The organism is Roseomonas sp. USHLN139 (assembly GCF_037145735.1).
Taxonomy (GTDB): Bacteria; Pseudomonadota; Alphaproteobacteria; order Acetobacterales; family Acetobacteraceae; genus Pseudoroseomonas.
This window is the reverse complement of sequence record NZ_JBBCWY010000015.1, coordinates 1-56778: the sequence shown is the minus strand read 5'-3', so window position 1 is coordinate 56778 and position 56778 is coordinate 1. Positions and strand designations below refer to the sequence as shown.

Genomic DNA, 56778 nt, shown 5'->3' with positions numbered 1-56778 from the left:
AAGACCGACAGCTTCACGGCGGTGGTGTCGTAGCCCAGGAAGCGCACGCGGCTCTCGGCGTCGCGCACCGCGACCAGCACCCGGCCGAGCTTGGATTTCGTGATGTGCCGGCAGAGCAGCAGCGACGCCCCGAGCGAGACCAGCGCCGCATAGAACAGCGCCGCGCGGGCGCCGGCCGTGTTCAAGGGCATCCCCAGCAGCTCCTTGAAGTCCGTAAAACCGTTGTTGCCGCCGAAGCCCATGTCGTTGCGGAAGAAGGCCAGCATCAGCGCATAGGTCATCGCCTGGGTGATGATGCTGAGATAGACGCCGGTGATCCGGCTGCGGAAGGCGAGCCAGCCCAGCACCCCCGCCAGCACCCCTGGCACGATCAGCGCCATGGCGAAGGCGAAGGGAAAGAACTGGAAGCCCTGCCAGTACCAGGGCAGCTCGGTATAGCCGAGGAAGACCATGAAATCCGGCAGCACCGGATGGCCATAGACGCCCCTGGGTCCGATGAGACGCATCAGGTGCATGCCGATGGCATAGCCGCCGAGCGCGAAGAAGGCGCCATGGCCGAGGCTGAGGATGCCCGCATAGCCCCAGGCCAGGTCGATCGCCAGCGCCAGGATGGCGTAGCAGATCCATTTCCCCGAGACCGAGACGACGAAGTCGGAGACGTAGAAGCTGGCCTCCGGCGGCAGCCGGTTCAGCACCGGCAGCAGCGCCAGCAGGGCGAGCCCGGCCAGCAGCAGCCCGCGCAGGATGGTGCCAGGGGCGGGGCGCAGCCGCTCGCCCAGGGTGATGGAGGCGCTCATTGTTCGGCCGCCCTTCCCTTCAGCGCGAACAGCCCCTTCGGCCGGCGCTGGATGAACAGCATGATGCCGACCAGCACGGCGATCTTCGCCAGCACCACCCCGGCCCAGGGCTCCAGCATCTTGTTGACGATGCCGAGCGTCAGCGCGCCGATCATGGTGCCGGCCAGCGAGCCGACGCCGCCGAACACCACCACCATGAAGCTGTCGATGATGTAGCCGGTGCCGAGGTTCGGCGAGACATTGTCGATCTGGCTCACCGCCACCCCCGCCATGCCGGCGATGCCGGAACCGAAGGCGAAGGTCATGGCGTCCACCCGGCCGGTGCGGATGCCCATGGTGGCGGCGATGCGGCGGTTCTGCACCACGGCGCGCATCTCCAGCCCGAAGCGGGTGAAGCGGATGGCGGCCACGGTCAGACCAAGCACCACCAGGCTGAAGAAAATGATCCACAACCGGTTCTGCGTGACCTCGATGCCGCCCGGCAGGGTCAGCGTCCCCTGCATCCAGGACGGCGAGACCACCTCGCGGTTCTGCGCGCCGAAGATCAGCCGCACCCCCTGCTGCAGGATCATGCCCACGCCGAAGGTCATCAGCAGCGTCTCCAGCGGCCGGCCGTAGAGATGCCGGATCAGCCCGCGCTCCAGCGCGACGCCGACCGCCGCGGTGACCAGGAAGGCCGCCGGCACCGAGAGCGGCAGCGACAGCGGCGCCAGCCAGGGCAGGCCGCGGCACAGCTCCTGCACCAGCACCGTCGTATAGGCGCCGAGCATCACCATCTCGCCATGCGCCATGTTGATCACGCCCATCACCCCGAAGGTGACGGCCAGGCCGAGTGCGGCCAGCAGCAGGATCGATCCCAGAGAAAGCCCCTGGAAGGCGGTCTCGGCGACGCGCTTCAACTGCAGCCTCGTGTCGATGGCGGCGACCGCGGCGTCGATCTCGGCAGCCAGGCCGGGATTGGCGGCGCGCGCCTCCAGCAGCAGCCCGCGCGCCTCGGCGGAGGCCGTGCCGCCCAGCACCACGATGCCCTGGCGCTTCGCCCCATCCTCGGGGGCCGCCAGCCGGGAGGCGGCCAGCGCCAGCATCATCCGCTCGCGGATCGCCGGATCGTTCTCGCGCCCGACGGCATCCTCGAGCAACGGGACATTGTCGGGGGAGCGGCTGCGGAACAGCCCCTCGGCAGCGGTGATGCGCTCGGCCGGATCGGGCGAGAGCAGCTGCAGCCGGCCGAAGGCCCCACGCAGCGCGCCGCGCACCCGGTTGTTGATGCGCAGCACCTCGCCCGGCTCGGCCGCGGCGCCGGTCAGGGCGTCGCGCGCCACCCCGCCCTCGACGAGGGTCAGGCCGCCATCGGCGCGCTTCTGCAACCGGCCATCGGCCAGCGCCCGCAGGATCGGCACGGCGCGCGGATCGCCGGTCGCGCCCAGCCGCTCCACCGCCTCGGCCTGCTGCGCGAAGCCGCTGGCCAGGCCGGGCAGCGCCGCCTCGAAACCGCCCTGGGCACGCACGGGCACAGCAAACACCAGGAGCAGCAGCACCACGCGCCACATCGGACCAACCCCCTCAAGCAAAGGAAGGAAGGTCGGGGGGAAGTATCCCCCCGAATCCCCCCTCTATTTCTGCAAAATCAGGTCGGCTTGCGGCGGGAGGCGTTCTCCGGGATGAAAGGCGACCAGTTCTCGGCAGGAATGGCCGAGGACGTCTTCCAGACCACGTTGAACTGGCCGTTCTCCATGATCTCGCCGATCATCACCGGCTTCGACAGATGGTGGTTCTCGAACATCTGCTCCTCGTAGCCGCAGGGGGCAGCAACCTTCTGGCCATACATCGCGGTGCGCACGGCATCGACGCTGGTCGAGCCCGCCTTGGCCACCGCCTGGCTCCACATCTTGAAGCCCGTGTAGGTGGCCTCCATCGGGTCGTTGGTGACCCGCTTGGGATTCTTGATGTAGGCGGCCCACATCGCCTTGAACTCGGTGTTCACCGGGCTGTCGACGGACATAAAATAGTTCCAGGCGGCCAGGTGGCCGACCAGCGGCTTGGCGTCGATGCCGGCCAGCTCCTCCTCGCCGACCGAGAAGGCGACGGACGGAATGTCCTCCGCCTTGATCCCCTGGTTGCCCAGCTCGCGATAGAAGGGGACATTGGCGTCGCCATTGATCGTCGAGACGATGGCGGTCTTCTTGCCCTCGCCGGCGAAGCGCTTCACCCGGCTGACGATGCCCTGCCAGTCGGAATGGCCGAAGGGGGTGTATTCCTCCATGATGTCGGCATCGGAGATGCCCTTGCTGTTCAGGAAGGCGCGCAGGATGCGGTTGGTGGTGCGCGGATAGACATAGTCGGTGCCCAGCAGCGCGATCCGCTTGGCGCCGCCGCCGTCGTCGCTCATCAGGTATTCCACCGCCGGGATCGCCTGCTGGTTCGGCGCGGCGCCCGTATAGAAAACATTCTTCGACTGCTCCTCGCCCTCATACTGGACGGGGTAGAAAAGCAGACCGTTCAGCTCCTCGAAGACCGGCAGCACCGACTTGCGGGACACCGAGGTCCAGCAGCCGAAGGTCACGTCGACCTTGTGCACCTGCAGCAGCTCGCGCGCCTTCTCGGCAAACAGCGGCCAGTTGGAGGCCGGATCGACCACCACCGCCTCGACCTTGCGGCCCAGGATGCCGCCCTTCTTGTTGGCGTCCTCGACCATCATCAGCACGGTGTCGCGCAGCGCGGTCTCGCTGATCGCCATGGTGCCGGACAGCGAATGCAGCACGCCGACCTTGATCGGGCCGGATTGCGCCCAGGCCGGGCGCAGCGCCGGCATGGCCAAGGCGCCGGCACCCGCCGCCAGCAGGGCGCGGCGGGAGAAAGGGGTCCTGATCGTCATGGGATCGCTCTCCGGGTCGCGGCCTGCGGGCCGCCTGATGCATGGTGCAGGGCAGCATCCCGCCGGCCGTTGCCGAAGCGAATACGTCAAATGACGTAGGCCGGGGCCCGTCGCCGCGCTTGACGCGCCGTCCGGCGGCATCCCACTCTCGGCCCCGGCTTGCCTCGAGGACCCCGCCCAGCATGGCGACACGCCAGCGCATCCTGCGCATCCGGCGCGACTACAACCGCTGGGTCGCCGACGAGACGATGGAAGACTATGCGCTGCGCTTCACCGCCGAGAGCGCGCGCAAATGGTCGGCCTTCCGGGTGGCCAGCACCGCGCTGGGCTCGATCTCCTTCCTGGCGCTGGAGGCGATCGGCGGCGCGCTCACCGTGGCGCATGGCTTCACCAACAGCGTCGCCGCCATCCTCTTCGTCTCGGTGCTGATCTTCGCCGCCTCCCTGCCAATCTGCGTCGCCGCCGCGCGCGCCGGGGTGGATGTCGACCTGCTGACCCGCGGCGCCGGCTTCGGCTATATCGGCTCCACCATCACCTCGCTGATCTATGCCAGCTTCACCTTCATTTTCTTCGGCATCGAGGCGGTGATCCTGGCGGCGATGCTGGACAGCTTTTTTTCAGTTCCGCTCTGGCTGGGCTACATCCTCTGCGCCGTCGTGGTGGTGCCGCTGGTGACGCATGGCATCACCTTCATCAGCCGGGTGCAGACCTGGACCCAGCCGGTCTGGCTGGTGCTCAACATCCTGCCGCTGATCGGCCTGCTGGTCGCCCATCCCGACTGGATCGCCGGCTGGACCGGCTACGAGGGCGAGCGCGGCACCGGCGGCTTCGATCTTCTGGCGTTTGGCGCCGCCGCCTCGGTGCTCTTCGCGCTGATCACCCAGACCGGCGAGCAGGTCGACTACATCCGCTTCCTGCCGCCGCGCGCCACGCAGAAGCGCTGGGTCTGGTGGGCGGCGCTGCTGGCTGGCGGCCCGGGCTGGATCGCCTTCGACGTGCTGAAGCTGCTGGCCGGCTCCTTCCTGGCCTATGCCGCGCTGCAGGCCGGGCTGACCCTGGCCCAGGCCGTCCAGCCGGCCGAGATGTACCGCCTGGCCTTCGGCACGCTGATCGCCTCGCCGACCCTGGTGCTGGTGGTGACGGCCGTCTTCGTCGCGCTGTCGCAGATCAAGATCAACGTCACCAACGCCTATGCCGGCTCGCTGGCCTGGTCGAATTTCTTTTCGAGACTGACCCACAGCCATCCGGGACGCGTCGTCTGGCTGGTCTTCAACATCGCCGTCGCGCTGCTGCTGATGGAGCTCGGCGTCTACAACACCATCGAGCAGGTGCTCTTCGTCTATTCCAACGTCGCCGCCGCCTGGATGGGCGCGCTGGTGGCGGATCTGGCGGTGAACAAGCCGCTCGGCCTCAGCCCGAAGGGCATCGAGTTCAAGCGGGCGCATCTCTACGACGTCAACCCGGTCGGCGTCGGCGCCATGTTCTTGTCCGTGATCGGCTCCTTCCTCGCCTATTACGGGTTCCTGGGCGCGCTGGCCCAGGCCCTGTCCACCTTCATCGCCTTCGGCATCGCCTTCGCCGCGGCGCCGGCCATCGCCTGGGCCACCGGCGGCCGCTACTACCTGGCCCGCAAGCCGCGCGCCGCCTGGGCCGCCCGGCCCTCGCTGCACTGCGTGATCTGCGAGCATGGCTTCGAGCCACGCGACATGGCCTATTGCCCGGTCTATACCGGGCCGATCTGCTCGCTCTGCTGCTCGCTCGATGCCCGCTGCGGCGATGGCTGCAAGCCGCATGCGCGCCTCTCGGCGCAGATCGTCACGCCGCTGCGCGCCATCCTGCCGGCGCCGGTGATGCAGGCGCTGGGCACCCCCGTCGGCTCCTTCATGGTCGTTTTCCTGACCTTTGCCGCGACCATCTCGGTGGTGTTCCTGGGCATCCGGGCGCAGACCCCGGCGAACGCCTATCTCGACACCGCCTTCTGGAAGGCCTTCTTCGTGCTGCTGGTGATCGGCGGTATCACCGCCTGGACCCTCGTCCTGGCCCGCCAGTCCCGCCTGGTCGCCCAGGAGGAAACCCGCCGCCAGACCAGCCTGCTGATGAGCGAGATCCGCGCCCACCAGCGCACCGACGCCGCGCTGCAGAAGGCCAAGGAGACCGCCGAGGCCGCCAACATGGCGAAGAGCCGCTATGTCATCGGCATCAGCCATGAGCTGCGCTCGCCGCTGAACGCCATCCTCGGCTATGCGCAGCTGCTGGAGCGCGATCCCGCCATCCCCGAGCGCCGGCGCGATGGCCTGCGCACCATCCGCCGCAGCGGGGAACATCTGGCGGCGCTGATCGAGGGGCTGCTCGACATCTCCAAGATCGAGGCCGGCCGCATCGAGCTCTATCGCGACGAGGTGCGGCTGCCCGACTTCCTCGAGCAGATCGTGCAGATGCTGCGGCTGCAGGCCGAGGCCAAGTCGATCGGCTTCGTCTTCGAGCCGCCCGAGCGCCTGCCCGAGCTGGTGCATACCGACGAGCGCCGGCTGCGGCAGATCCTGATCAACCTGCTGTCCAACGCCATCAAGTTCACCCGGCAGGGCCAGGTCACCTTCCGCCTGCGCTTCCGCTCCGAGGTCGCCGAATTCGAGGTGATCGACACCGGCATCGGCATCGCCGAGGACGACCTGCCGCGCATCTTCGAGCCCTTCCAGCGCGGCGGCAATTCGCACGCCGCCTCCACCCCCGGCGTCGGCCTCGGCCTGACCATCACCAAGACGCTGACCGAGATCATGGGCGGCGAGATTTCTGTGCAAAGCCGCCTGGGCGAGGGCAGCCGCTTCAAGGTGCGCCTGCTGCTGTCGGGCAAGGCGGCGAAGGCAATTGAGGTCGAGCGCCGCATCACCGGCCATGCCCCGCGCGGCCGGGCGCCCGCGGTGCTGGTGGCCGACGACGACGCGGCGCATCGCGCGCTGGTCGCCGACCTGCTGGTGCCGCTGGGTTTTTCCGTCCGTCTCGCCGCCAGCGGCGGCGAGGCCCTGGCGATGGCGGAGGACGACCATCCGGACATCTTCCTGCTCGACATCGCCATGCCGGGCATGACGGGCTGGGAGCTGGCGCGACGGCTGCGGCTCGCCGGGCAGACGGCGCCGATCATCATGGTCTCGGCCAATGCGCTGGAGCTCGGCGCGCCGTCCGAAGGCCAGCATCATGACGACGTGCTGCCCAAGCCGCTGGCGCTGGCCGCGCTGCTCGACAAGATCGGCCTGCTGCTCGGCCTCGACTGGACCTTCGCCGACCCGGCGCCGATGCCGCCGGAGAATGCCGCGCGGCTGACCGCGGCGCAGGCGGCCAATCTGCGCCAGCTGGCCGCCATCGGCTATGTCGGCGGCATCCGCGAGCGGCTGGACGCGCTGGAGGCGGAATCGCCCGAGGCGGCGCCAGCCATCGCCCTGCTGCGCGGGCTGATCGCCGAGTACCGGATGGACGCCTTCATGGCCGCCCTGCCGGAGGAGGAAGGCTGATGGAACGCCGCGACATCGTGCTGGTGGTCGATGACGCGCCGGGCACGCTCGGCCTGCTGAACGACACGCTGGAGGGCGCCGGCTACATGGTGCTGGTGGCGCAGTCCGCCGCCGCCGCCATGACGGTGATCGAGCGCATCACCCCCGACATCGTGCTGATGGATGCGGTGATGCCCGGCATGGACGGCTTCGAGGCCTGCCGCCGGATGAAGCGCAACGCCCAGCTGATCTCGGTCCCCGTCATCTTCATGACCGGCCTGACCGAGAGCGAGGATGTGGTGCGCGGCTTCGATGCCGGCGGCGTCGATTATGTCGTCAAGCCGGTGGTGCCGGACGAGGTGGTGGCCCGCATCGCCGCCCACCTGGCCAATGCCCGGCTGACCCGCAGCGCCCATGCCGCGCTCGACGTCGCCGGGCGCTTTCTTCTCGCCGTCGATCGGGAGGGGGCGGTGCTCTGGGCGACCCCCCAGGCGGCGACCCTGCTGCGCGACGCGGCGCCGCCCGCCGGCGACGGCCCCGCCGGCCTGGCCCTGCCCGGCTGGCCGGCCCTGGCCGAGGGCGAGGCGCCGCGCCTGCCGCCGATCCCGCTGGCCGATGGCCGCCGCGTCGAGTTCCACCATGTCGGCCAGATCGCCGCCGACGAGCTGCTGCTGCGCGTCACCGCCTTCGACCCGGGGCGGGAGGAAGGCATGCTGCGCGACCGCCTGGGGCTGACGGCGCGGGAGGCGGAGGTGCTGCTCTGGCTGGGCCGCGGCAAGTCGAACCGCGACATCGCCGATATCCTGGTTCTCTCCCCGCGCACGGTGAACAAGCATCTGGAGGGGATCTTCGCCAAGCTCGGCGTCGAGAACCGCGCCTCGGCCGCCGCCCTGGCGGTGCGGGTGCTGGGTGGCTAACGCGGCGCGCCGGGGGTCTTCGGGCCGCCGGCCTCCCGCTCCTTCTTGCCCTCGTCGTAATGCCACTTGATGGCGAAGAACATGCCGGTGCCCAGCACGATGATCTTGAACGGGAAGAAGACCCAGGGGAACCAGTCATACATTCGGGATGATCCAGGCCATGCGACGATCGGAGGCCGCGACCCTATCCCGGCGGCGCGGTGCCAACAGCTGGACCGATTGTCGCACCACCCATGATGCCGCCGGCGCCAGGCACGGCGTTTGCTGGGAAGCCGCCGATGCCTCTTGATACCCCCCGCCACCAGCGTGCCCATGGCCGCGCCGAGCTCGGCTTCCGCCAGACCCCGCGCGGCACCGCGCTGGGCCATCTGTTCCATGCCGCGCCCTATCGCATCCTCTTCCCGGTGCCCGAGCCGGACGACCTGCCCTCGGCGGCGCTGGTCAATGTCGGCGGCGGCCTGGCCGGCGGTGACTCCTTGTCCCTGGAGGTCACGCTGGAGGCCGGCGCGCGCGCCCAGGTCACCACGCCGGCCGCGGAGAAGATCTATCGCAGCCTGGGCGAGCCCAGCCGCATCGACAGCCGGTTGTCGCTCGCCCCCGGCGCCACGCTGGAATGGCTGCCACAGGAGACAATCCTGTTCGATGGCGCCCGGCTGGAGCGGCGGATGCGGGTCGGGATGGCCGCCGATGCCCGGCTGCTGGCCACCGAGCTGCTGGTGCTCGGCCGCGCCGCGCGGGGCGAAGCCTTCGACCATGGCGCGCTCCTCGATTCCTGGCGGCTGCGGCGCGGCGGCCGGCTGGACTGGGCCGATGCGCTGGAGCTTTCCGGGGATCTCGCGGCCCGGCGCGCCGCCCCCTTCGGCCTTGGCGGCGCCAATGCCATGGGGCTGCTGCTCTTCGCCGCGCCGGTCGCGGAGGCGCTGGCGGCGCGGGATCTCTGCCGCGAGCTCGGCCTGGACGCCACCCTGGCCCGCCCCGGCCTGCTGCTGGCGCGCTGGCTGGGCGAGGCCTCGGCGGTGCGCGACGATCTGGCGCGGGTCCTGCCGCCATTCCGGGCAGCCCTGCTCGGCCTGCCGGCACGCCTGCCCCGCCTGTGGACGAGTTGAGCAAAGCCGCGCCACAATGCCCATCCCCTTTGCCACCCCCGCTCCTGCCAGGATGAGCCGATGCACCTGACCCCCCGCGAGAAGGACAAGCTGCTGATCGCCCTGGCGGCCGAGGTCGCCCGCAAGCGCCTGGCGCGCGGCGTGAAGCTGAACCACCCCGAGGCCATCGCGCTGATCACCGATTTCGTCGTCGAGGGCGCCCGCGACGGCCGCAGCGTCGCCGAGCTGATGCGCGACGGCGGCACCGTCCTGACCCGCGAGCAGGTGATGGAGGGCATCCCCGAGATGATCCACGACATCCAGGTCGAGGCCACCTTCCCCGACGGCACCAAGCTGGTCACCGTCCACCACCCGATCCGCTGAGGAGCCGCCCATGATTCCCGGAGAGATCATCGCAGCCCCCGGCGAGATCGCGCTGAATGCCGGACGCGAGGCGATCGAGCTGGAGGTGGCCAATACCGGCGACCGCCCGGTGCAGGTCGGCAGCCACTACCATTTCTTCGAGACCAACGAGGGGCTTTCCTTCGATCGGAACGCTGCGCGTGGAAAACGGCTCGACATCGCCGCCGGCACCGCGGTGCGCTTCGAGCCCGGCCAGACCCGTCGCGTCCGGCTGATCGATTTCTCGGGCGGCCGCGTGGCGCATGGCTTCCGCGGCCTGGTCGAAGGGAAGCTCTGAGCATGGCCACCCGCATCTCCCGCGCCGCCTATGCCGGCATGTATGGCCCGACCCTCGGCGACCGCATCCGCCTGGCCGATACCGAGCTCTTCGCCGAGGTCGAGCACGACCACACCATCTACGGCGAGGAAGTGAAGTTCGGCGGCGGCAAGGTGATCCGCGACGGCATGGGCCAGTCCCAGCTCAGCCGGGCGCAGGGCGCCATGGACACGGTGATCACCAATGCCGTGGTGATCGACCATGGCGGGATCATCAAGGCCGATATCGGGCTGAAGGACGGCCGCATCGCCGCCATCGGCAAGGCCGGCAACCCGGACACCCAGCCGGGCGTCACCATCGTCATCGGGCCCGGCACCGAGATCATTGCCGCGGAAGGAAAGATCCTGACGGCGGGCGGCATCGATCCGCATATCCATTTCATCTGCCCGCAGCAGATCGAGGAGGCGCTGGCCTCCGGCATCACCACCATGTTCGGCGGCGGCACCGGCCCGGCGCATGGCACGCTCGCCACCACCGCGACGCCGGGGCCCTGGCACATGGCGCGGATGTTGCAGGCGGCCGAGAGCTTTCCGATGAACCTGGGCTTCCTCGGCAAGGGCAACGCCGCCCTGCCCGAGGGGCTGGAAGAACAGATCCGCGCCGGCGCCTGCGGGCTGAAGCTGCATGAGGACTGGGGCACCACGCCCAAGGCGATCGACACCTGCCTGACGGTGGCGGACAGGTTCGACATCCAGATCGCCATCCACACCGACACGCTGAACGAGAGCGGCTTCGTCGAGGAGACCATCCGCGCCATCGGCGGCCGCGCCATCCAGGCCTTCCACACCGAGGGCGCCGGCGGCGGCCATGCCCCCGACATTCTCCGCGTCATCGGCGAGCCGAATTTCCTGCCCAGCTCGACCAACCCGACCATGCCCTACACGGTGAACACCGTGGACGAGCATCTCGACATGCTGATGGTCTGCCACCACCTCGACCCGCGCATCGCCGAGGACGTGGCCTTCGCCGAATCCCGCATCCGCCGTGAGACCATCGCCGCCGAGGACATCCTGCACGATCTCGGCGCCATCTCGATGATGAGCTCCGACAGCCAAGCCATGGGCCGGGTCGGCGAGGTGATCATCCGCACCTGGCAGACCGCGCACAAGATGAAGGTGCAGCGCGGGCGGCTCCCCGGCGAGCAGGGCGAGAACGACAATCTGCGCATCCGCCGCTTCATCGCCAAATACACGATCAACCCGGCGATCGCCCAAGGCATCAGCGCCCATGTCGGCAGCGTCGAGGTCGGCAAGCTGGCCGATCTGGTGCTGTGGTCGCCGGCCTTCTTCGGCGTGAAGCCGGACATGGTGCTGAAATGCGGCAGCATCGCCATGGCGCCGATGGGCGACCCCAATGCCTCGATCCCGACGCCGCAGCCGGTGCACTACCGGCCGATGTTCGCGGGGTTCGGCCGCGCGATGCAGGCGAGCTCGATCACCTTCGTGTCCGCAGCCTCGCTGGAGTCCGGCGATCTGGCGGGCCGCCTCGGCCTGAACCGCACCCTGCTGCCGGTGGAAAACACCAGAAAAATCGGCAAGCGGGACATGGTGCTGAACGACACCCTGCCGAAGATCGAGATCGACCCGGAGACCTACGAGGTCCGCGCCGATGGCGAGCTGCTGATTTGCGAGCCGGCCACGGTGCTACCGATGGCCCAGCGCTACTTCCTGTTCTGATCAAGAGCCTTGCGATGACAACCGAAGAGAATCTTCCCCGCGCCACCCAGGTGCTGCCGGCCGGCGAATGGCAGGCGGGCACGGCGCGCGACCGCATCACCGTCGACTTCGACGACCGCCACCGCCGCCGCAAGCGCTATACCGGCGAGGGCGGCAGGAGCTTCCTGCTCGACCTGCCCGAGGCCATTGTGCTGCGGCATGGCGACGGGCTGCTGCTGGAAGGCGGCGGCGTCATCCTGGTGCAGGCGGCGCCCGAGCCGCTGGTCGAGATCCGCGCGCGCGACATCCACCACCTGCTGCGCCTGGCCTGGCACCTGGGCAACCGCCATCTGCCGGCCGAGATCGATGCCGACCGCATCCTGATCCGCGCCGACCATGTGATCGAGAAGATGCTGGTGGGCCTGGGCGCGACGCTGGCCAAGGTCGACGCCCCCTTCAACCCCGAGGGCGGGGCCTATGGCGAGCACAACCGCCATGCCGGGCATCATCACGGCGACCATGACCATGATCACGGGCATGACCACGGGCATGACCACGGGCACGACCATGGGCATGGCCACCACCACTGAAGGCGACCTGCAGCGGCTGCTGACCTGGCTGTCGCCGGCCTATCCGGTCGGCGCCTATACCTACAGCCACGGGCTGGAGATGGCGGTGGAGGCCGGCGCGGTGCGCAACCGCGCCGATCTTCTGGCTTACATCGAGACCGTGCTGGAGGCCGGCGCCGGCCGGATCGACGCGGCGCTGCTGGCGGCCGCCTTCCGCACGGCGGCGGCCGATGACGCGGCGGCGCTGGACGAGGTCGCGAGCCTCGCCACCGCCTGGCGCGGCACCGCCGAGACCGCGCTGGAGACCATGGCCCAGGGCAGCGCCTTCCTGAAGGTCACCAACGCCGCCTGGCCGGAGCCGCGCCTGGCGGCCCTCGCCGCGCGGCATGCGGGGGTGCTGGCGCATCCGGTGGCCTTCGGCGCCGCCGCTGCCTGGCAGGGGCTGGCGCTGCCGATGGCGCTGTTCGGCTTCCTGTCGGCCTTCGCCGCCAACCTGGTCTCGGCGGGCGTGCGGCTGGTGCCGCTGGGCCAGACCGACGGGCAGATCACCACCGCAGCCCTGCTGCCGGCGCTGCAGGCGGCGACGGCCGCCGGGATGGCCGCCGACCTCGACCGCATCGGCACCGCGGCGCCGATGCTCGACCTGTTTTCCATGCGCCACGAGACGCAATATACGAGGCTCTTCCGATCATGAGCAGCAATGGTCCCTTCCGCGTCGGCATCGGCGGTCCCGTGGGCTCGGGCAAGACGGCGCTGACCGAGCGGCTGTGCAAGCATCTGCGCGACAGCCACAACATCGCCGTCATCACCAATGACATCTACACGCGGGAAGATGCCGAGTTCCTGACCCGCAACGACGCCCTCGCCCCGGAACGGATCATCGGCGTCGAGACCGGCGGCTGCCCGCATACCGCGATCCGCGAGGACGCCTCGATCAACCTGGCCGCGGTCGCCGAGATGAGCGGGCGCTTCCCCGGCCTGGAAGTCCTGTTCATCGAGAGCGGCGGCGACAACCTGGCGGCGACCTTCAGCCCGGAGCTGGCCGACCTGACCATCTATGTCATCGACGTCTCGGCCGGCGACAAGATCCCGCGCAAGGGGGGCCCGGGCATCACCCGTTCCGACCTGCTGGTGATCAACAAGATCGACCTGGCGCCGCTGGTGGGCGCCGATCTCGGCGTGATGGACCGCGATTCGAAGAAGATGCGCGGCGCGCGGCCCTTCATCTTCACCAATCTCAAGGCGCAGCAGGGCGTCGCCGAGATCGCCGACTTCGTGCTCAAGGCCGGCGGCATCCGCGCATGATCCTGCCGACCGACCTGCTGCTGGTGGTCGATGTGCAGCCGGATTTCATGCCCGGCGGCGCGCTGCCGGTGCCGGGGGGCGATGCGGTGCTGCCGCTGATCAACCGGCTGCAGCCGCTGTTCCCGATGATCGCGGCGACGCAGGACTGGCATCCCGCCGATCATTCTTCCTTCGCCAGTCAGCATCCGGGACGATCGCCTTTCGAGACCGCGACGCTGGACTATGGCGAGCAGGTGCTGTGGCCCGACCACTGCGTCCAGGGCACGCCGGGGGCCGCGCTGCATCCGGCGCTGGCGCCCGATCGCATCGAGCTGGTGCTGCGCAAGGGGTTTCGCCGGGCGATCGACAGCTATTCGGCCTTCCGCGAGAACGATCGCCGCACCCAGACCGGGCTGCACGGCTATCTGCAGGAGCGCGGGGTGAGGCGTGTCTTCATCGCCGGGCTGGCGCGCGGCTATTGCACCGACTTCTCGGCCGAGGATGCGGCGGAGCTGGGCTACGAGGTCGTGCTGATCGAGGATGCCTGCCGCGGCATCACGCCGGAGGCAACGGCCGCGGGGACGGCCCGCCTGCGGGCGCGCGGCGTGCAGTTCCTGCCCAGCGCCGCTTTCTGACAGAAATAGAAGGGGGACCGGGGGAATACCTTCCCCCGGACTTTCTTACTTACCCGGCGACCGTCTTCTGCGTCTGCTCGCCCAGCCCCTCGATGCCGAGGCGCATGCTCTGCCCCGCCTTCAGGAAGACCTGCGGCTTCTGCCCCAGGCCGACGCCCGGCGGCGTGCCGGTGGAGATGACGTCGCCCGGGTGCAGGGTGAAGAAGTGGGAGACGTAGGAGACCAGCTTCTGCACGCCGAAGATCATCGTGCGGGTGGAGCCGTCCTGGTAGCGGTGGCCGTCGACCTCGCAGAACATGGCGAGGTTCTGCGGGTCGGCCACCTCGTCCTTGGTGACCAGCCAGGGGCCGAGCGGCCCGAAGGTCTCGTAGCCCTTGCCCTTGTCCCAGGTGCCGCCGCGCTCGGTCTGCCATTCGCGCTCAGAGACGTCGTTGCAGACGGCGTAGCCGGCGACGTAGCTGAGCGAGTCTTCCTCGGAGACGTTCTTGGCGCGGGTGCCGATGATGATGGCGAGCTCGACTTCCCAGTCGGTCTTGACGCTGCCGGGGGGCACCTCGACGTCGTCATTCGGGCCCGACAGGGCGCCGAGCGACTTCAGGAAGATGATCGGCTCCTTGGGGATCGGCGCGCCGGTCTCGGCGGCGTGGTCGGCGTAGTTCAGGCCGATGCAGACGAAGTTCTTCATCCCCGTCACCGGCGGGCCGAGGCGCGGATTGCCGTCCACCTTCGGCAGGCTGGCGGGATCGAGCGCGGCCAGCTTCGCCAGGCCGGCCTCCGAGAGGGCCTCGCCCGACAGATCGGCGATGACGCCGGACAGGTCGCGGATGGTGCCGTCGGCGGCCAGCAGGCCCGGCTTTTCCTGGCCCGGCGGGCCGTAGCGCAGCAGTTTCATGATTCTGCGTTTCCCTCAGAAGTCGAAGTCAGTTGGTCCAGCCGCCGTCGATGACGATGGCCTGTGCCGTGACGAAAGCGGATTCCGGCGCCGAGAGATAGAGCACCAGGGCAGCGATCTCCTCGGCCGTCGAGAGGCGCCCCATGGCCTGGCGGGCGACGAAGGCGGCGCGCGCCGCCTCGACGCTGCCGGCGGCCGCCGCATTGGCCTCGATCCGCTCGCCGAGCGAGGGCGTGTCCACCGTGCCCGGGCAGACGCAGTTGCAGCGGATGCCGCGCGCCACGTAGTCGGCGGCGACGCTCTTGGTCATGCCGACCACGGCGGCCTTGGTGGCGCCATAGACGAAGCGGTTGGCGACCCCCTTCACCGAGCCGGCGGCGGAGGCCATGTTGACGATGGCCCCGCCCCCCTGCTGCAGCATGCCGGGGATCGCCGCCTGCATCACCTTCCACTGCGCCCGCACATTGAGGGCGAAGGCGAAGTCCCACTCCGCATCGGTGCAGGTCTCCGCCGTGTTCTGGTGGACGAAGCCGGCGCAGTTGAACAGCACGTCGAAGGGGCCGTGCGCGGTGACGGCACGGGCCACCGCCGCATCGTCCAGCACGTCGAGCGCCAGCGTGGTGATGCCCTGCTGGCCCAGGCTTTCCAGCTTGGCGGCGTCACGGTCGGTGGCGACCACCACCGCCCCCTCTGCCGCATAGGCCAGGGCGGTGGCCCGCCCGATCCCCTGCCCCGCCGCCGTGACGAAGCATTTCTTTCCGACGAGCCGACCGGCCATGCGCGACGTCCTGTCCTGACTTAGTGGTTATGGCGGCTCTCGCCGCGGGTCTCGAGGATGTTCAGGTAGAGCGTCGCCGGCTCCAGGCAGCCGCCGGTGCCGAGCTGGCCGACCATGGAGCGGTAGATCTCCTCCCAGGGCGTCTTGTGCTGCAGCTTGGGCGGCGTCCAGGCGGCGCGGCGGGCCTCCATCTCCTCGGCCGGGATCAGCAGGTCCACTTTCCGGGTCTTCAGGTTGATGCGGATCGGGTCGCCGGTCTTCAGCAGGGCCAGGCCGCCGCCGACCGCCGCCTCGGGCGAGACGTTCAGGATGGAGGGGCTGGCCGAGGTGCCGCTCTGCCGCCCGTCGCCCATGGTCGGCAGGGCGTCGAGCCCGGCTTTGATCAGCGCGCCGGGCGGCTGCATGTTCACCACCTCGGCGCTGCCCGGATAGCCGACCGGGCCGCAGTTGCGGATCACCAGCACGCTGCGCTCGTCGACGCCGAGATCGGGGTCCTCGATGCGCTCGTGGTAGTCCTCGGGGCCCTCGAAGACGATGACCTTGCCCTCGAAGACGTCTTCCGGGTCGGAGAGGAAGCGCTTGCGGAACTCGGCGTCGATGACGCTGACCTTCATCACCGCGCTGTCGAAGATATTGCCCGACAGTACGACGAAGCCGGCATGGGTCTTCAGCGGCTCGGCATAGGGGCGGATCACCTGGCGGTCGGGCTCGGGCGCCTGGGCCAGGTCCTCGGCCAGGGTCCGGCCGGTGGCGGTGCGCACGCCGGTGTGCAGCTTGCCGGCATCCGCCAGCTCCTTCATCACCGCCTGCACGCCACCGCCGCGATAGAACATCTCGCCCAGGAAGCGCCCGGCCGGCTGGCAGTCCACCAGGAGAGGAATTTCGGCGCCGATGGTCTGCCAGTCCTCGGTGGTCAGCTCGACGCCCATGTGGCGGGCGATGGCCACCAGGTGCGGCGGGCAGTTCGAGCTGGCGCCGATGGCGCTGGCCAGCACGATGGTGTTCTCGAAGGCCTCGCGCGTCATGATGTCGGAGGGGCGCAGATTCTCCTTCACCATGTCGACGATGCGCATGCCGGTCGCATGCGCCATCTGGCCGCGCTCGCGATAGGCGGCGGGGATCGAGGCGCAGCCGGGCAGCGACATGCCCAGCGCCTCGGCCAGGCTGTTCATCGACAGCGCCGTGCCCATGGTGTTGCAGTGGCCGATCGAGGTGGCGGAGCTCGCCACCATCTGCATGAAGCCGTCATAGTTGAGCTCGCCGGCAGCCAGCCGCTTGCGCGCCTCCCAGACGATGGTGCCCGAGCCCGAGAGCTTGCCCTTCCAGTGCCCGTCCAGCATCGGCCCGCCGGAGAGGACGAGGGCCGGGATGTTCACGGTGGCGGCGCCCATCAGGCAGGCGGGCGTGGTCTTGTCGCAGCCGGTGGTCAGCACGACGCCATCCAGCGGATAGCCGTGCAGCACCTCGACCAGCGACAGATAGGCCAGGTTGCGGTCGAGCGCCGCGGTCGGGCGCTTGCCGGTCTCCTGGATCGGATGGATGGGGAATTCCAGCGGGATGCCGCCGGCATCGCGGATGCCGGCCTTGACCCGCTCGGCCAGCGCCAGGTGGTGGCGGTTGCAGGGGGCGATGTCGCTGCCGGTCTGGGCGATGCCGATGATCGGCTTGCCCGATTGCAGCTCGCCGCGGGTCATGCCGAAATTCAGGAAGCGCTCGATATAGAGCGCCGTCATCCCAGGGTCTTCCGGGTCGTCGAACCAGCGCTGGCTGCGCAGCCGGAACTTCTTCTTTGTCTGGTCCATGGTCCGCATTCTCCCCAACGTCTGGGAGGAAGCGTCGGCCGGGCCAGACAGGCTGTCAACGGGCGGAAAAGACCCGGCAAAGACGCGGTCGGCGGCGGGGCTGACCGCCACCGCCGCCGGCATCGAACCAGGGGCAGCCCTGGCCGCTACTTCTTCTTCGCGAAGGGCACCTTGACCGGCTTGGCCACCGGGCTGCGGGACAGCTCGGCGATCACCGGCCGCGGCTTGCCCGAGGCCTTGGCGATCTCCTCGTCCTGCGCCTCGATCAGCTTGCGGGCCGGCTCGTCGCCATCCAGCCCGCCGAGGATCTCGCTCGGCACCTTGCGGTTGGAGCGGCGGCTGCCGTCCTCGTAGACGACGTCGAAGAAGGTGAAGGCACCCATGTTGCGCGACGCCATGCGGTCACTCCCGCGCCCCGCCGAGGGCGGGGCGGCTGCTCAGCCGCGCTCGCCCGGGGCCGGCTCCTCGTCCTCGTCGTCGGGCGGCAGCGTCACAGGCTCGCCCATGTCAGGATCGAGACCGGCAGCGATGGCGGCCTTGCGGCGGGCGCGCTCCTCCTCGCGGGCGGCGGCCTTGGCGTCCGCCTTGGCCTGCTTGGCGCGATTGCGGTCGGCGCGCTGCTGTCCGTAATTGGGTGTGCGTCCCATACGGGCATGCCTCCGAGGTCAGCGGCCGGGTGAGCGGCCTGTGGTGAAAAAGGACGTTGCCTGGGCGCGGGGTCCAGGCTGTTCAAGCATGCCAGCCCTGGCCGTCGCGCTCCGAGACGAAACGGGCGCGCCGGCCCCGGCGCGCCCGTCTCTTGGTCCGGCCTCGTGGTCCAGCCAGGGCCGAGGGCCGCCCGCCCGGATGCCGGGCCGGCGGCCGATCCAGGTCAGGCCTGCTTCAGGTTCGACGCGGAGAGCTTGCCCTCGCGGCCGCGCTGCAGCTCATACTCCATGCGCTCGCCTTCCTGCAGACCCTGCAGGCCGGCGCGCTGCACGTCGGAGATGTGCACGAACACGTCCTTCGAGCCGTCTTCCGGCTGGATGAAACCATAACCCTTGGTTGCGTTGAACCACTTCACGGTACCGATCGGCATCGGGGTGCTCCGTTAGAATGCGTTGCCGCCGCGCAACATGCACGACGGATCAACCTCGAAAAGGAACGGGCACCAGGCACGCTACGCACCCGCCCCGGTCAGGGGCGGGCTGGGGCGAGCTGGAACAGCAAGCCGAACCAAAACAGTCGACGCGCTACATGTAGGACGGGAGGGGGGCGATCGACAAGCAGGACCGTTGATCAAAGCCGTTTCAACCGGCGATCGCCTCCTCCAGGAAGACCTGCACCGCCTGGAACAGGGCGCCGCGGTTGCGCTCCAGCAGGATGCCGTGGGTGCCTTCCGCCAGCACCACCAGCCGCTTGCCCGGGCTGCGGGTCAACAATGGAAACAAGGCCATGGCCAGCGCCGGAGGGGTGTCGCGGTCCCATTCGGCCAGCACCAGCAGGGTCGGCGCGGTGATCGCCGCCGGGTCGTAAAAGGGTTTTCCCGATTGCCAGTAGGCGCGGGAATCGGCCAGCACGCCATTCGGTGCGCGCAGGGCCGAGGGCACCTGGCGCATGCCTTCCGGGTCGGTGGCGAAGGTCGCGTCGGCCCAGTGCTCGTACCAGCCGGCCGGGAAGAGGCTGGCGCGCTTCGCCTCGGGGACGCCGTTGAACCAGCGGGCGCGGGCATCGGCGCGCGTCACGCTGCGATAGGCGCCGAGCGTCTCGCCCGCCCCGGCGGCGGCCGGGCTCGGCCCGTCGCGCAGCCATTGCGGCGCGTAGAGCACCAGCCGCTCGACCAGCGCCGGATTGTCGGCGGCGAAGCGGGCCTGCAGGCTGGTGCCCCAGGACCAGCCGAGATGGACAATCTTCGGGACGTCGCGGCGCTGGCGGATGAAGGCGGCGGCCGCGGCGATGTCCTTCTGGGCGACCTCGCCGGAGGTCAGCGGCGCATTGGCCTCGGCCGGCTGGCCCATCGCGGCCTCGCGCGTCGAGCGGCCGTAGTTGCGCAGGTCCAGGCACCAGACGTCGAAGCCGCGCCCGGCCATGTAGTCCATCCAGGAGACGCCGCCGACCGGCAGGTCGAAGCTGGTGCTGGCCGGGTAGGTGGCGCCGTGCAGGCAGAGCACGACGCGGTCGCCGCGCCCGGCCGGCGTCGATTCGCCGCGCTTGTTGCGCAAATAGAGCTGGATGCCCGGATCGCCGCCGGGGATGAGGAATTCCTCGAAGGCGACGCCGGCGGGCTGGGCCCCGGCGGTCGCGGCGAGAAGCGGCGTGGCGAGCAGCGGCGCTGCGAGCATGGTGCGTCGGCGCATGGCGTGTCCCCGTGTGGCGTTGGGGACGGAGTCTAATGAAGGCGGGGGTCCGGGGGAACTCAGTTCCCCCGGCGCTTGCTTTCGGTGGTCAGGAGTTGCCCGGCGTCACATCCATCGCCCGCGTCCGCTCATCCATGCGCGGGTTGTGGTTGAGGGTCCGCTTGACCGCCCAGGTATTGACCAGCTGGTGCAGCGGGATGATGGCGACGTCGTCGATCGCCATCTTGATCGCCTGGCGCAGCAGCGCCTCGCGCTTGCCGTCGTCCAGGGTGCCGGCGGCTTCCGCCGTCAGCGCATCGAGCGCCGGGTTGGAATAGCGCCCCTGGTTGTTGGCGCCGGTGCGCTTGGCCGGGTCCTGGGTCGCCAGGATATTGACCAGCGCGTAGGAGGCCTCGCCGGTGACGCTGCCCCAGCCGAGCAGCCGCATGCCGAATTCCTGGCGCGAGGAGCGGGCGGAGAAGGCGGCCCAGGGCAGCGCCTCGACCTGGGTCTGCACGCCGGCCCGCGTCCACATCTGCGCCACCGCCTGGGCGGTGCGCGAATCATTGGGGTAGCGGTCGTTCGGCGTGTGCAGGGTCATGCGGAAGCCGTTCGGGAAGCCGGCCTCGGCCAGCAGCTTGCGGGCGCCCTCCAGGTCCTGCTTCGGCGGGGTGATGTCCGGGTTGTAGGAATAGGTGCCCGGCGGCAGCCACTGCCCGGCCGGCTGGGCGGTGCCCAGCATGACGCGCTCGGCCAGCGCCTCGCGGGAGATCGCCATGGTCAGCGCGCGGCGGACGCGCAGGTCGTTGAACGGGTTGGTCGGCAGCGGCTTGCCGTCATTGTCGGTGACGAAGACCGGGTTCTCCGTCCGCGAGCGGTCCGGCGCCAGGTAGATGACGCGCAGGCCCTGGATGCTGGTCAGCTTCAGATTGGCCTCGCCGCGCAGCCCCTGGATGTCGGAGGAGGGCACGGCGTCGATGATGTCGACATCGCCCGCCAGGATCGCCGCGGTGCGCGCCGGCGGCGAGGAGATGATGCGGTAGTCGACCTCGGCCCAGCTCGGCCGGCCGCCCCAGTAGTCGTCATTGCGCCGCATCAGGGTGCGGTTGCCGGGGGCATAGGAGACGAAGCGGTAGGGGCCGGTGCCGACCATCGCCCGGCCGCTGTTGTAGTCCTCGGTCGAGGCCCCCTCCCCCACATGGCGCGAGATGATGGCCAGCGAGGCGAAGTCGCCCAGCAGCATCGGATAGGGGCCGGGGGTGTGGATGCGGACGGTCAGCGGGTCGATGATCTCGACCTTCTGCACGGCGCGGACGAAGGCGCCGAAGCCGCCCGGGCTGTTCGGCACGTTGGGCGCGCGCTGGAAGGTGAAGGCGACGTCCTCGGCGGTGAAGTCGCGGCCGTCATGCCACTTCACCCCGGCGCGCAGCTTGAACTCCCAGACGGTCTCGGAGACGTTGCGCCAGGATTCGGCCAGCGCGGGCACCAGCTGCGCCTTGGCGTCGAACTCGACCAGCTTGTCGAAGAAATGCGCGGTGACGCTGTTGTTCGGCGAGGCATTGTAGAAATGCGGGTCCATCGAGGTGACCGCGCCGCCGATGGCGATGGTCAGCTTCTGCGCCGCGGCCTGGCCGGGCAGCGCCAGGGCGGCCAGGCCCAGCAGGGCGGCGGCGCCCAGCATCAGGCGGCGCCTGAGCGGAAAATTCCTGGAAGTCACAGTCCTTAGCCCCCGTGGCAGATTTGTTGGGGGTCAGGCAGCAAGAAGCATGCCTTCCCGGAACGAGCCTGACACGAAAGCGCGAAGCCGCTCCAGCCTGCCGATGGAGAAAAGTTCAGAAATCGTTTCTGCCCGGAAAACCCGCAGGGGCGGGACGATCAGCGGGCAGGACGATCAGGCCGCTGGATATCAGGCAGCCGGGCGGCGGGGCGCCGGCGGCTCGGTCGCCCAGTAGCCCAGCGCCAGCACCGGCAGCGCCAGGCCGGCCAGGCTCGACCAGGCCCAGCCGCCGGCGGCGAAGCTCCAGCCGCCCAGCGCCGAGCCCAGCGCGCCGCCCAGGAAGAAGGTCGCCATGAACAGCCCGTTCAGCCGGCTGCGCATCTCGGCGCCCAGCGTGAACAGCACCCGCTGCCCCAGCACGACATTCGCCGAGACGCCAAAATCGAGCAGGATGGCAGAGGCCACCAGCAGGCCGAGCGCCAGGGTCGAGCCGGCCGGCGCCAGCCAGGTCATCGGGAAGGACAGCGCGACGGCCAGCATCGCCAGCCCGCTGGCCGGCCGCACCAGGCCACGATCGGCGACCCGCCCGGCGATCGGCGCGGCGATGGCGCCGGCGACGCCGGCCAGGGCGAAGAGCGCGATGCCGGTCTGGGTCAGGTGGAATTCCTGCGCCAGCTGCAGCGGCACGGTGGTCCAGAACAGGCTGAAGGCGCCGAACTGGCCGGCCTGGTAGAGCGCGCGCCGCCGCAGGGGCCGGACCTCCACCACCAGCCGCCCCATCGAGCCGAGCAGCTGGCCATAGCGCAGCCCCGGCGGCGGCTGGCGCCGCGGCAGGGCGGCGCGCAGCACCAGCCCCAGCAGCACCATGGCGGCGGCCGAGATCCAGAAGATGGCGTGCCAGCTGCCCAGCGCCGCGGTCGTGAAGCTGGCGACCGGGCGGGCCAGCATGATGCCAAGCATCAGCCCGCTCATGACATTGCCGACCATGCGGCCGCGCATCGCCTCGGGCGCCAGATGGGCGGCCAGCGGCACCAGGATCTGCACGGCGACCGAGCCCAGCCCGATCACCAGGGCCGCGGCCAGGAAGGCCGCCGCCCCCTGCGCCAGCGCCGCGCCGACCAGCCCAAGGAAGGCCAGCCCCATCACCGCCAGCACCAGCCGGCGGTTCTCGACCAAGTCGCCGAGCGGCACCACCAGCAGCAGCCCGGCGCCATAGCCGATCTGCGTCATCGTCACGATCAGCCCGGCCGCCCCCGGCGACAGGCCGAGCGCCGCGCTGATCGGCCCGATCAGCGGCTGGGCGTAATAGATGTTGGCGACGATCACGCCGCAGGCGGTGGCCAGCAGCAGGGTCAGCCAGACGGGGATGGCGCCAGGGGAAACGGCGGGCACGGCGCCGGCGGCAGGGGGGGCGGTCATCGGGCGCGCTCCGCTTCGGGAAGCCGGCCATATGGCACCGCGGCGGCGGCCTGTCCCCGGCGGCGGCGTGCATGGCAGCCTCCCGCCGCCGCCCGCCGCACGGGATCGCCACAAGCCAGCGCCGCCGTTTCGCGCTACAGGCACCGGGCCATGTCACATGAAGCCGCGGGAACCAACCCGAGATCCGGCTGGGGGCGGGAACTGGGCGCCATGCTGGCGCTGGCCTGGCCCCTGGCGCTCACCAACCTGTCGCAGATCGCGCTGGTGCTGACCGACACCTTCTTCCTCGGCCAGCTGGGCGAGCTGCCGCTGGCCGCCGCCACGCTGGGCGGCAACCTGTATTTCATCGCCCTCGCCTTGCCGATGGGGCTGGCCTTCTCGGCCGCCGCCATGCTGGCGCAGGAGCGCGGCCGGGTGCGCCACCACATGCGCGAGATGCGCCGCACCTTCCGCCAGGCGGCCTGGCTTATTCTTCCGTTGTTCGCCGTGCTCGGCACGCTGCTGTGGCACACCGGCACGCTGCTGCGGCTGGCCGGCCAGGACCCGGCGCTGGCCGAGGCGGCGCAGCACTACAACCGCGCGCTGCTCTGGGGCCTGCCCTTCGTCTATGGCTTCCTGCTGCTGCGCGGCTTCCTCTCGGCGCTGCAGCGGCCGGGCCCGGCGCTCTGGGTGGCGCTGGGCGCCATCCTGCTGAACGCCCTGCTGGTCTGGCTGATGGTCGGCGGCGGGCTCGGCCTGCCCTCGCTCGGCGCCTTCGGCGCCGGCCTGTCCAGCGCCCTGGCCAATCTGGCGATGTTCCTGTCGCTGGCGCTATGGATCCGGCTCGACCGGCGGCTGTCGCGCTTCCGCCTGGCCGGCCGCTTCTGGCGCACCGACTGGCGGCGGATGCAGGAGATCATGCTGGTCGGCCTGCCGATCGCCGGCTCCATGCTGCTGGAGATCGGCATCTTCTCGGCCACCGCCCTGGTGATGGGCTGGATCAGCCCGCGCGCCGTCGCCGCCCATGCCGTCGCCCTGCAGATCGCCAGCGCCTGCTTCATGGTGCCGATGGGCATCGGCCAGGCGGCCACCGCCCGCGTCGGCCTCGCCGCCGGCGCCAGCGACGCGCGCGGCGCCTGGCGCGCCGGCTGGACCGCGATCGGCCTGGCCGCGGCCTTCATGGCGGTGACCGCGCTGCTGCTGCTGACGCTGTCCGACCGGATCGCCGCGCTGTTCCTGGCGCCGGAGCTGGCCGAGACCCGCCAGCTCGCCGCCAGCCTGCTGATCGTCGCCGGGATCTTCCAGCTGGCCGACGGGGTGCAGGCGGTCGCCGCCGGCGCGCTGCGCGGGCTGAAGGACACGCGGCTGCCGCTGCTCTTCGCGGCGCTGGGCTATTGGGGGCTGGCGCTGCCGGTCGGGCTCGGCCTCGGCTTTCCCGGCGGCTACGGGCCGCAGGGGGTCTGGGTCGGGCTGGCCTGCGGCCTGGGTATCGTCGCGCTGATGATGACGCTGCGCTGGCAGAAGCTGGCCCGGCAGGGCGGGCTGCGGATCCGCCGGCTGCGCCCCGCCTGAGCCGCGCGGCTCAGCCCGGCCGCTGCAGCACGGCGCCGTACCAGCCGAGGCCGCGATAGGTCTCGTAGCCGGGGGTGCGGTGGAAGGCGACCAGCCCGCCGCGCCCGTCGCCATAGGCCCCGGCCTCGCGCCCGCCGGTGGCCAGCGCCACGCTGTCGCGCAGCAGCCCGGCGCCGTCGCTGGCCGCCAGCACCCGGTGCCGCGCATCCAGCAGCAGCACCCGGGTGCGGCCGCGCTCCTCGGCGGTCAGCCGCACGCCCTCGACCACCGCGCGGGCCTGCGGCGCCCAGTCGAAATGGATGCCGAGCACGCCGATCGGCCGGCCATGACTCGCCGCCCCGGCGCGGATCGCCGCGGCATAGGTCGCCGCCGGCGCCTGGCCCAGCGCCGGCTGCGCCGCCACGTCGGCCACCGCGTAGTCGTCGCCGCTGGCCGAGGCGAGCGCCGCGCGGAACCAGCTCTCCTGCGAGACGTCGAGGCCGCGGGCCTGCGGGAAGCGCTCCGGCCGGCCGGTCGCCACCACCCGCCCGGCGGCGTCGCAGACCCAGAGGTCGAGATAGACCGTGTAGGCGGCGAGGATCACGCCGAGCCGCGCCGTCGCATGCGTCAGCCGCGCCGGCACCGGCTGCTCCAGCGCCTCGACCATCGCCGAATCGGTGGCCCACCAGCGGACGTCGCAGCTGCGCTCGTAGAGGTTGCGGTCCATGATCTCGATGGCGTTGCGCGCGAGGTCGACCAGCCGGTCGCTGCGCACCTCCTCCGCCATCCGCCGGCCGAGGCCGCGCAGCGCGCCGAAGGCGGCGCTGAGCTCGCCCTCCATCTCCGCCGCCAGCCGCTCCACCTCGGCCGAGACCGCCTTCACCTCGCCCGCCACCACGGCGAAGCCGAGGCCCGCCTCGCCGGCGCGCGCCGCCTCGATGGTGGCGTTCAGCGCCAGGATGCGGGTCTGCGCGGTGATCGCCTGGATGGCGCGGCCCTTGGCGGCGGCGATGCCGGCAGCGCGGTCGACCAGCGCCAGCACGTTCTCCGGCGTCGGTGCCGCACCACCCGCCACGGCCGGCCCGGCGGCCAGGCCGTTCGCCAGGGATTGCGTCATGACTCCTGCCCTCCAACCGGCGATGTCCGGGCGCGGACCGGCGCGGACCTGGCCATTATGGGAGCGGTTATGACCGGATTGTGAACCCTTTCCCGCCGGTCCCCTTGGCCATCGTCGCGGCGGCGCCTACAGCTTTGCCGACAGCCTCGGAGGATCCGCCGCATGACCCCGTCCCCCCTGCCGCGCGTCGCCTTCATCGGCACCGGCGGCACCATGGCCTCGCTCGGCCGCGACGCGCTCGACATCCAGGACTATTCGGTGCTCGGCCAGGTGATGGACACCGGCGCCATCATCGCCCGCGTCCCCGAGCTCGCCCGGGTCGCCGAGGTGATCGCCCGCCCCTATGGCGCCGTCATCTCCAGCCGCATCGGCTTCCAGGACTGGCGCGGCCTGGCCGAGGCCTGCCACGCCGCGGTGGCGGAGATCCCGGGCCTCGCCGGCATCGTCATCGGCCATGGCACCTCGACCATGGAGGAGACCGCCTATGCCCTGTCGCTCGGGCTGAAGATCGGCATTCCCGTCGTCATGGTCGGCGCCCAGCGGCCGGCGACCGGCCTCTCCTCCGACATGCCGATGAACCTGCTGAACGCGGTGCGCGTCGCGGCCAGCCCCGAGGCCCGCGGCATGGGCGTGCTGCTGATGCTGAACGACGAGATCCACGCGGCGCGCGAGGTCACGAAGACGGCGACCTGGCGGATGCAGACCTTCCGCACCCCGGATTTCGGCGTGCTCGGCCAGGCGGATGCCGACAGGGTGGTGTTCTACCGCCGCCCGCTGCGCAAGACCGCGCCGGACACCGAATTCGACCTGCGCGCCATCGACGCCCTGCCCCGCGTCGACATCAGCTATTCCTATGCCGATGCCGACGGCACCGCGGTGCGCGCCTTCGTCGCCGCCGGCGCCCAGGGCATCGTCAGCGCCGGCTTCGCCCCCGGCAACCCGACCCCCTGGGAGGCCGAGGCCCTGGCCGAGGCGGTGCAGGGCGGCGTCACCGTCGTCCAGTCCGCCCGCGTCGGCAGCGGCCGGGTCGTCGCCGGCACCAAGATGCGCGAACAGGGCATCCTGGCGGGGGACAATCTCAACCCGCAGAAGGCCCGCATCCTGCTGGCCTTCGCGCTGACGGTGACGAAGGATCCCGCCGAGATCGCGCGGATCTTCGAGACGTATTGAAGAGAAGGCAGGGCGAAAGCTGGGGGAATGAATTCCCCCCGCAAACCTCCAGGTTTGCGCCCATCTTTTTCCTGATCACCGGCAGCGACACCAGGGCATCACGACGGGACGCCCCATACGAAAACAGCGCGACCTCGAAGGTCGCGCTGCTGTCCAGTGTCGCGTCCCACCTTGCCAATGCCGCGCGGCAGCACTGACAGAAAAAAGAAAGGGTCCAGGGGAATTCATTCCCCTGGCCTGCCCCTGCCTTCTCTTCAGCAGGCCGCCGGCACGGCCTCGAGGCTCTGCATCAGCCCGTCCACCGCGAAGTCGCCGAAATCCATCTTCATCTCGTCGGCGACGCCATTGGCGAAGTAGCGCAGGCCCACCTCGTATTCCGGCGCGCTGGCCCCGGCCGCGGCGGCCGATTCCTTGCCGAAGAAGGCGATCCGCATCCGCGCGCTGGCCTGGCCGCCCAGCAGCGGGAAGCGCGGCTGCGCCTGCGGCTCACTCCAGGGCGACAGCAGGGTGGTGCTGTCCTGGGCACCGTCCTCGCTGGTGCCGTCGAACAGCGGCGCGTTCAGCATCCGCTGCTGCCCGGCCTTGGCCAGGGCCAGGGCGCGGATGGTGTGCATCATCGGCAGCAGCGTGCCGCGCGGCAGGGTCATCTGCTGCGCCGAGGGCTGCTCGTAGCGGACGGTGCCGCCCTCGCTGCCCGGCTCGGCGCCGGCCAGCTCGGCCTCGCCGCTGATCCGCTGGGTCACCGCGCCCTGCGCCGTCTGGGTCAGCGAGAAGCGCAGCCGGCGGCCGTCCTTGCTCTCCCAGGTGGAATAGTCGGAGCTGGTCTCGACCTGGTCGCCGGCGCGGTTGAGCACGGTCAGCTGCAGCCGCTGCCGGGTGGCCCAGCCGTCGCAGGCGTCGAGCACCTCGAACAGCATGGCGCCCTCGGCCTGCACCACGTCGCTGCCCTGGCGGACGCGGTCGAGGCGCAGGCGATAGGCGGCGCGGTGCGGCGCCATGGCCTCGGTGCCCGGGATCACCGCCGGCGCGCCGGCGGCGGGGCCGGCGGCGCGGGGAGCCGCCGGAGCGGAGGGCTGCGGGGCAGCCGGCTGCTGGGCCGCGGCCGGGCCGGCCGCCGCCCCCACCGCCAGGCCCAGCGCCAGCAGCGCCGTGGCGGGAAGGGCGTGGACTCCGGCCAGGGTATCGCGCAGCCGCATGACGGTCTCCTTCTCGAGCGCCCGGGCAGCGTCGCCGCCCGGGCTTGATGGCCTTCCCTAGTTAGGAAGCCTTGGGCCCGGCCGCACCCTTGGCCGGGGGCAGATCGAGCTTGATGGAGAGTTCTTTAAGCCGGGCATGGTCGACCGCGGCCGGCGCGCCCATCATCAGGTCCTGGCCCTGCTGGTTCAGCGGGAACAGGATGACCTCGCGGATGTTCGGCTCGTCGGCCAGCAGCATCACCATGCGGTCGATGCCCGGGGCCGAGCCGCCATGCGGCGGCGCGCCGTAGCGGAAGGCGTTCAGCATGCCGCCGAACCGCTCCTCGACCGTCTGCTCGGTGTAGCCGGCGATCTCGAAGGCGCGGATCATGATGTCCGGGCGGTGGTTGCGGATGGCGCCCGAGGACAGCTCGATGCCGTTGCAGACGATGTCGTACTGGAAGGCCTTGATGTCGAGCGGGTCCATCGAGTTCAGCGCCTCCAGCCCGCCCTGCGGCATGCTGAAGGGGTTGTGGCTGAAATCGACCTGCTTGGTCTCCTCGTTCAGCTCGTACATCGGGAAGTCGACGATCCAGCAGAAGCGGAACTCGTCCTGCGCGATCAGCCCCAGCTCCTCGCCGAGGCGGGTGCGGGTCTTGCCGGCGAATTTCGGCGCCTCGTCCTTCTTGCCGGCGGCGAAGAACACCGCGTCGCCGGGGTTCAGGCCGCAGGCGACCCGGATCGCCTCGACCCGATCGGCCTCCAGGTTCTTGGCGATCGGGCCCTTGGGGCCTTCCGACGCGAACTGGATGTAGCCGAGGCCGCCGGCGCCCTCGGCGCGGGCCCATTCATTGAGCTTGTCGAAGAAGCCGCGCGGCTTGTCGGCCGCACCCGGCGCCGGGATGGCGCGGACGATGCCGCCACCCGCCACCACCTTCGCGAACAGCCCGAAGCCGGAGTCGCGAAAATTCTCGGTGACGTCGGTGATCTTCAGCGGGTTGCGCAGGTCCGGCTTGTCCGAGCCGTAATCCAGCATCGCCGTGTCATAGGGGATGCGCGGGAACGGCGCCGGGGTGACCTTCCGGCCATTGCCGAACTCGGTGAAGATGCCCTCCATCACCGGCTCGATCGCCGCGAAGACGTCTTCCTGGGTGACGAAGCTCATCTCGAAGTCGAGCTGGTAGAACTCGCCCGGGCTGCGGTCGGCGCGGCTGGCCTCGTCGCGGAAGCAGGGGGCGATCTGGAAGTAGCGGTCGAAGCCCGCCACCATCGCCAGCTGCTTGAACTGCTGCGGCGCCTGCGGCAGGGCGTAGAAGGTGCCCGGGTGGTTGCGGCTGGGCACCAGGAAGTCGCGCGCGCCTTCGGGCGAGGAGGCCGTCAGGATCGGCGTCTGGTATTCGACAAAACCCTGCTCGATCATGCGGCGGCGGATGCTGGCGATGACGCCGGCCCGCAGCAGCATGTTGCGGTGCTGCTTCTCACGGCGGAGGTCGAGGAAGCGGTAGCGCAGCCGCAGGTCCTCGGGGAATTCCTGCTCGCCCGCCACCTGGATCGGCAGCACCTCGGCATGGGACTGCACCGACAGCTCGGCGACGCGCAGCTCGATGGCGCCGGTCGGCAGCTTGTCATTGACCGTGCCGGCCTCGCGGGCGACCACCTGGCCGGTCACCGTGATCACGCTCTCGGGGCGGATCGCCTCGGCCTGCTCGAAGACGGCGGTGCCGGCGGGCAGCACGCACTGCGTCAGGCCGTAATGGTCGCGCAGGTCGATGAACAGCAGGCCGCCATGGTCGCGCTTGCGGTGCACCCAGCCGGAGAGGCGGGCGGTCTGACCCGCGTCGCTGGCGCGCAGCGCGCCGCAGGTATGGGTGCGGTAGGCGTGCATCGATCGAAAACCCCGAGGCTCGGACGGAAAGGGGGGCAGAAGGGGCGGCGGGCGGCCCCCTGTCAAGGGATTGCATGCCGGCGGCGCCCCGGCGGGCCGCAATCCCCGCAGCAAACCGCCCTGCTCCCGCTGCCGCAAGCCCCGCGCGGGCGATTTCGTGCGGCTGGACGGCCCTGCCGCTGCCGGCTGGACTTTGCGGGATGCCGCGGCTTCGCTAGAAGCATGAATGCCATGAGCCGACGCAACCAGGCCCAGGACCCCGACCCCGTCCTGATCACCACCACCGAGGCGCTTTCAGAGCTCTGTGCGCGGCTGCGCACCGAGGCTTTCGTCACGGTCGACACTGAATTCATGCGGGAGAGGACCTACTGGCCCGAGCTCTGCGTCGTGCAGCTCGCCGGCGAGCACGAGGTGGCCGTCATCGACGCCCAGGCCGAAGGGCTGGACCTGGCGCCGCTGGGCGAGCTGCTGGCCGATACGGCGGTCACGAAAGTGTTCCATGCCGCCCGCCAGGATGTGGAGATCTGCATCCTGCGCTTCGGCGCGCCCCCCAAGCCGCTGTTCGACACGCAGATCGCCGCCATGGTGGCCGGCTTCGGCGACCAGGCCAGCTATGACAGCCTGGTGCGCGGCCTGGCCAATGCCTCGATCGACAAGGCGCACCGCTTCTCCGACTGGGCGGCGCGGCCGCTCTCGGCGGCGCAGATCAACTACGCCGCCGCCGACGTCACCCATCTCCGTCGGGTCTACCTGGCCCTGGTGGAGCGGCTGACCGCGGACGGCCGCCTGTCCTGGGTGGCCGAGGAGATGGCCGAGCTGACCGACCCGGCGACCTATCGCCAGGACCCGGAGACCGCCTGGGAACGCCTCAAGCCGCGCTCCAGCAACCGCCGCTTCCTGGCCGCCGTCCGCGCCATCGCCGCCTGGCGCGAGCGCGAGGCGCAGCGCGTCAACATCCCCCGCCAGCGCCTGGTCCGCGACGAGACACTGATGGAGATCGCGGCGACCGGCCCGACCACGGCGAACGACCTGTCGCGCGCCCGCGGCATCAGCAAGGGCTTCGCCGACGGCAAGACCGGCGCCGGGCTGCTGGCCGCCCTGGCCGCGGCCAAGGAACTGCCCGAGGCCGCCCTGCCCGAGGCGCCGAAGGAAAGCCGCCAGGGCCCGCCCGCCTCGCCGGCGCTGATCGCGCTGCTGAAGGTGCTGCTGGCGGCCAAGGCCGAGGAACACCACGTCGCCCCCCGCCTGATCGCCAGCAGCGACGAGCTGGAACGCCTGGCCACCGAGAACGAACCCCAGGTCCCGGCCCTGCACGGCTGGCGGCGGCAGGTGTTCGGACAGGCGGCCTTGGCCCTAAAGGGCGGCAAGCTCGCCCTCGGCGTCGAAGGGCGGAAGGTGAAGCTGATCGAAAGCTGATGATCGGGCAGGCCAGGGGAATGAATTCCCCTGGACCCCTTCTTTTTTCTGTCAGATTGCCATGTCCAGGTGGCGACAGTACGCGCCACGACCAATGCACAGCGCGACCTTCAAGGTCGCGCTGTTTTTTATGACATCGGCGTCCCGCCATGATGCCCGCGCGACGGTGCCGTTGAAGCGCCGGTCACGCCACGGCCGGTTATCAGAAAAAAGAAGGGGGTTCGGGGGAATTCATTCCCCCGACCTTCCCCCTGCCCTTCCCTGTCACCCCGCCTCGATCTCCACGACAGCCAGAAGCCCCAGAGTCGCGGCCAGCGCCTCGACCCGGCGTTGGACGCTGTCGCCGGCGAAGGTGCCGCCGCCCTCGACCAGGCGCAGCACCAGGCGGTCCGGCTGCATGACCAGGGTGGTGCTGCGCAGCAGTTCGGGCGTGCCGCCGGAGAGCGTATAAGCCAGGCGCAGGGCGGCCCCGAGCACCTCGGCCCGGCGCAGCGCCGGCGCGTCCAGCAGCACCCGCGCGGCGGCCAGCCACGGCGCGTCCAGCTCGGGCTCGTAGCGCAGCGCCACGGCCAGGGCCAGGAAGGCGCGCTCGTGGTGGTCCAGGCCGATGCCAGGCTGGCGGAGGACGCGCAGGAAGGACTGCTCGGCGCGGTAGTCGGGGTGGTCGTGGCTGCCGATGTCGGACAGCCAGCAGGCCGCCTGGCGCAGCGCCCGGGCGGAGGGCGCCTCGCCGGGGAAGAGCGGCGCGGTCCAGGCCGAGAGCGCGTCGGGCAGCTCGTTGTCGCGGCCGTAGCGGCCGGCCATCTCGCGGCCGGCGGCCAGCAGCGGGTCCTCGCGGCGCACCTCGGGGGCCAGCAGCCGGGCGTACCAGCCCTCGCGCAACCCGTTGGCGCTGAACACCACGCGGCGGGCGCCGGTAGCGCGCAGCAGGCGGCGCAGCACGGCGGCGGCGAAGGGCAGGTCCTGCAGCCGCTTCGACGGGGCGCCGGGCAGCCGCTCCAGCGTGCGCCGGGTCGCCGCCATCACCACGCCGCAGAGGTCGCGTGCCTCCTCACGGCGCAGCACGTAGTGGTGGACGATCGACAGCGGATAGGCGGTCTGGGCGATGTGGATCTTGGCCAGCGCCCGCCAGGCGCCGCCGACCAGGTAGAGGTCGCGGTCCTTGCCATGCGCCAGCCAGGGCAGCCGGCCCAGCTCCTGCTCGGCGATGCCGCGGGCGCGGCCGATGTCGTTGTTCGAGCGGTCGGCCAGGCGGATGGCGCCGATCTGCAGCGAGGCGCTGGCGGCGGCGCGGCCCTGGGTCAGCTCGACCAGCTCCAGCGAGCCGCCGCCGAGATCGCCCAGGATGCCGTCGGCCTGCGGGAAGCCCAGCAGCACGCCATCGGCGGAGAAGGCGGCTTCCTCGTCGCCGTCGAGGATGCGGATCGGCACGCCCGGCATGCGCTCGCCGAGCGCGGCGGCGAAGGCCGGGCCGTTCTCGGCGTCGCGCACGGCGGCGGTGGCCAGCACCTCCAGCGGATTGGCGCCCATGGCGCGGGCCACGGCGTGGTAGCGCTCGAGCACGGTCAGCGCCTGCGGCACCGCCTCCTCGTTCAGCCGGCCGGTGGTCTGCAGGCCGCGGCCGAGGCCCAGCACCGCCTTCTCGTTGAAGATCGCCAGCGGGTTGCGGCCGCGCCCCTCATAGATGACCAGCCGCACCGAGTTGGAACCGAGATCGACGATACCCGCGCGCCGGGGCACTGTGCCTGGCTCGGCGAGGGTATCGGCGCGGGCGGGGCTGTCAGGACGGTCCAAGCAGGGGGTTCCTCGGCGGCGGGGACAGGTCGAGCGCCCCCATAGCACCGGTCGCGCCGAGTTCCGACCCCGATGCGCGGGATCGCGGGGCGCCCGCCGCCCTTCGCCGGGGGCGCTCCGGCGATTCAGGCCGCGAAAGCCGGCCGCGGCCCTGGCGGAGCCGGCGGCGAAACCCTTGGCCGAAGCCGCTTCAATCCTGGGTGACCCGGTCCTGGCGCCGCCGCGCCGTGCGCGCCGCGACATGCTGCAGCGCGCTGCCACGGCCCGAGAGCGACGGATTTGTCATGAAGTATTCATGCGCCGAGACCGGATGCGCGCCCGGCGCCAGGCGGCGCCAGGTGCCATCGGCATGCAGCTGCCAGGACTGGGCGGTGTCCTTCAGGTTCACCGCCATGATCTGGTCGAGGATCTGCGCATGCACCGTCGGATTCTCCACCGGCACCATGGTCTCGACGCGCCAGTCCATGTTGCGCGCCATCCAGTCGGCGCTGCTGATATAGACGCGGGCGCGGCGCGACGGCAGGCGGTGGCCATTGCCGAAGACCAGCACGCGGGAATGCTCGAGGAAGCGGCCGACAATCGACTTCACCCGGATGTTGGTCGACAGCCCCGGCACGCCCGGGCGCAGCCGGCAGATGCCGCGGATGACGCAGTCGACCTTCACCCCCGCCTCGCTGGCGCGGTAGAGCGCGTCGATCAGCTGCTCATCGACCAGGCTGTTCATCTTCAGCCAGATGCCGGCCGGCTTGCCCTCGGCGGCGTGGCCGATCTCCTGCTCGATCAGGCCGAGGATCGCCGGGCGGATGGTCAGCGGCGAGAAGGCCAGCCGCTCCATCGTCTCCGGCCGGGCATAGCCGGTCATGTAGTTGAACAGCTTCTGCGCGTCGCGGGTCAGCGCCGGGTCGGCGGTGAAGAAGCTGAGGTCGGTGTAGATGCGCGCGGTGATCGGGTGGTAGTTGCCGGTGCCGAAATGCGCGTAGGAGCGGAGCGTCCCCCCCTCGCGCCGGACCACCAGCGACATCTTGGCGTGGGTCTTCAGGTCGACGAAGCCATAGACCACCTGCACGCCGGCGGCCTCCAGCTCGCGCGCGAGGGCGATGTTGCGCTCCTCGTCGAAGCGGGCCTTCAGCTCCACCATGGCGGTGACCGACTTGCCCAGCTCGGCCGCCTCGATCAGCGCGCGGGCGATCGGGCTGTCGCGCGAGGTGCGGTAGAGCGTCTGCTTGATGGCGACGACGCTGGGGTCGCGCACCGCCTGGCGCAGGAACTGCACCACCACGTCGAAGGATTCATAGGGGTGGTGGACCAGGATGTCCTTGGCGCGGATGGCGGCGAAGCAGTCGCCGCCGAAATCCAGGATCCGCTCCGGGAAGCGCGGCGTGTAGGGCGTGAACAGCAGGTCGGGGCGGTCGTCGACGATCAGCTGCTTCAGGTCGGCCATGCCGAGCAGCCCGTCGGCGACGAAGATTTCCGCACGCGGGGCGTCCAGCTCCTCGACGACGAAATCGACCAGGTCGGGCGCCATGCGGGCATCGACGGTCAGCTGGATGGCGCGGCCGCGGCGGCGGCGCTTCAGCGCGCTCTCATAGGAGCGGACCAGATCCTCCGCCTCCTCCTCGAACTCGACATCGGTGTCGCGGATCAGCCGGAACAGCCCCTGCTCGGCATTGATGTAGCCGGGGAACAGGCGCGGCAGGCAGAGGGTGATCAGATCCTCCAGCAGCACGAAGCGGATCGGGCCGGTGCCGGGGGTGATCTGCGGCGCGTCCTCGGCCGGCGGCAGGCGGATGAAGCGCTCGATCTGGCTGGGCAGCGGCAGCAGCGCGCGCATGGTGCCGCCATCCTCCTCGCGCACCAGCTTCAGCACCATGCAGAGCGCCAGGTTGCTGATGAAGGGGAAGGGATGCGCCGGGTCGACCGCCAGCGGCGTCAGCACCGGGAAGACGCGCTCGAGGAACCAGGTCTCCAGCCAGGCACGGTCGGCCGCCGTCAGCTCCTCCACCGGGCAGACGCTGACCCCGGCCTCGGAGAGCAGCCGGCGCAGGTCGCGCCAGGTCGATTGCTGCTCCTCGGTCAGCGCCGCGGCGCGGGCATGGATCGCGGTCAGCTGCTGCCCCGGCGTCAGCCCGTCCGGCGAGGAGGGGGTGATGCCGGCGCGCTCCTGCCCGACCAGCCCGGCGACGCGCACCGAGTAGAACTCGTCGAGGTTGGAGGCGGAGATGGCGACGAAGCGCAGCCGCTCCAGCAGCGGGTGGCGGGCATTGGCCGCCTCCTCCAGCACCCGCGCATTGAAGTCGAGCCAGGAGAGCTCGCGGTTGATGAAGCGCTCCGGCCCATTCGGCGCCACCGGCGCGGGTCCACCCGGCGCCGCCGGGGCGGGCGTGTTCGACGCCACCGGGGCGGCGGGCGACCGGCCGGCGGTCTCGCTGGAGAGCGCGGCAGGGGGGGCGGCGGGGGCAGTTGCGTCGGCGGCGTCCATGCCGCCAGCCTACAGCAAGGGCAGCGCCGACAGCGAGGGACTCGCGCCAGTTTCCATGGAAACGTCATCAACCGGCTCGAAGCCCGGCCAGTCGGCCAGCGCCGCGCGGGCCAGGCCGCGGGTCACCGCGCCGCCGGCGGCCAGCGCCGCATGGTCGAGCCGGGCGGCGGCGGCGGCGATCGCCCCGGCCTCGCGCGGCAGCCGCGCCAGCAGCCATTCCTGCACCGCCTCCGGCACGCGCAGCTGGCGCTCGGCGAAGTGCCGCGCCAGCAGCGTCGCCAGCAGCCGGTCGGAGGGCTCGCCGATGCCGACCGCGGCGGTCGCGCGCAGCCGGCTGGCCAGGTCCGGCAGGGTGACCGGCCAGCGCGCCGGCGGGTGGCGCCCGGCCAGCAGCAGCGGCAGGCGCTGGGCGGCGCAGGCATTGATCAGGTGGAACAGCGCCGCCTCCTCGGCGAAGCCATCGGCATCGTCCAGCACGGTGGCCGCCGGTTCCGGCACGCCGCGCAGCGCCGGCCCCTCCAGCACCCGCCAGCCATGGCGGGCGGCGGTCAGCCGCAGCAGATGCGACTTGCCCACCCCCTCCGGCCCGAAGATCGCCAGCCGGCCGACCGGCCAGCCCTCGATGCGGGCCAGCCAGGCCAGGGCCTCGGCATTCGAGGGATCGGCCAGCACCTCGCCGCGATAGAGCACCGGCAGATCGAGCGGCAGGGCCAGCTGGCGGCCGGGCGGGGTCACGGCGCGCGTCCCGGGCCGGGCTTCAGAGACCCGTGCGCGGCGGGTCGAGGTAGAGCGGGCTCTCGAGATACCGCCGCAGCCAGTAGCGCGCCAGCACGCCGAGCGCCGCCGCCATCGGCACGGCCAGCAGCACGCCCAGGAAGCCGAAGGCCACGCCGCCAGCGAAGAGGGCGAAAATGACCCAGACGGCGTGCAGCTCGACCCGGTCGCCGAGCAGGCGCGGATAGATGATATAGCCCTCCACCACCTGGCCGGTGACGAAGATCGCCAGCACCAGGCCGACGCCGTTGAAGGTGCCGAACTGCCCCATGGCCAGCAGCAGCGCGGTGGCCAGCCCGGTCATCGAGCCGACATAGGGGATGAAGGAGAGCAGGCCGGAGGCGATGCCGACCATCAGCCCGAGCTCCAGCCCGACCGCCGAGAGGCCGATGGCGTAATAGGCGGCGAGCAGCGCGCAGCACAGCAGCTGGCCGCGCAGCCAGGCCGAGAGCACCCGGTCGGCATCGCGCGCCAGCGTCCGCAGCGTCCCCGCCGAGCGGCGCGGCAGCCAGCTCTCCATCCGCAGCATGATGCGCGGCCAGTCGCGCAGCAGGTAGAAGGCGACCACCGGCGTCACCACCACCAGGGTGAAAACCGAGAACAGCGCATAGCCGCCGCCGATCAGCCGGGTCGCCGCGGTGCCGAGGAAGGCGAGGATGGCGCCGATCTGGCTGACGGCGAGGTCGCGCAGCCGGGTGTCGAAGACCTCCGGCCCGAGCCGTTCCTCGAGCCCGGCCAGGCCCTCCTGGATGGCGGCGGCGATGCCCGTCGCATAGCTCGGCAGCCGCGCCAGCAGGGTGCCGACCTGGGCGATGATCAGCGGGTAGAGCAGCAGCAACGCAATCAGCGCTAGCGCCATCAGCCCGGCCACCAGCAGCAGCGCGCCGAGCCCGCGCGGCAGGCCGAGCCGCGCCAGCCGCGTCGCCACCGGGTCGAGGAAATAGGCGATGCACAGCGCCAGCACGAAGGGCGTCAGGATCGCCGAGAACAGCCAGACCAGGAACAGCACCGCGGCCGTCAGCCCGAGCACGAGGGCCAGCCGCTGGCCGCGCGTCGCGGTGCGGGGGCCGGGCTGGCGCGGCGGCTCGGCGATCGGGCGGGGCGGCGGCGCCGGATCCGGCAGGGGCCGGGGCGGCGCCACGGCCAGGCCGGCGGGCGGCGACCCCTTCACAGCTTCATCCCCAGCCGTGGCACCAGATAGGCGAGGCCGGAGAGCAGGGTGGTCGCGGCGACCAGCAGCACCAGCGCCTGCAGCGCGAAGATGGCCACCGGCCCGGGCGCCGGAAAGAAGCCCTGCAGGAGAAGGGCGAGGGCAGCGAGGGCGATCTGCGCCACGGTATTGGCCTTCGAGATCCGGAGGGGCTGGATGCGCGGCGGCGCGCCGAGCAGGCTGAGCAGGGTGACGCCGCCCATGATCAGCAGGTCGCGGAACACCACCATGATGGCCAGCCAGTCCGGCAGCACGGCGGCCCAGGCGAGCGCGACATAGGTGGTGATCAGCAGCGCCTTGTCGGCCAGCGGGTCGAGGAAGGCGCCCAGCCGCGACTGGCTGCCCTGGCGCCGCGCCAGCCAGCCGTCGATGGCGTCCGAGATGCCGGCGGCCAGGAAGACCACGCAGGACAGGTCGAAGCGGCCGTGGATGATCAGCCAGATATTGGCCGGCACGGCGCAGAGCCGGGCCAGCGTGATCAGGTTCGGCAGGGTGAAGGCGCCCGCCGTGAAGGCAGGCGCGTGGCCGCCCGCCGCCCCCGGCGGGGCGGCCGGCGCGGCGGGGTCCTGGTCCGGCCGGTCAGATCCGGCCGGCAAGGCCGAGTTGCCAGGGAGCGGCGCCCTGGCCCGCGCCCTGGCTGGCCGCGGCGGGCGCGGCGGCCGGCTGGGCGCCGTAGCGGACCGGCGGCGCCAGACCCGGCGTCATGCCGGGCGCGGCACCCGGCGCGGCGGTGGGCGCCGGCGGCTGCAGCGTCAGGCCGGCGGCCGGCAGCGCCTGCATGGCGAGCTCCGGCGTGTGGCGCAGGCCGAGGCGCAGCCGGGCGCCGTCCACGGCGATGGCCAGGATGTCGACCGAGGCGATCTCCGGATTGGCCAGCAGCCGGCGGCGCAGGTCGAGCCAGTCGCGCAGCCCGGCGAAGCGGGTCTGCGCCTCGATATAGCCGGCGGCCGGCAGGCTGAGCGCCGGCGGCACGATCGGCGGCGCCGCGTCGCCCGTGGCGCCAGGGGAGGCCAGGCTGCCCGAGCCGCCCCCCGAACCGCCGCCATAGCCACCGGCCTGGGCCGTGGCCCGGCCCGGCCCGCCGGCGCGGCCCGGATTGAAATTCACCGTGAGCCGGCCGGAATAGCCGGTGCGGGTGCTGCGCTCCTCCTCGACGATGATCGAGGAGACCATGGAATCGATCTGGGAATCGGACAGGCCGCGCGGCAGGCCGAGGCTTTCGGCCATCCGCTCATAGGCGGTGCGCTGCGCCTGGGCGAGCGCCTTGGTGCGGGCGATCACCGCGTTCTCGGCGGTGGCCTCGGCCGGGACGCCGCGCTGCGTATAGGCGTCAGACCCGGCGGAGGCAGAGGCTTCCGTGCCGCTGCCGGCCAGGCTCTGGGCCGCGGCGCTCCCTGGCAGGGTGGCGCCGCAGAGCAGACCCCCCATGACAAAGGTTGCGGCCAGACGCCGAAAATGTTGCATTCCGCCCCCTTGGAAGCCCGGCATAGCGAATTCACTCCTTCCGGGCCTTTTGCGCATAGCCGATCGGGCCCCCTGATGACCAGTCTGACCTACCGCGACGCCGGCGTTGACATCGAAACCGGCGACGCCCTCGTGGATGCCATCAAGCCGCTGGCGCGCGCCACCGACCGCAGCGGCACCATGGGCTCGCTCGGCGGCTTCGGCGCGCTGTTCGACCTGAAGGCCGCCGGCTACACCGACCCGGTGCTGGTCTCCTCGACGGATGGCGTCGGCACCAAGCTGCGCCTGGCGATCGACAGCCAGATGCATGACGCGGTGGGCATCGACCTGGTTGCCATGTGCGTCAACGACCTGGTCGTCCAGGGCGCCGAGCCGCTGTTCTTCCTCGACTATTTCGCCACCGGCAAGCTGCAGCTGGAGCAGGCCCGCGCCGTCGTCGCCGGCATCGCCGAGGGCTGCCGCCAGGCCGGCTGCGCCCTGGTCGGCGGTGAGACGGCCGAGATGCCGGGCATGTATGCCAAGGACGATTACGACCTGGCCGGCTTCTCGGTCGGCGCCGCCGAGCGCGACGGGCTGCTGCCGAAGCCCGATGTCGGGCCGGGCGACGTGGTGCTGGGCCTCGCCGCCTCGGGCGTGCATTCCAATGGCTTCTCGCTGGTCCGCCGCATCCTGGCCGCGACCAACCAGGGCGTCGCGACGCCGGCCCCGTTTGCCGCCGGCCAGACCCTCGGCCAGGCGCTGCTGGCGCCGACCCGCATCTATGTGAAGTCGGTGCTGGCCGCGCACCGCGCCGGGCTGGTCAAGGCGGCCGCCCACATCACCGGCGGCGGCCTGCCGGGCAACCTGCCGCGCGTGCTGCCCAAGGGCACGGTCGCGGTGCTCGATGCCCAGGCCTGGACCCTGCCGCCGGTCTTCGCCTGGCTGGCGCAGGCCGGCAACGTCGTCCCGGAGGAGATGCTGCGCGTCTTCAACTGCGGCATCGGCATGTGCGTCGTGGTCAAGGCCGAGGACGTCGAGGCCGCCACCGCCCTGCTGACCCAGCAGGGCGAGACCGTCTTCACCCTCGGCCGGATCGAGGCGGGCGCCGAGGGCGCCGCGGCCGAGGTGCGGATCGACAACCTGACGCCGCGCTGGCCGGCGGCATGACCGCGCGGCGGCGCACCGCCATCCTGATCAGCGGGCGGGGCAGCAACATGGCGGCCCTGCTCGCCGCCGCCGCCGACCCCGCCTACCCGGCGGAGATCGTGCTGGTGCTGGCCAACCGCGCCGATGCGGGCGGCCTCGCCCGCGCGGCCGAGGCCGGCATCCCGACCGCGGTGGTGGAATCCCGCCCCTATGGGAAGGACCGGGCCGGCTTCGAGGCGGCGATGACCGCCGAGCTCGACCGGCACGGGGTCGAGCTGATCGCGCTGGCCGGCTTCATGCGGGTGCTGACCGAGGGCTTCACCAGCGCCTGGGCCGGGCGGATGCTGAACATCCACCCTTCCCTGCTGCCGGCCTTCCCCGGGCTCGACACCCATGCGCGGGCGCTCGCCGCCGGGGTGAAGCTGCATGGCTGCAGCGTCCACCTGGTCACCCCCGGCGTGGATGAGGGCCCGATCCTGGCCCAGGCCGCCGTGCCGATCCTGGCGGGCGATGACGAGGCCAGCCTCGCCGCCCGCGTGCTGGAACAGGAGCACCGCCTCTACCCGGCGGCGCTGGCCTGGGTGGCGGCCGGCCAGGTGACGCTGCGCGACGGCCGCGCGGTGATCGCGGCGCCGCCCGCGCCGACCGCCTCGGCGCTGCGCAACCCCGGCTGCTGAGCCGCCGGGGCACCGCCGCCGCCGCTTTTCCGACCGCCTTCACGGCATCGTCAGCGTCCATGGATTGACGCGGCGGCGCGGCTCCGAGAACGTTCTCAACGGCAGCAGGATCCGGCACAGGATCCGCGCCGGAGGGAACGCCATGCACCATCACGCGCGGGGGGACGATGCCGGCTAGGCCCGTCCCCCGCATCACCATCAAGGACCTGGCGCGCGAGCTGGGCATGTCGGTCGCCACCGTCGCCCGCGCCTTCCACGAGGGCGCGGCGATCGCCGCCGAGACCCGCGCCCTGGTGCTCGGCCGCGCCGCCGCGCTGGGCTACCAGCCCAATGCCCTGGCCCGCGGCATGATCACCCGCCACACCCGCATCGTCGGCGTGGTGGTCTCCGACCTGCACAACCCCTTCTATCCCGACGCCCTGGCGCGGCTGGGCGAGGCGCTGCAGCAGGTTGGCTGCAACATGATGCTGGTCACCGGGAGCGGCCAGGCGGACAGCGGAAAGGCGGGCGGCGAGATGGCGGCGCTGCGGCTGCTGCTCTCCTACCAGCCGGAATGCGTCATCCTGCTGGCCACCACGCTGAGCGGCGCCGGCGCCGAGGCCTGCGCCGCCGCCGGCACGCCGCTGCTCTACCTGAACCGCTTCCCGGCCGCGCCGGCGGCGGCCACCAGCATCGTCTGCGACAACCAGGCCGGCGCCGCGGCGCTGACCCGGCACCTGCTGGAGCAGGGCGCCCGCCGCCCGGCCTTCATCGGCGGGCTGGAGGACAGCTCCACCCAGGCCGAGCGCCGCGCCGGCTTCCTGTCGGTCTGCGCCGAGCGGGGGATCGCGCCGCGCGAGCACCCGGCGGGGGCCTTCAGCTACGAGGCCGGGCAGGCGGCGGCGCTCGCCCTGCTGCGGGGGTCAGCGGCGCCGGACGCGCTGCTCTGCGCCAGCGACATCCTGGCGCTCGGCGCGCTGGAGACGGCGCGGCACCGCTTGGGCCTGCGCGTGCCGCAGGACCTGCTGATCGCCGGCTTCGACGACATCCCGATGGCGGCCTGGCCCTCGCACGCGCTGACCACGCTGCGCCAGCCGCTGGAGGCCATGCTGCGGGCGACCCTCGACTGGCTGGCGCCGGTGCTGGCCGGCATGCCGCCCCCCCCTGCCCTGACGCGGCTGCCCGGGACGCTGGTCACCCGCGGCAGCACCGTCGCCACCATCCCCAAGACGCTGGAGGAAGCGCAATGTCCCACACCCTGAAGAATGTCGCCGTGGTCGGCGCCGGGCTGGTCGGCTCCGGCTGGGCCATCGTCTTCGCCCGCGGCGGCGCGGCGGTGCGCCTCTACGACGCCAGCGAGGCGATCCGCGCCCAGGCCCTGCAGCGCCTCGGCAGCATGCTGGCCGACATGCAGGCGGCCGGGCTGGTCGGCGAGGCGGCGCCGATCCTGGCCCGCATCACCCTCTGCCACAGCCTGGAGGAGGCGGTGGCCGATGCCGACTACATCCAGGAATCGGTGCTCGAGCGGGTCGAGGTGAAGCAGGCCGCCTGCGCCCAGATCGACGCGGCGATGCGCGCGGATGCCATCGTCGGCTCCTCCTCCTCCGGCATCCCGGCCTCGGCCTTCACCGAGGGGCTGGCGAAGCGCAGCCGCTTCCTGGTCGCGCATCCGGTCAACCCGCCGCATCTGGTGCCGCTGGTCGAGCTGGTGCCCGCGCCCTGGACCGATGCCGGCATCATCCCCGTGCTGCGCGCCGCCATGGAAGGCTGGGGCCAGGCGCCGATCGAGGTGAAGGGCGAGATCGAGGGCTTCATCCTCAACCGCCTGCAGGGCGCGCTGCTGAACGAGGCCTGGGCGCTGTACGAGGCGGGCCTCGCCTCGGCCGCCGATATCGACCGCACCGTCTCCGAGGGGCTCGGCCTGCGCTGGGCCTTCATGGGGCCGTTCGAGACCATCGACCTGAACGCGCCGGGCGGCATCGCCGACTACTCGGCCCGCCTCGCCCCGCTCTACCACCGCATCGCGCTGTCGCGCCGCGACCCGCAGCCCTGGTCGGCCGAGGCCATCGCGCGCGCCGAGGCGGAGCGGCGCGAGACCCTGCCGGCGGACCAGCTGCAGGCGCGCACCGACTGGCGCAACCGGCGGCTGATGGCGCTGGTGGCGCATCTGCGCGACCAGCCGAAGTGACGCGCCGCGCGGCGCCGGCCTGACCGCCGCGCCGCGCCCCTGTCCCTGCCCCGACTCCTCATCCTTGCCCCAGCCCCGCCAGCCGCCCGGACGCGGTGGCCCCTTCTTCAGCGACCTGTCCTCCAGCCAGGAGAAATCCTCTTGATCGGCACTTTGGCCATCATCCTCTCGCTCGCCGGGCTGATGTATTTCGCCTATCGCGGCTACAGCGTGCTCTATCTCGCCCCCATCATGGCCGCCTTCGCGGTGGTGATGGCGCAGGGCGGGCCGCTGCTGGCGACCTATACCCAGGTCTTCATGACCAGCCTCGGCCGCTATGTCGTGCTGTTCTTCCCGATCTTCCTGCTCGGCGCGATCTTCGGGAAGCTGATGGCCGATAGCGGCTCCTCCACCACCATCGCGCAGACCATCGTGCAGCGGCTGGGCGCGAAGCACGCCATCGCGGCGGTGACGCTGGCCTGCGGCGTGCTGACCTATGGCGGCGTCTCGCTCTTCGTCGTGGCCTTCGCCATCTACCCGATCGCCGCGGCGCTGTTCCGCGAGGCGAAGGTGCCGAAGCGGCTGATCGCGGCCTCCATCGCGCTCGGCTCCTTCACCTTCACCATGACCGCCTTCCCCGGCACGCCGGCGATCCAGAACGCCATCCCGACGCGCTTCTTCGGCACCACCACCTTCGCCGCCCCCGGCCTCGGCATCATCGCCGGCTGCATCATGCTGTTCGGCGGCCTGGCCTGGCTGCAGCTGCGCGCCCGCCGCGCCCAGGCCAGCGGCGAGGGCTATGGCGACCACCAGGAGAACCTGCCGCAATTCGCCGAGGGCGAGCGCCCGGGCTTCGTGCTGGCCATGCTGCCGATCATCGTGGTGATCGGGCTGAACGCGCTGTTCTCGCTGGTCGTCTTCCCGAGCCTCGATCTCGGCTACCTGGCGCAGCAGCTCTACGGCAATGTCCAGCCCTCGGCGGTGATCGGCACCTGGGCGCTGATCGTCGCGCTGGTCGGCGCCATCCTCACCGTGCTGGTGCTGCAGCGCCGCCATCTGCGCGATGCGCAGAAGACGCTGAACGAGGGCACGATGGGCTCCATGCTGCCCATCTTCAACACGGCGAGCGAGGTCGGCTACGGCGCCGTCATCGCCTCGCTGGCCGCCTTCGTGCTGGTGCGCGACTTCGTGGTCGGCATCGCGCCGGACACGCCCACCATCTCGCTGGCCATCGCGGTCAATGCGCTGGCCGGCATCACCGGCTCGGCCTCGGGAGGGTTGTCGATCGCGCTCGACACGCTGGGCGCCACCTATCTGGAGCGGGCGAATGCGCTCGGCATCAGCCCGGAGCTGCTGCACCGCATCGCCACCATCTCCTCGGGCGGCTTCGACTCGCTGCCGCACAATGGCGCGGTGATCTCGCTGCTGACCATCACCGGGCTCACCCACAAATCCTCCTACGGGGATATCTTCGTGGTGAACCTGCTGATCCCGCTCTGCGCGCTGGTCGCGGTGATCGCGTTGGGCGCCAGCTTCGGCGCCTTCTGACCCGGCGCGGCGCGGGGCCCTCCCGCGCCGACGCCTCCCTGCCCGCCGCCCCTGCGCCGCAGCCTCAGGCCGCCTGCAGGCCGGAGAGGAAATCCGCCACCTGGCGGCGCAGCGTCTCCGACTGGCGCGACAGCTCGCCGGCGGCGCCCAGCACGTCCTGCGCGGCGCCGCCGGTCTCGCCCACCAGCTGCGACACCTCCCGCACATGCCGGGTGACGGCGCCGGTGCCATCGGCCGCCTGCTGCACGTTGCGGACGATCTCGCGCGTCGCCACACCCTGCTCCTCCACCGCGGCGGCGATGGCGTCGGTGATCTGGCTGACCTCGCCAATGGTGCCGGCGATGCCCTGGATGGCCTGCACCGCCTCCTGCGTCACCTGCTGGATCTGGCCGATCTGCGCGGCGATCTCCTCGGTCGCCCGGGCGGTCTGGCCGGCCAGGTTCTTGACCTCGGAGGCGACCACGGCGAAGCCCTTGCCCGCCTCCCCCGCCCGCGCCGCCTCGATCGTCGCATTCAGCGCCAGCAGGTTGGTCTGGCCGGCGATGCTGGTGATCAGCCCGACCACGTCGCCGATGCGCTGCGCCGCGGCCGAGAGGGCGCGCACCGTGGCATCGGTGCGCTGCGCATCGCCCGCCGCGCGGGAGGCGACCGTGGTGGAGCGCTGCACCTGCCGGGCGATCTCGGCCACCGAGGCCGCCAGCTGTTCCGCCGCCGCCGCCACCGTCTCCACATTGGCGCTCGCCTCGGCGGCCGAGGTGGCGACCGCCCCGGCCCGCCCATCGGCCTGGCTGGCCCCCTGGCGCATCGCCTGGGCGGTGCCCTGCAGCTCGGTCGCCGCCGAGGCCAGCATCGCCACCAGCTGGCCGGCATCGCGCTCGAAGCCCTGCGCCAGCGCCTCGACCCGCGCGGCACGGGCCGCCGTCTCCGCCTGCCGGGCCCGCTGCGCCGTGGCCAGGCGGTCGCCCTCCATCATGCTGTCGCGGAACACCTGCACCGCGGCGGCCATGGCGCCGATCTCATCGCGGCGCTCCCGGCCGGGGATCGGGGCGGTGAAATCGCGCTCGGTCAGCCGCCGCATCGCCGCCGTCATCGCCAGCAGGGGGCGCGAGACGCGGCGCGACACCAGCCACCAGGCGCCGAGCCCGATCGCCACCGCCAGCACCAGCCCGGCGAGGCAGAGCGCCGAGGTCAGGGCCGCCGCGGCCGAGGCCGCCTCGGCCAGCGCCGCCGCCTCCGCCCCGGCCGCGGTGCTCAGCGCGCGCAGCGGGTCGATCACGGCCGTGGCTTCCTGCCACCATTGCTCGCCGGTGACGGGATAGGGCTGGCCGGCGGTGCCGGCGGCATAGACCGCCCGCCGCATCTGCTGGAAGGGACCGGACAGGCGCTGCCGCGCCGCCTCGGCCGCGCCCGCCAGCGGCGCGCTGGCCTCATGCTCCAGCGCCACCTCGATCATGCCCCAGGCGGTCTCCACCCGGCCGCGATACGCCGCCAGCTCCTCCAGCAGCGGCATCGGGACCGGCGCGCCGCGCGCCAGCACGCCGGCCATGGTGCCGCGCTCGCGCCCCAGATACTCGGTGGCCAGCCAGGCGAAATGCTTGAGATCCTGCAGCGCCGCCAGCCGCGCCTCGATGCCGTCGGCGCCGGCCTGCTGCGCAAGGCGCAAGGCCTGGGAGGCCTCGATCAGCCCGCTGATGCCGTTCCACCACGCCTCCGGCAGGCGGGCGTCGCGCGCCGCGCGGGGCTGCGCCAGGGCGGTGTCGGCGCGCTGGCGCAGCGCCGCCACCGCTGCCTCGGCCCGCGCCATGGCCGCCGCGTGGCGCGCCATGGTGGGATCGGCCGACCGTCCCTCCGCGAGCGGGCCGAGCAGGGCCCGGGCCTGGGCCGCGGCGGCATCGGCCGCGCGGCGCTGCTGCTCCAGCCCGGCGCGGCGCTCGGCCGCCGCCGGCGCCTCGGCCCCCAGCGCCATGGCGGTGCCGCCGCGCTCGGCCGCCCAGCCGGCCGCGGCGGCCAGCAGCAGGTCGGCCGTCGCATTGGCCTGCCGCGCCCGTTTCGCATGCTCGTGGAGCTGCCAGGCCCGGCCCGCGCCCAGCAGGGCCTGGGTCAGCACCAGGGCCACCAGCAGGCCGATGATGCTATAGAGGGTGGCGCGCAGCGGAAGTCGGTTGAGCATGCGGTGGACTCCGGGCGAGGTCCCCGGCGCGGGCGGCGGCACGGGCCGCCCAGCATCCGCCCATCATGATGGAAAAAGGATGTAGCCCGCCGGGCCGCAGGCTCAGAGCGAGGCGCGGCGCAGCAGCTCGGCCGGCAGCCGCTGGCGGTGCGGCTCCGGCCCGGCCTGGCCGGACAGGCGGGCGCGCAGCAGCGCGACGCTCGCCGCCACCATCGCCGCCACCGGCTGGCGCAGGGTGGCCAGCTCATAGGCCGGCCAGGCGGCCATCGGGATGTCGTCGAAGCCGATCACCGAGACCTCCTCCGGCACCCGGCGGCCGCGCCCGTGGCGCAGCGCGTCCAGCCCGCCGAGCGCCAGGATGTCGTTGGCGAAGAACAGCCCGTCCGTGTCGCCCGCCGCCAGCGCCGCGCGATGGCCGGCGGCATAGCTGTATTCGCCGGCCTCGATGCGGCGCGGCGGCGCCAGGCCGCGCTCGGCGAAGACGGCGAAGAAGCCGGCCTCGCGCTCGCGGCTGGTCGAGGTGTCGGCGCGGCCGGCGACGAAGGCGGGGCGCTGGCGGCCGCGCGCCAGCAGCGCCTCGGCCGCCAGCCGCCCGCCGCCCACATTGTCGCAGGCGATGCTGTCGAGCGGGGTGGGGCCATCGCCGGCGCGGTTGAACAGCAGCGCGCTGCGGCCGTCGCCCCGCCAATGCGCGGCGCCGGCCGAGGACAGGCTGGCCGAGGTCACCACCACCGCGTCCACATGGTATTGCCGCAGCAGCGGCAGGGCGGCATCCGCCTCCTGCCCCGGCGGCACGGTGAACAGCAGCGTCTGGAAGCCGGCCGCCTGCAGCGCCTGGGAGAACTGTTCCAGCACCGCCGGGTAGAAGGGGTTGGACAGCTCGCCCATCACCAGCCCGACCAGGCTGGAGCGGCGGCGCGACAGCGAGGCGGCGATGAAATTCGGCCGGTAGCCCAGCGCCTCCGCCGCCGCCAGGATGCGCGCCCGCATCGCCGGCGCGATCGAGGCGCCGGGGCTGAAGGCGCGCGAGATCATCGACTGCGACACGCCGAGCCGCCGCGCCAGGGCGCGCGCCGTGACGGCGCCGCCCGGCAGGACGGCCGGGGCGTCGCTGCCCGGATCCGTCCCGGCGGAGGCCGTCCCGGCCCCTGCCGCCTCAGGCGGCGTTCTTGCCGCCATAGCGCCGCACGCGGATGTCCGCCTGCTCCTTGTGCCCGGCGAAGTTCTCGATGGCGCAGAGGCGCGAGCAGTATTCGCCGACCATGGCGCTCGCCTCCGGCTTCACCTCCTGCCAGGTGCAGGTCTTGATGAACTTGCCGACCCAGAGCCCGCCGGTGTAGCGCGCGGCCTTCTTGGTGGGCAGGGTGTGGTTGGTGCCGATCACCTTGTCGCCATAGGCCACATTGGTCTCCGGGCCAAGGAACAGCGCGCCGTAGTTGCGCATGTTGTCGCGGAACCAGCGCGGGTCGCGCGTCATCACCTGCACATGCTCGGAGGCGATATCGTCCGCCACCTGCAGCATCTCCTCGTCGGTGTCGCAGAGGATCACCTGGCCATGGTCGCGCCAGGCGACGGAAGCGATGTCGGCGGTGGGCAGCACGGCGAGCTGGCGCTGGATCTCCGCCTCGATGCCCTCGGCGATCTTCTGCGACGTCGTCAGCAGCACGGCGGGCGAGGTCGGGCCGTGCTCGGCCTGGCCCAGCAGGTCGGTGGCGCAGATCTCCACATCCACGGTGTCGTCGGCGATCACCAGCGTCTCGGTCGGGCCGGCGAAGAGGTCGATGCCGACGCGGCCATAGAGCTGGCGCTTGGCCTCGGCGACGAAGGCATTGCCGGGGCCGACCAGCATGTCGACCGGCTTGATCGTCTCGGTGCCGATCGCCATCGCGGCGACCGCCTGGATGCCACCCAGCAGGTAGATCTCGTCGGCGCCGGCCATGTGCATGGCGGCGACCGTCGCCGCCGGGGCCACGCCGTTCAGCGGCGGCGTGCAGGCGATGACGCGCGGCACGCCGGCGACCTTGGCGGTGAGGACCGACATATGCGCGCTGGCCACCATCGGATAGCGGCCGCCGGGGATGTAGCAGCCGACGCTCTCGACGGGGATGTGCTTGTGGCCGAGCGTCACGCCGGGCAGCGTCTCGACCTCGACATCCTGCATCGAGGCGCGCTGCACCTCGGCGAAGCGGCGGATCTGCGCCTGGGCAAACCTGATGTCCTCGATCACCTGCGCCGGCAGGCTGTCGACCAGTTCCTGGATCTGCGCGGCCGAGAGGCGGAAGCTCGCCGGCGTCCACTTGTCGAACTTTTCCGACAATTCGCGGACGGCGGCGTCGCCCCGGGATTCGACGTCGGCCAGGATGCCTTCGACGGTCTGGCGGACCTTGCGGTCGTATTCGGCGGTCTCGGCCGCCTCGGCGCCCTTCTTCAGATAGCGGATCATGGCTTGTCTCCTCCTGAGTGGCCGCAGGCTGCCCCCGCTTGCATACGGATGCAAGGGCTTTTGCATCCGTATGCAATCACGCTCCGGAAAGGGCGCGCCGGCTATTCGGCGGTCCAGCCCCCATCGACCATCAGCGCGCTGCCGGTCATCAGCGCCGAGGCATCGGAGGCCAGGAAGACCACCGCGCCCATCAGATCCTCGACCTGGCCGACGCGGCCGAGCTTGATCTTGCCCAGCACCCAGTCGCGGAAGGCGGCATCCTCGAAGAAGGGGCGGGTCAGCGGCGTCTCGATGAAGGTCGGGCAGAGCGTGTTGACCCGGATGCGGTGCGGGCCGAGCTCGATCGCCATCGCCTTGGTCATGCCTTCCATGGCGTGCTTGCTGGCGCAATAGACGCTGCGCCGCGGCCCGCCGACATGGCCCATCTGCGACGACAGCTGGATGATCGAGCCGCCCTGCCCGGCCGCCACCAGCCGCCGCGCCACCGCCTGGGCGAGGAAGAAGGCGCCACGCACGTTCAGCGCCATGACGGCGTCGTAGTCCTCGGGCGCGACCTCGAGGAAGGGCGCCGGGCGGTTGGTGCCGGCATTGTTGACCAGGATGTCGAAGGGCGCGCGGGCGGCCAGCGCCTCGGCCACCGCCGCCGGGTCGCTGGCATCGAGGGGCAGCGCCTCGGCGCTGCCGCCGGCCGCGCGGATGGCGGCGGCGGCGGCCTCGATCTCGGCCGCGCCGCGGGCGGCGAGCGCGACATGCGCGCCAGCCTCGGCCAGCGCCGCGGCGGCGGCCAGGCCGATGCCGCGGCCGGCGCCGGTGACCAGCGCGCGGCGGCCTTCCAGCCGCATCGAGGGGGTCTTCGGCAGTTGCATGATCCTGGTCTCCCGCTTCGGTTGTGCCGCCAGTATGCCCGGATGCGCGCGGCCGGCTACCGCGCGCCAGCACGGCAGCAGACTCGCCCTCCGGTTGCAGCGCGTGGCAGCGGCCACCGAAACCTCGCCAAAATCTTGAAATCTCAAAAATATCGCAGCCGGCGGCCGTCTCCTTCCGCCTTCCGGGCACCTTGTTTCTCTTTTTTTTAAACAATGTCTCCATTATTAATACGTTTCAAAAGCGAAAAACCTTTCCTGACCTCGCGCATAGGTGGTAGGAAATGCGCGTCCAGATTGTGGGAACCCAAGAGATGCGCGTACTCCTGGTTGAAGACGACCTCACCACCGCGCGGGGCATTTCGATGATGCTGAAGGCGTCCTCGATGATCGCCGACACCGCCGGCACCGGCGAGGAAGCGCTCGAGCTCGCCGGCCTCTATGATTACGACATCATCATCCTCGACATCATGCTGCCGGACATGGAGGGGTATGAGGTGGTGCGCCGGTTGCGCGGCAACCGGGTGGAGACGCCGGTGCTGGTGCTCTCGGGCCTGTCGCGGCCGCAGGCCAAGGTGAAGGCCTTCGGCATGGGCGCCGACGACTTCATCACCAAGCCCTTCGACCAGCAGGAGCTGATGGCGCGGCTGCAGGCCATCATCCGCCGCGCCAAGGGCTTCAGCCAGCCCACCCTCTCGGTCGGGCCGCTGACGCTGAACCTGGGCTCGCGCGACGTCCGCGTCGCCGACCGCGAGGTGCACCTGACCGGCAAGGAATACGCCATCCTGGAGCTGCTGACCCTGCGCAAGGGCCTGGTGCTGACCAAGGAGGTCTTCCTCAACCACCTCTATGGCGGCATCGACGAGCCCGAGGCCAAGATCATCGATGTCTTCATCTGCAAGCTGCGCAAGAAGCTGGCCCAGGCCGGCGCCGGCGACCTGATCGGCACCGTCTGGGGCCGCGGCTATGTGCTGCGCGACCCGGCCAATCTGGGCACCCGCTTCCCGGTGGCCGAGATGCCGCCGGCCGCCACGCCCAACCAGCCGCAGGTCGCGGCCTGAGGGGGGACGCCCCGCCCTGGGCTCCCCAGGGCGGGGCGGCGTCGGTCTGCCGGGCATCGGCCATGGCGGCGGCAGCGGAAGCCGCCTGCCTCACATCAGGCTGCGGTTCTCCGGCAGGACATAGGCCCCGCGCTCGCCGGTGATGGGGACCAGCCGCTCGGTCAGGCCCAGCACGGTCTCGGCGCCGCCGAGATAGAGCACGCCATCGGGCGCCAGCTGGGCCGCCAGCGCGTTCATCACCTTGCCCTTGGTCGGCGGGTCGAAATAGATCAGCACATTGCGGCAGAAGATCACATCGAACCGGCCCAGCACCTTGTGGTCGCCCAGCAGGTTGCGCTCCTCGAAGCGGGCCATGCCGCGCAGCTCCGGCGAGGCGCGCCACTTGCCGCTCTCCTGCCGGAAGTATTTCACCAGCATCTGCACCGGCAGGCCACGCTGCACCTCGAACTGGGTGAAGACGCCGTCGCGGGCGCGGTCCACCACCTCCCGCGACAGGTCGCTGCCGAAGATCTCAGCATCCTTGATGCCCAGCTCGCGCAGCACCATGGCGATGGAATAGGCCTCCTGCCCGGTCGAGCAGGCGGCCGACCAGATGCGCAGGCGCTGGCCGGGCGGCCGCGCCGCCTGCAGCTTGGGCAGCAGCCGCTTCAGATGGTCGAAGGGCTTGCCGTCGCGGAAGAAGCTGCTCTCGTTGGTGGTCAGCGCCTCCGTGACGGTGCGGGCCAGCGCCTCGGCCCGGGCGTCACGCAGCCGGATGGCCAGCGCGTCCATGTTGACGATCCCCTCCTGCTTCAGGATGGGCGCCAGCCGCGTGTCCAGCATGTATTCCTTGTCCGGCGTCAGCACGATGCCGGAGCGCGCCTTCACCAGCGCCGCGATCGAGGCAAAGCTATCCGCGTTCATGCCATTCCTCCGGCGGCCAGGCCCGCCGCGCCGAATTGCGTCAAGACCTTCTCCGCCAATTGCTCGGGCGGCAGCAGCGCCTGGGCCAGGCCGGCCTTGGCCACTGCCCCCGGCATGCCCCAGACGACGCTGGACGCCTCGTCCTGGGCGAAGACGGTGCCACCCGCCGCCGCCACCGCCCTGCAGCCGAGCATGCCGTCCTGGCCCATGCCGGTCAGGATCACTGCCAGCACCGCGCCCTCGCAGGCGGCGACCACGCTGCGCAGCATCGGATCCACCGCCGGGCGGCAGAAATTCTCCGGCGGGTCGGTCGTCAGCCGCGCGGTCAGCACGCCGCCCGCCTTCTCTACCAGCAGGTGCCGGTCGCCCGGCGCCACGTAGAGCCGGCCGGCCTGCAGGGCCTGCCCGTCGGCGGCCTCCGCAGCGGGCGGGCCGCCCAGGCGCGAAAGATGGTCGGCCAGCATGCTGGTGAAGCCGACGGGCATGTGCTGCACCACGACGATCGGCACCGGCAGCGGCGTGGTCAGCCGGCGGATGAAGGCGGCCAGCGCCTGGGGCCCCCCCGTGGAGGAGCCGATCGCCAGGATGCGCGGCCGCCGCGGCGGCCCGGCCGGGCGCGGCATCAGGGTGGGCGCGGCCGGGGGCGCCACCATCGGCAGGGTGCCCGACAGGCGGCTGCCCGACAGGACAGCTCCAGACAGGGCGGCCCCCGACAGGGCAGTTCCCGACAGGGCAGCCCCCGACACGGCAGTCCCCGACAGGCCGGTTCCGGACAAGCCGGCGCCAGGCGGCCCCGATTCAGACCGGCCAGATCCGCGGCGCCCGCGTGCCAGCTCCCCCGGCGGCAGGCCGGGCGACCCCTGCGGCGGCGCCGTCGTCACCGGTGTCGTCACCGCTGTCGGTGGCATCGCGAGCGGCAGGCTGGCCGCGGCGGGAAGCGGCGCTGCGGCCGGGGCAGCCGGCCGCGCCGGGCGCGGCGGCAGAATGGGCGGCAGCGGTGCCGGGCGGGGGGCCGCGCGCATCCGCGCCCACCCCTTCACCTTGGCCAGCAGATCGGCGCGGAAGGTGGTGTCCTGCATCCCGCCGCCGCCGGCGGCGCTGGGCTTCGGCACATAATCGACCGCGCCGGCACGCAGCGCGGCCATGGCGGCGCTGGCGCCATGCTCGGTCATGGCGCTGGCCACGATCACCGCCAGTCCCGGCTGCAGCTTCAGCAGCAGCGGCAGGGCGGTGATGCCGTCCATCACCGGCATTTCCAGGTCGAGCAACAGCACCTGCGGCCGGGCAGCGGCCGGCAGGGCCTGGATCGCCTCCAGCGCCTGCTGCCCATCGCCGGCCCGGCCGATCACCTGGATCGCCGGGTCGCTTTCCAGCAGCCGGGCATAGGCGGCACGGACGGTGGCGCTGTCGTCGCAGAGCGTGACCCGCACGGCAGGCCCCGCCGTTGCCATCGACGCCGCCATCGCCGCCGTCACCGGCGCGCCGATGGGCGGCCCGCCGGGGGACGGGGCAGCGGCAACCGGAATGCCGGCCCCCACATCACCCGCCCCGGGAAGGTTGAACGCGGCGCCGCCGGAGGCAGGGCCATGGGTCAGGGCGGCACCCTCCAGGGAGGCTCCCGCCGGGGCCAGGCTGGCAGAGCCTGACTCCGTGAACGGCGCCGGATGGCCCGGCTCGCCACCCGCGCCCGTGCTCTCCTGCGTCGGCGCCCCCGCCGCACCGGTGGCCCCGGCCGATGCGGGGATTGTCCGGCCCGGCGGCGGCAGGGTCACGACTCGGCTTCTTCGGCGACCAGGCCGAGCTGCACCAGCTTGCCGGTCAGGATCGCATCGTCGAAGGGCTTCATGATGTATTCCTGCGCGCCGGCGCTCAGCGCGGTGACGATGCGGTCGAATTCGCTCTCCGTCGTGCAGAGCATGATCAGGGGCTCGTCGGGGCCGAATTCGGCGCGCGCCGCCTTGAGGAATTCGAGCCCGTCCATCACCGGCATGTTCCAGTCCAGCAGCACCAGCTTCGGCAGGCTGGCACGGCAGGATTCCAGCGCCTGCTGCCCGTCCTCCGCCTCGCTGACCTGGAAGGCATGGCGCTCCAGGATGCGGCGCGCCGCCTTGCGCACCACGCGGCTGTCATCGACCACCAGGCAGGTCTGCGGGACCTCCATCACCATCCCTCCTTCACCCGATCGCCAGGATGCGATCGACATCGAGCACGATCAGCAGCCGGTCGTCCTGGCGGTGCACCCCGCGTGAGACCTCGCGCCAGACCGGGTCCAGGGTCGGCGGATTGCCGGCGAAGCCATCGCCCGGCAGCGGCACCACCTCCCCCACGGCATCGGAGAGCAGGCTATAGAGCTCGCCCGCCTGCTCGACGACGACGCTCATCGGCGGGCCGGAATTGCCCGGCCGCTCGGGCAGGCCCAGGCGGCGGCGCAGGTCGATGGCGGTGACGATGCGGCCGCGCAGATTGAGGCTGCCGGCCACCTCGCGCGGCGCCAGCGGCACCCTGGTGATCGCCTGCGAGGCCAGGATGTCGCGCACCGCCAGCACCGGCACGCCGCACAGCTGGCCGGCCACCGTCAGCGTCAGGAACATCTCCGCGGCGCTGTCGCCGAGCCCGGCGGCGCGCGCCGCCATGGCCGCCGCCGCGCTGCCCGCCTGCCCCCCCGATCCAGGTCGCGCCACCCCGCCTGGCTGCATCTCGCTCTGCACTGGCTTCTCCTTTCTTGGCTTTGCGGCCTCGGTCCCGACGCCATGGCGTCAGGCCATGGCCGGCGCCGGCAGATGCTGTTGCAGCGCCGCCAGCAAGGCATCGCGGTCGGATTTTCCGACATAGTCGGTGAAGCCGGCGGCCATGGCGTGGCGCACCTGCTCGGGCTCGACCCGTCCGGACAGGGCGATCATCGGCACCGCGCGCCAGGGCCCCTCGGACCGCACGGCACGCGCCAGGCCGATGCCGTCCAGATCGGGCATCTCGATGTCGGAGACGATGATGTCGAACATCGCCCCCTGCTCGCGCAGCTGCAGCGCCTGGTTGCCGGTGTCGACCGCCACCACCTCGTAGCCGCAGGCGGTCAGGCCGGGCACCAGCAGGTGGCGGAAGAAGGCGCTGTCCTCGACCAGCAGCACGCGGCGGACCAGATGCGCGATCGAGGGCGGCCGGAACCAGTCGTCGCCGGCCTGGCGCAGCCACCAGGCGCAGTCCATCACATCGGTCACCTTGCCGCCGATCACCGCGCTGCCGAGGAAGCCGGGCAGCTCGCTCGGCCCCTCGATCAGCAGATGCGCCTCGACCACGTCGAGGATGCTGTCGACCATCAGCCCCATGGCGCGGTCGCGGTCGTTGAACACCAGCACCGCCTGGCGGCGTCCGGCCTCGGGCGGCATCCAGCTGCCCGACATCGGCACCAGCGGCATCAGCTTGCCGCGATACTGCACCAGCGTCTTGCCGCCGGAATGCTCGATGCTTTCGACCGGCAGATCCTCGAGACGGGCCACCAGGCCCAGCGGCACCGCCTTCGGCGTGTCGTCGCCGGCGCGGAACAGCAGCAGCGCGGTGCGTTCGGTCGAGCGCTGGCCGCGCAACCCGTCCGGTCCGCGCGCCGCATCCTCGCTCGGCCCGTCGGCGCCGACGCCGGTGGCGCGGGCGATGCCGTTGGGGTCGAGGATCATGATGACGCTGCCATCGCCGAGGATGGTGTTGCCGCTGAACATCGTCACATGGCGCAGGATCGGCGCCACCGGCTTGACCACGATCTCCTCGGTATCGAAGACCTTGTCGACGATGATGCCGAAGACATTGGCGCCGACCTGGGTGACGACGACGAAGCCCTCATCGGCCTTGCCTTCCGCCGTCTCCAGCTGCAGCAGGTTGGACAGCGAGACCAGCGGCAGCAACCGGTCGCGCAGCCGCATCACCGGCGTCGCATGGATGCGCTCGATCTGCGCCCCCTCGGCGCTGCCGCCGGCGCGCACCAGCTCGACCACGCCGATCTGCGGGATGGCGAAGCGCTCGCCACCGGCTTCCACGATCAGCGCCGAGACGATCGCCAGCGTCAGCGGGATCTTGATGAAAAAGGTCGTCCCCTTGCCCTCGATCGAGCGCAGGTCGATGGTGCCGCCGATCTTCTCGACATTGGTCTTCACCACATCCATGCCGACGCCGCGGCCGGAGACCGAGGTGATGGCGGCGGCGGTGGAGAAGCCGGCGCGGAAGATGAAGTGCTGCACCTCGCGCTCGCTCATCCCGGCGAGCTCGGCCTCGGTGGTCAGCCCCTGGCTCAGCACCTTGGCCTTGATCTTCTCGACCGACAGGCCGCGGCCATCATCGCCGATCTCGATGATGATATGGCCGCCCTCGTGATAGGCGTTCAGCAGGATCCGCCCGATCTCGGGCTTGCCCGCCGCGCGGCGCTGCTCGGGATTCTCCAGCCCATGGTCACCGCTGTTGCGCACCATATGCGTCAGCGGATCCTTGATCAGCTCCAGCACCTGGCGGTCCAGCTCGGTCTCGGCGCCCTTCATCACCAGCTCGATCTTCTTGCCGAGCTCGTTGGCCAGGTCGCGGACGATGCGCGGCAGCTTCTGCCAGGCATTGCCGATCGGCTGCATGCGGGTCTTCATCACCCCCTCCTGCAGCTCGGAGGTGATGTGCGACAGCCGCTGCAGCGGCACGGTCAGCGCCGCATCGCTGCGCGCGCGCACCAGCTGCAGCAGCTGGTTGCGGGTCAGCACCAGCTCGCTGACCAGGGTCATCAGGTCTTCCAGCACGTCGACCGCGACGCGGATGGTCTGCGGCGGCGCGGCGCCACCGCCCGCGGCCGGCGCGGCGGCCCCGCCGGCGGCGGCGGGCGCGGCGCCGCCCGCGG

Annotated in this window: 50 protein-coding genes (1 of these 50 only partly in view); 19 read left to right on the top strand and 31 right to left on the bottom strand. The window is 71.6% G+C overall.

Annotated features, from left to right (window positions below; all coding sequences use genetic code 11):
- From urtC to urtA, 3 genes are all read right to left on the bottom strand, one after another.
- Positions 1 to 797, bottom strand: partial view of an urea ABC transporter permease subunit UrtC gene (urtC, locus tag WFI16_RS24780; protein WP_419900539.1) — the 5' portion only. 304 nt of this gene lie to the left of the window's left edge; 797 of the gene's 1101 nt are visible here — the first part of the coding sequence; it begins with the start codon at positions 795 to 797; its stop codon lies beyond the left edge, outside the window.
- Entirely contained in the window at positions 794 to 2347 is a 1554-nt protein-coding gene (urtB, locus tag WFI16_RS24775) for an urea ABC transporter permease subunit UrtB (protein WP_419900538.1), read from the bottom strand. Before urtB ends, urtC begins: the two co-directional genes overlap by 4 nt.
- 77 nt (positions 2348 to 2424) lie before the next feature.
- Positions 2425 to 3672: an urea ABC transporter substrate-binding protein gene (urtA, locus tag WFI16_RS24770; RefSeq protein ID WP_419900537.1), complete on the bottom strand. Its 1248-nt coding sequence runs from the start codon at positions 3670 to 3672 to the stop codon at positions 2425 to 2427.
- Between the two features lie 182 nt (positions 3673 to 3854).
- Between urtA and WFI16_RS24765 the strand changes: the two genes are divergently transcribed.
- A complete protein-coding gene (locus WFI16_RS24765; protein ID WP_419900536.1) occupies positions 3855 to 7178 on the top strand; it encodes a hybrid sensor histidine kinase/response regulator in 3324 nt (1107 codons plus the stop codon).
- A complete protein-coding gene (locus WFI16_RS24760) occupies positions 7178 to 8074 on the top strand; it encodes a DNA-binding response regulator (protein ID WP_419900535.1) in 897 nt (298 codons plus the stop codon). Before WFI16_RS24765 ends, WFI16_RS24760 begins: the two co-directional genes overlap by 1 nt.
- Here WFI16_RS24760 and WFI16_RS24755 read toward each other — a convergent pair.
- A complete protein-coding gene (locus WFI16_RS24755; protein WP_419900534.1) occupies positions 8071 to 8217 on the bottom strand; it encodes a hypothetical protein in 147 nt (48 codons plus the stop codon). The two genes, WFI16_RS24760 and WFI16_RS24755, sit on opposite strands and share 4 nt — an antisense overlap.
- A 135-nt stretch (positions 8218 to 8352) precedes the next feature.
- Between WFI16_RS24755 and WFI16_RS24750 the strand changes: the two genes are divergently transcribed.
- From WFI16_RS24750 to pncA, 8 genes are read left to right on the top strand one after another with little or no spacing between them, the layout of a single operon-like run.
- Positions 8353 to 9180 (top strand): urease accessory protein UreD, encoded by an 828-nt coding sequence (locus tag WFI16_RS24750; protein ID WP_419900533.1) that lies wholly within the window; start codon positions 8353 to 8355, stop codon positions 9178 to 9180.
- A 60-nt stretch (positions 9181 to 9240) separates the two neighbouring features.
- Positions 9241 to 9543: an urease subunit gamma gene (locus WFI16_RS24745; protein ID WP_419900532.1), complete on the top strand. Its 303-nt coding sequence runs from the start codon at positions 9241 to 9243 to the stop codon at positions 9541 to 9543.
- Positions 9544 to 9553: 10 nt separating this feature from the next.
- Positions 9554 to 9859 carry an urease subunit beta gene (locus WFI16_RS24740; RefSeq protein WP_419900531.1) on the top strand — a complete coding sequence of 102 codons (306 nt, stop codon included), beginning with the start codon at positions 9554 to 9556 and terminating at the stop codon, positions 9857 to 9859.
- Between the two features lie 2 nt (positions 9860 to 9861).
- Complete coding sequence (gene ureC, locus WFI16_RS24735; protein ID WP_419900530.1) at positions 9862 to 11574, top strand: urease subunit alpha; 1713 nt, start codon at positions 9862 to 9864, stop codon at positions 11572 to 11574.
- 14 nt (positions 11575 to 11588) lie between these two features.
- Positions 11589 to 12143 carry an urease accessory protein UreE gene (locus WFI16_RS24730; RefSeq protein ID WP_419900529.1) on the top strand — a complete coding sequence of 185 codons (555 nt, stop codon included), beginning with the start codon at positions 11589 to 11591 and terminating at the stop codon, positions 12141 to 12143.
- Complete coding sequence (locus tag WFI16_RS24725) at positions 12103 to 12816, top strand: urease accessory protein UreF (protein WP_419900528.1); 714 nt, start codon at positions 12103 to 12105, stop codon at positions 12814 to 12816. Before WFI16_RS24730 ends, WFI16_RS24725 begins: the two co-directional genes overlap by 41 nt.
- The gene (gene ureG, locus WFI16_RS24720; RefSeq protein WP_419900527.1) at positions 12813 to 13427 is read left to right on the top strand and encodes an urease accessory protein UreG; all 615 of its coding nucleotides are present in this window, start codon (positions 12813 to 12815) and stop codon (positions 13425 to 13427) included. The genes WFI16_RS24725 and ureG overlap by 4 nt, the downstream gene beginning before the upstream one ends.
- Positions 13424 to 14041 carry a bifunctional nicotinamidase/pyrazinamidase gene (pncA, locus tag WFI16_RS24715; protein WP_419900526.1) on the top strand — a complete coding sequence of 206 codons (618 nt, stop codon included), beginning with the start codon at positions 13424 to 13426 and terminating at the stop codon, positions 14039 to 14041. The genes ureG and pncA overlap by 4 nt, the downstream gene beginning before the upstream one ends.
- 49 nt (positions 14042 to 14090) lie before the next feature.
- On the opposite strand, the gene WFI16_RS24710 is transcribed toward pncA, so the two are convergent.
- From WFI16_RS24710 to WFI16_RS24670, 9 genes are all read right to left on the bottom strand, one after another.
- The gene (locus tag WFI16_RS24710; protein ID WP_419900525.1) at positions 14091 to 14933 is read right to left on the bottom strand and encodes a fumarylacetoacetate hydrolase family protein; all 843 of its coding nucleotides are present in this window, start codon (positions 14931 to 14933) and stop codon (positions 14091 to 14093) included.
- A 28-nt stretch (positions 14934 to 14961) separates the two neighbouring features.
- Positions 14962 to 15711 carry an SDR family oxidoreductase gene (locus WFI16_RS24705; protein WP_419900524.1) on the bottom strand — a complete coding sequence of 250 codons (750 nt, stop codon included), beginning with the start codon at positions 15709 to 15711 and terminating at the stop codon, positions 14962 to 14964.
- A gap of 20 nt (positions 15712 to 15731) precedes the next feature.
- Positions 15732 to 17513 (bottom strand): IlvD/Edd family dehydratase, encoded by a 1782-nt coding sequence (locus tag WFI16_RS24700; protein WP_419900523.1) that lies wholly within the window; start codon positions 17511 to 17513, stop codon positions 15732 to 15734.
- A 146-nt stretch (positions 17514 to 17659) separates the two neighbouring features.
- Positions 17660 to 17911 carry a hypothetical protein gene (locus WFI16_RS24695; RefSeq protein ID WP_419900522.1) on the bottom strand — a complete coding sequence of 84 codons (252 nt, stop codon included), beginning with the start codon at positions 17909 to 17911 and terminating at the stop codon, positions 17660 to 17662.
- A 39-nt stretch (positions 17912 to 17950) separates the two neighbouring features.
- Positions 17951 to 18160 (bottom strand): hypothetical protein, encoded by a 210-nt coding sequence (locus WFI16_RS24690; protein WP_419900521.1) that lies wholly within the window; start codon positions 18158 to 18160, stop codon positions 17951 to 17953.
- A gap of 224 nt (positions 18161 to 18384) precedes the next feature.
- Complete coding sequence (locus WFI16_RS24685; RefSeq protein ID WP_076957567.1) at positions 18385 to 18591, bottom strand: cold-shock protein; 207 nt, start codon at positions 18589 to 18591, stop codon at positions 18385 to 18387.
- Between the two features lie 211 nt (positions 18592 to 18802).
- Positions 18803 to 19849: an alpha/beta hydrolase gene (locus tag WFI16_RS24680; protein ID WP_419900520.1), complete on the bottom strand. Its 1047-nt coding sequence runs from the start codon at positions 19847 to 19849 to the stop codon at positions 18803 to 18805.
- Positions 19850 to 19937: 88 nt separating this feature from the next.
- Complete coding sequence (locus WFI16_RS24675) at positions 19938 to 21509, bottom strand: ABC transporter substrate-binding protein (RefSeq protein WP_419900519.1); 1572 nt, start codon at positions 21507 to 21509, stop codon at positions 19938 to 19940.
- A gap of 225 nt (positions 21510 to 21734) precedes the next feature.
- The gene (locus tag WFI16_RS24670; RefSeq protein ID WP_419900518.1) at positions 21735 to 22964 is read right to left on the bottom strand and encodes an MFS transporter; all 1230 of its coding nucleotides are present in this window, start codon (positions 22962 to 22964) and stop codon (positions 21735 to 21737) included.
- 150 nt (positions 22965 to 23114) lie between these two features.
- Here WFI16_RS24670 and WFI16_RS24665 point away from each other — a divergent pair, with 150 nt between their 5' ends.
- On the top strand, positions 23115 to 24515 hold the full coding sequence (locus WFI16_RS24665; protein ID WP_419900517.1) for an MATE family efflux transporter: 1401 nt from the start codon (positions 23115 to 23117) through the stop codon (positions 24513 to 24515).
- A gap of 10 nt (positions 24516 to 24525) precedes the next feature.
- Here WFI16_RS24665 and WFI16_RS24660 read toward each other — a convergent pair whose 3' ends face one another.
- Entirely contained in the window at positions 24526 to 25611 is a 1086-nt protein-coding gene (locus tag WFI16_RS24660; protein WP_419900516.1) for a methyl-accepting chemotaxis protein, read from the bottom strand.
- A 162-nt stretch (positions 25612 to 25773) separates the two neighbouring features.
- Between WFI16_RS24660 and WFI16_RS24655 the strand changes: the two genes are divergently transcribed.
- Positions 25774 to 26781, top strand: a complete 1008-nt coding sequence (locus WFI16_RS24655; protein WP_419900515.1) for an asparaginase — start codon at positions 25774 to 25776, stop codon at positions 26779 to 26781.
- A gap of 254 nt (positions 26782 to 27035) precedes the next feature.
- Here WFI16_RS24655 and WFI16_RS24650 read toward each other — a convergent pair whose 3' ends face one another.
- Together WFI16_RS24650 and aspS are read right to left on the bottom strand one after the other, a co-directional pair.
- A complete protein-coding gene (locus WFI16_RS24650; protein WP_419900514.1) occupies positions 27036 to 27977 on the bottom strand; it encodes an EipB family protein in 942 nt (313 codons plus the stop codon).
- Positions 27978 to 28038: 61 nt separating this feature from the next.
- On the bottom strand, positions 28039 to 29841 hold the full coding sequence (gene aspS, locus WFI16_RS24645; RefSeq protein ID WP_419900513.1) for an aspartate--tRNA ligase: 1803 nt from the start codon (positions 29839 to 29841) through the stop codon (positions 28039 to 28041).
- A gap of 231 nt (positions 29842 to 30072) precedes the next feature.
- On the opposite strand from aspS, the gene rnd reads away from it, so the two are divergent.
- Positions 30073 to 31257, top strand: a complete 1185-nt coding sequence (rnd, locus tag WFI16_RS24640; RefSeq protein ID WP_419900512.1) for a ribonuclease D — start codon at positions 30073 to 30075, stop codon at positions 31255 to 31257.
- A gap of 264 nt (positions 31258 to 31521) precedes the next feature.
- Here the strand turns inward: rnd and WFI16_RS24635 are convergent, their stop codons facing one another.
- The 6 genes from WFI16_RS24635 to WFI16_RS24610 form a co-directional block, all read right to left on the bottom strand.
- Positions 31522 to 33051 (bottom strand): Ppx/GppA phosphatase family protein, encoded by a 1530-nt coding sequence (locus tag WFI16_RS24635; protein ID WP_442970739.1) that lies wholly within the window; start codon positions 33049 to 33051, stop codon positions 31522 to 31524.
- Positions 33052 to 33241: 190 nt separating this feature from the next.
- Positions 33242 to 35530, bottom strand: a complete 2289-nt coding sequence (locus WFI16_RS24630) for an RNA degradosome polyphosphate kinase (protein ID WP_419900511.1) — start codon at positions 35528 to 35530, stop codon at positions 33242 to 33244.
- Between the two features lie 9 nt (positions 35531 to 35539).
- Positions 35540 to 36265, bottom strand: coding sequence for an HdaA/DnaA family protein (locus WFI16_RS24625; RefSeq protein ID WP_419900510.1), 726 nt, complete (start codon positions 36263 to 36265; stop codon positions 35540 to 35542).
- 22 nt (positions 36266 to 36287) lie between these two features.
- Positions 36288 to 37475, bottom strand: coding sequence for an AI-2E family transporter (locus WFI16_RS24620; RefSeq protein WP_419900509.1), 1188 nt, complete (start codon positions 37473 to 37475; stop codon positions 36288 to 36290).
- Complete coding sequence (locus tag WFI16_RS24615) at positions 37472 to 38110, bottom strand: CDP-alcohol phosphatidyltransferase family protein (RefSeq protein ID WP_419900508.1); 639 nt, start codon at positions 38108 to 38110, stop codon at positions 37472 to 37474. The genes WFI16_RS24620 and WFI16_RS24615 overlap by 4 nt, the downstream gene beginning before the upstream one ends.
- A complete protein-coding gene (locus WFI16_RS24610) occupies positions 38094 to 38942 on the bottom strand; it encodes a hypothetical protein (RefSeq protein WP_419900507.1) in 849 nt (282 codons plus the stop codon). The genes WFI16_RS24615 and WFI16_RS24610 overlap by 17 nt, the downstream gene beginning before the upstream one ends.
- A gap of 111 nt (positions 38943 to 39053) precedes the next feature.
- Between WFI16_RS24610 and purM the strand changes: the two genes are divergently transcribed.
- From purM to WFI16_RS24585, 5 genes are all read left to right on the top strand, one after another.
- Entirely contained in the window at positions 39054 to 40124 is a 1071-nt protein-coding gene (purM, locus tag WFI16_RS24605) for a phosphoribosylformylglycinamidine cyclo-ligase (protein WP_419900506.1), read from the top strand.
- The gene (gene purN / locus WFI16_RS24600) at positions 40121 to 40780 is read left to right on the top strand and encodes a phosphoribosylglycinamide formyltransferase (RefSeq protein ID WP_419900505.1); all 660 of its coding nucleotides are present in this window, start codon (positions 40121 to 40123) and stop codon (positions 40778 to 40780) included. Before purM ends, purN begins: the two co-directional genes overlap by 4 nt.
- A gap of 167 nt (positions 40781 to 40947) precedes the next feature.
- Complete coding sequence (locus WFI16_RS24595) at positions 40948 to 42021, top strand: LacI family DNA-binding transcriptional regulator (RefSeq protein WP_419900504.1); 1074 nt, start codon at positions 40948 to 40950, stop codon at positions 42019 to 42021.
- Positions 42006 to 42947, top strand: a complete 942-nt coding sequence (locus WFI16_RS24590) for a 3-hydroxyacyl-CoA dehydrogenase (protein ID WP_419900503.1) — start codon at positions 42006 to 42008, stop codon at positions 42945 to 42947. Before WFI16_RS24595 ends, WFI16_RS24590 begins: the two co-directional genes overlap by 16 nt.
- Before the next feature lie 141 nt (positions 42948 to 43088).
- Complete coding sequence (locus tag WFI16_RS24585) at positions 43089 to 44474, top strand: GntP family permease (RefSeq protein WP_419900502.1); 1386 nt, start codon at positions 43089 to 43091, stop codon at positions 44472 to 44474.
- 64 nt (positions 44475 to 44538) lie between these two features.
- Here the strand turns inward: WFI16_RS24585 and WFI16_RS24580 are convergent, their stop codons facing one another.
- From WFI16_RS24580 to WFI16_RS24565, 4 genes are all read right to left on the bottom strand, one after another.
- Positions 44539 to 46644 carry a methyl-accepting chemotaxis protein gene (locus WFI16_RS24580; protein WP_419900501.1) on the bottom strand — a complete coding sequence of 702 codons (2106 nt, stop codon included), beginning with the start codon at positions 46642 to 46644 and terminating at the stop codon, positions 44539 to 44541.
- A gap of 102 nt (positions 46645 to 46746) precedes the next feature.
- Positions 46747 to 47823, bottom strand: coding sequence for a LacI family DNA-binding transcriptional regulator (locus WFI16_RS24575; protein ID WP_419900500.1), 1077 nt, complete (start codon positions 47821 to 47823; stop codon positions 46747 to 46749).
- On the bottom strand, positions 47801 to 49087 hold the full coding sequence (hisD, locus tag WFI16_RS24570; RefSeq protein WP_419900499.1) for a histidinol dehydrogenase: 1287 nt from the start codon (positions 49085 to 49087) through the stop codon (positions 47801 to 47803). Before hisD ends, WFI16_RS24575 begins: the two co-directional genes overlap by 23 nt.
- A 101-nt stretch (positions 49088 to 49188) precedes the next feature.
- Positions 49189 to 49953 carry an SDR family NAD(P)-dependent oxidoreductase gene (locus WFI16_RS24565; RefSeq protein ID WP_419900498.1) on the bottom strand — a complete coding sequence of 255 codons (765 nt, stop codon included), beginning with the start codon at positions 49951 to 49953 and terminating at the stop codon, positions 49189 to 49191.
- Positions 49954 to 50264: 311 nt separating this feature from the next.
- Between WFI16_RS24565 and ctrA the strand changes: the two genes are divergently transcribed.
- Positions 50265 to 51011 carry a response regulator transcription factor CtrA gene (gene ctrA / locus WFI16_RS24560; protein WP_419900497.1) on the top strand — a complete coding sequence of 249 codons (747 nt, stop codon included), beginning with the start codon at positions 50265 to 50267 and terminating at the stop codon, positions 51009 to 51011.
- 90 nt (positions 51012 to 51101) lie between these two features.
- On the opposite strand, the gene WFI16_RS24555 is transcribed toward ctrA, so the two are convergent.
- From WFI16_RS24555 to WFI16_RS24535, 5 genes are all read right to left on the bottom strand, one after another.
- Positions 51102 to 51914, bottom strand: a complete 813-nt coding sequence (locus tag WFI16_RS24555; RefSeq protein ID WP_419900496.1) for a CheR family methyltransferase — start codon at positions 51912 to 51914, stop codon at positions 51102 to 51104.
- Positions 51911 to 53344 (bottom strand): chemotaxis protein CheB, encoded by a 1434-nt coding sequence (locus tag WFI16_RS24550; protein ID WP_419900495.1) that lies wholly within the window; start codon positions 53342 to 53344, stop codon positions 51911 to 51913. Before WFI16_RS24550 ends, WFI16_RS24555 begins: the two co-directional genes overlap by 4 nt.
- A gap of 338 nt (positions 53345 to 53682) precedes the next feature.
- Positions 53683 to 54075: a response regulator gene (locus WFI16_RS24545; protein ID WP_419900494.1), complete on the bottom strand. Its 393-nt coding sequence runs from the start codon at positions 54073 to 54075 to the stop codon at positions 53683 to 53685.
- A gap of 13 nt (positions 54076 to 54088) precedes the next feature.
- Positions 54089 to 54622: a chemotaxis protein CheW gene (locus tag WFI16_RS24540; protein WP_442970738.1), complete on the bottom strand. Its 534-nt coding sequence runs from the start codon at positions 54620 to 54622 to the stop codon at positions 54089 to 54091.
- A gap of 48 nt (positions 54623 to 54670) precedes the next feature.
- Positions 54671 to 56778: hybrid sensor histidine kinase/response regulator (locus tag WFI16_RS24535; protein ID WP_419900493.1), on the bottom strand; the 2108-nt coding region annotated here is incomplete at its 5' end.

Bases quoted from the DNA above. Each gene is read 5' to 3' on its own strand.
- WFI16_RS24655 (WP_419900515.1), top strand. From the start codon at position 25,774: ATGACCCCGTCCCCCCTGCCGCGCGTCGCCTTCATCGGCACCGGCGGC.
- WFI16_RS24710 (WP_419900525.1), bottom strand. From the start codon at position 14,933: ATGAAACTGCTGCGCTACGGCCCGCCGGGCCAGGAAAAGCCGGGCCTG.
- WFI16_RS24755 (WP_419900534.1), bottom strand. From the start codon at position 8,217: ATGTATGACTGGTTCCCCTGGGTCTTCTTCCCGTTCAAGATCATCGTG.
- hisD (WP_419900499.1), bottom strand. From the start codon at position 49,087: ATGATCCGCTATCTGAAGAAGGGCGCCGAGGCGGCCGAGACCGCCGAA.
- rnd (WP_419900512.1), top strand. From the start codon at position 30,073: ATGAGCCGACGCAACCAGGCCCAGGACCCCGACCCCGTCCTGATCACC.
- WFI16_RS24765 (WP_419900536.1), top strand. From the start codon at position 3,855: ATGGCGACACGCCAGCGCATCCTGCGCATCCGGCGCGACTACAACCGC.
- WFI16_RS24555 (WP_419900496.1), bottom strand. From the start codon at position 51,914: ATGAACGCGGATAGCTTTGCCTCGATCGCGGCGCTGGTGAAGGCGCGC.
- WFI16_RS24610 (WP_419900507.1), bottom strand. From the start codon at position 38,942: ATGGGGGGTCTGCTCTGCGGCGCCACCCTGCCAGGGAGCGCCGCGGCC.
- WFI16_RS24685 (WP_076957567.1), bottom strand. From the start codon at position 18,591: ATGCCGATCGGTACCGTGAAGTGGTTCAACGCAACCAAGGGTTATGGT.
- WFI16_RS24670 (WP_419900518.1), bottom strand. From the start codon at position 22,964: ATGACCGCCCCCCCTGCCGCCGGCGCCGTGCCCGCCGTTTCCCCTGGC.
- WFI16_RS24545 (WP_419900494.1), bottom strand. From the start codon at position 54,075: ATGGAGGTCCCGCAGACCTGCCTGGTGGTCGATGACAGCCGCGTGGTG.
- urtA (WP_419900537.1), bottom strand. From the start codon at position 3,672: ATGACGATCAGGACCCCTTTCTCCCGCCGCGCCCTGCTGGCGGCGGGT.
- WFI16_RS24690 (WP_419900521.1), bottom strand. From the start codon at position 18,160: ATGGGACGCACACCCAATTACGGACAGCAGCGCGCCGACCGCAATCGC.
- WFI16_RS24675 (WP_419900519.1), bottom strand. From the start codon at position 21,509: ATGCTGGGCGCCGCCGCCCTGCTGGGCCTGGCCGCCCTGGCGCTGCCC.
- urtB (WP_419900538.1), bottom strand. From the start codon at position 2,347: ATGTGGCGCGTGGTGCTGCTGCTCCTGGTGTTTGCTGTGCCCGTGCGT.
- WFI16_RS24760 (WP_419900535.1), top strand. From the start codon at position 7,178: ATGGAACGCCGCGACATCGTGCTGGTGGTCGATGACGCGCCGGGCACG.
- WFI16_RS24595 (WP_419900504.1), top strand. From the start codon at position 40,948: ATGCCGGCTAGGCCCGTCCCCCGCATCACCATCAAGGACCTGGCGCGC.
- WFI16_RS24725 (WP_419900528.1), top strand. From the start codon at position 12,103: ATGACCACGGGCACGACCATGGGCATGGCCACCACCACTGAAGGCGAC.
- aspS (WP_419900513.1), bottom strand. From the start codon at position 29,841: ATGCACGCCTACCGCACCCATACCTGCGGCGCGCTGCGCGCCAGCGAC.
- WFI16_RS24705 (WP_419900524.1), bottom strand. From the start codon at position 15,711: ATGGCCGGTCGGCTCGTCGGAAAGAAATGCTTCGTCACGGCGGCGGGG.
- WFI16_RS24680 (WP_419900520.1), bottom strand. From the start codon at position 19,849: ATGCGCCGACGCACCATGCTCGCAGCGCCGCTGCTCGCCACGCCGCTT.
- WFI16_RS24730 (WP_419900529.1), top strand. From the start codon at position 11,589: ATGACAACCGAAGAGAATCTTCCCCGCGCCACCCAGGTGCTGCCGGCC.
- purM (WP_419900506.1), top strand. From the start codon at position 39,054: ATGACCAGTCTGACCTACCGCGACGCCGGCGTTGACATCGAAACCGGC.
- purN (WP_419900505.1), top strand. From the start codon at position 40,121: ATGACCGCGCGGCGGCGCACCGCCATCCTGATCAGCGGGCGGGGCAGC.
- WFI16_RS24695 (WP_419900522.1), bottom strand. From the start codon at position 17,911: ATGGCGTCGCGCAACATGGGTGCCTTCACCTTCTTCGACGTCGTCTAC.
- WFI16_RS24745 (WP_419900532.1), top strand. From the start codon at position 9,241: ATGCACCTGACCCCCCGCGAGAAGGACAAGCTGCTGATCGCCCTGGCG.
- WFI16_RS24700 (WP_419900523.1), bottom strand. From the start codon at position 17,513: ATGGACCAGACAAAGAAGAAGTTCCGGCTGCGCAGCCAGCGCTGGTTC.
- WFI16_RS24565 (WP_419900498.1), bottom strand. From the start codon at position 49,953: ATGCAACTGCCGAAGACCCCCTCGATGCGGCTGGAAGGCCGCCGCGCG.
- WFI16_RS24630 (WP_419900511.1), bottom strand. From the start codon at position 35,530: ATGGACGCCGCCGACGCAACTGCCCCCGCCGCCCCCCCTGCCGCGCTC.
- WFI16_RS24665 (WP_419900517.1), top strand. From the start codon at position 23,115: ATGTCACATGAAGCCGCGGGAACCAACCCGAGATCCGGCTGGGGGCGG.
- WFI16_RS24740 (WP_419900531.1), top strand. From the start codon at position 9,554: ATGATTCCCGGAGAGATCATCGCAGCCCCCGGCGAGATCGCGCTGAAT.
- WFI16_RS24750 (WP_419900533.1), top strand. From the start codon at position 8,353: ATGCCTCTTGATACCCCCCGCCACCAGCGTGCCCATGGCCGCGCCGAG.
- ctrA (WP_419900497.1), top strand. From the start codon at position 50,265: ATGCGCGTACTCCTGGTTGAAGACGACCTCACCACCGCGCGGGGCATT.
- WFI16_RS24580 (WP_419900501.1), bottom strand. From the start codon at position 46,644: ATGCTCAACCGACTTCCGCTGCGCGCCACCCTCTATAGCATCATCGGC.
- WFI16_RS24590 (WP_419900503.1), top strand. From the start codon at position 42,006: ATGTCCCACACCCTGAAGAATGTCGCCGTGGTCGGCGCCGGGCTGGTC.
- ureC (WP_419900530.1), top strand. From the start codon at position 9,862: ATGGCCACCCGCATCTCCCGCGCCGCCTATGCCGGCATGTATGGCCCG.
- WFI16_RS24650 (WP_419900514.1), bottom strand. From the start codon at position 27,977: ATGCGGCTGCGCGATACCCTGGCCGGAGTCCACGCCCTTCCCGCCACG.
- pncA (WP_419900526.1), top strand. From the start codon at position 13,424: ATGATCCTGCCGACCGACCTGCTGCTGGTGGTCGATGTGCAGCCGGAT.
- ureG (WP_419900527.1), top strand. From the start codon at position 12,813: ATGAGCAGCAATGGTCCCTTCCGCGTCGGCATCGGCGGTCCCGTGGGC.
- WFI16_RS24575 (WP_419900500.1), bottom strand. From the start codon at position 47,823: ATGGCGGCAAGAACGCCGCCTGAGGCGGCAGGGGCCGGGACGGCCTCC.
- WFI16_RS24660 (WP_419900516.1), bottom strand. From the start codon at position 25,611: ATGACGCAATCCCTGGCGAACGGCCTGGCCGCCGGGCCGGCCGTGGCG.